The sequence below is a fragment of the Pseudomonas sp. HB05 genome, from assembly GCF_016756915.1.
Taxonomy (GTDB): domain Bacteria; phylum Pseudomonadota; class Gammaproteobacteria; order Pseudomonadales; family Pseudomonadaceae; genus Aquipseudomonas; species Aquipseudomonas alvandae.
In genome coordinates, this window is record NZ_JAESPG010000029.1 from 1 (window position 1) to 41,693 (window position 41,693).

The following is a 41,693-nucleotide window of genomic DNA, read 5'->3' on the forward strand; positions in this document are numbered from 1 at the left end:
CGGGCTTGCGCGCGAAGGCGCCATGCCAGGCGATACTTGCTTCACAGGCATACCGCCTTCGCGAGCAAGCCCGCTCCCACAGGATTCGTACCCTGCCCGGTGGACGGGCTACCGCTTCTCATCTCTCTCCAACGCCCGGACAATCACCGGCATCACACTGAAAATCGCCAGCGCCAGCACCGTACTGAGCACCGCCGTCGCCTCCCGACCGAGCCCGGCGGCGACGCCGATGGCGGCGGTCATCCACAGGCCGGCGGCGGTAGTCAGTCCCTTCACATGGCTCATATCGCCATCGGTATTTTTCAAGATGGTGCCGGCGCCAAGGAAACCGATCCCGGCCACCACGCCCTGTATCACCCGGCTCATGGCGTCAGCCTGGGACCCGGACATCTGCGGTACCAGCACGAACAGCGCGGCGCCCAGCGCCACCAGCATATGGGTGCGCACACCGGCGGCCTTGCCCTTGTGCTCACGCTCGAACCCCAGGATGCCCCCCAACAGTGCAGCCATCACCAGGCGCACCGTCACCCGGGTCATTTGCTGGGCATCGGTGATGTCGGCGAACTCCGCTTGCAGGGTTACCCAGACTTCATCCCACCACGATTCCATGGACCTTCCTCTCTTCGCTCGATAAACGATGGACCGCAAGCGATGCGAGACGTGCGACCGCTGATCAGCCACGAAGAACCCTGCGGATCGAGTGGCGACTAACGTTCAGGCATACAGGAAGGAGCAGTACCATGACTGTACGTATCGACGACAACCGGACCTGTCATTTCGACACGCCCAACGGTTCGGAACAGCGCCCGGCCAGCGAGCTGACCATCATCACCGACCCGGACAAGGCCATGTCGGCCGTGGAGCTCAATGGCGGGCGGGTTTATCTGACTGAAGCGGAGGTCGATGCCCTGACCGTGGCTGGGGCGGCTGATGGGCGGCAGAATCTTAAGGCTACGGATGGGGGGTCGGTTATCTGACCTTGATTTAGGGTTAGTGTGCATATCCGTTTCTTCGGTCACGGCGGCTTATGGTTCCGCTCTTACAGCGGCTCACTTTTGACAGCCCGGAAGCCGGCCCAGTCAAAAGTAACCAAAACGCTTTTGCCCCACCACTCGGTGCCTCGCCTAGGCTCGGCATGCCTTCACTCCGGCCTTAGGGCCGACCTGGATTCTGGTGGATCGCGTTTTTCCTGTGGGAGCGAGCCTGCTCGCGAAGGCGGTGTGTCAGTTTGCGGTGATGTTGGGTGTACCGGCCTTTTCGCGAGCAGGCTCGCTCCCACAGGGTTTTGCGGCGTATGTACATTGGAGGGCTGGCGAAAATCCAATGTGGGAGCGAGCTTGCTCGCGAAAGCGGTGGTTCAGCCAAATAAATCCTGGCTGATGCCCCGCTCTTGCTCTTGCTCTTGCTTTGGATCTTGATCTTGCTTTGGACCTTGCTCTTGATCCTGATCTTAGAGCCCCGTTAACCACGCTGGCCGAACGCAGGCATTGCGCAGTGGGCATCCCGGCATGGATGCCGGGATAGCCGCGCAGGGCCATGGATGGCCCATCGCGGCGGGCCCACGGAGCAAGGCCGGAGTGAGGGCACACCGAGCCTAGGCGAGGTGCCGAGTGGTGGGGCAAAGCCTTTTTGGTTACTTTTTTGGCGTCTGAAAAAAGTGACCCGCTGTAAGAGCGGAACCGCCAGCCGCCGTTACAAAAAAAAGGATATTCACTCGATCCTGGACCAAGCCTAAGAACGGAAGCCTCAAGGTTGTTCGCCTATCCAAAGGTGCTTCAAACTGTCGCAGAACAAGGCCTCCAAACCATCTGATCCGGTTTTTATCAAGCCACCTGAGTCTGTTATGCAATCAGTTCACTGGTCATAGTGCCCCGGCCAGATAGCGGCTGATGAGCGACCGACCATGAGCGAAAGAATCCCCGTCCAGTTGATACAGACCTTCGATCCCACACCGACGAAGATAAAATCCAGGACCACCGACCACCTGATCCATACCCGCAGCTTCACCGGCCTGTTCCGCACCCTGCGCATCAGCGGCGCCGGCGTCCTGTTCCTGCTGTTCTTCGGCACGGTATGGCTGAACTGGGGCGATCGCCAGGCGGTGCTCTGGGACCTTTCCGAAAGCAAATTCCACATTTTTGGCGCGACCTTCTGGCCCCAGGACTTCATCCTGCTGTCGGCGCTGCTGATCATCGCCGCCTTCGGCCTGTTTGCGATCACCGTGTTCGCCGGGCGCGTGTGGTGCGGCTACACCTGCCCGCAGAGCTCGTGGACCTGGATCTTCATGTGGGTCGAAAAAATCACCGAAGGTGAACGCAACCAGCGGATCAAGCTGCAGGCCGCGCCGTGGAGCTTGAACAAGTTAGTGCGGCGCTCGGCCAAGCACACGTTGTGGCTCGCCATCAGCCTGCTCACCGGCCTGACATTCGTGGGCTATTTCACGCCGATCCGTCCGCTGGCCGAGGAACTGCTCACCTTGCAAATCGGCGGCGTCAGCCTGTTCTGGGTGCTTTTCTTCACCGGGGCCACCTACCTCAACGCCGGCTGGCTGCGTGAAGCGGTATGCATGCACATGTGCCCTTACGCGCGATTCCAGAGCGTGATGTTCGACAAGGACACCTTGACCATCTCCTACGACGTAGCCCGTGGTGAAATTCGCGGGCCGCGCAAACGCGAGGTGAATCCTGTCGATATTGGCCTGGGCGACTGCATCGATTGCCAGATGTGTGTGCAGGTCTGCCCCACCGGCATCGATATCCGCGATGGCTTGCAAATGGAGTGCATCGGTTGCGCGGCATGCATCGACGCCTGCGACTCGATCATGGACAAGATGGGTTACGCCCGCGGCTTGATCAAATACACCTCTGAACGCCAGCTGCAAGGCGGGAAGACTCGCCTTTTGCGGCCACGGCTGATTGGCTATACCGCCGTGCTGCTGGTGATGATCGGTGCGCTGGCCGTGGCGCTGGTGCAGCGGCCCATGGTGTCGCTGGACGTGAGCAAGGACCGTGGCCTGTTCCGTGAAAACAGCCAAGGCCAGATCGAGAACATCTACAGCCTGAAAATCATCAACAAGACCCAGCAACGCCAAGCCTATCAATTGTCCCTGGTGGACGGTGACGGCTTCGTCCTGCAGGGCAAGACGCAACTGAGCCTGGCGCCAGGAGAAATCATTGACGTACCGGTATCGGTGGCGATGCTCAGCGAACGGCCGCGGAGCGGTTCCCAAGAGATGACCTTCAAGGTTGCGGACAGTGACGAACCTGATATCTACAGCGAAGCAAAAAGCCGTTTTGTAGCACCGATGAATCGATGAAGCCTTAAGATGCCTCGCTCCACAGTCAAAAGCGCAAACCACGCGTTATCCAATACCGGGCCAGCCATGAAACGCTACGAAAAATTCGCCGATGACATCGCTGAACTGATCCGCTCCGGCATGCTCGGGCCCGGCCAGCGCGTGCCGTCGGTGCGCTTCGCCAGCCAGACTTACGGCGTCAGCCCATCCACCGTCTTCCAGGCCTATTACCTGCTCGAGCGACGCGGCATGATCCGGGCGCGGCCGCGTTCCGGTTACTTCGTCAACAATCATGCACCAAGCCCGTTCTGCGAGCCGGTCATCAGCACCCAGGTGCATGAGTCCACCGAAGTCGACGTCAGCGAACTGGTGTTTTCGGTGCTCGACTCGATCAAGGACCCGGCCACCGTGCCATTCGGTTCGGCCTTTCCCAGCCCAACGCTGTTTCCGTTGCAACGACTGTCCCGTTCGCTGGCCAGCGCCACGCGTGAAATGGATCCGCGCATGGTGGTCACGGACATGTCGCCGGGCAATCCGCAACTGCGCCGTCAGATAGCCTTGCGCTACATGGTTGGCGGGCTGATGCTGCCCATGGAGGAACTGCTGGTCACCAACGGCGCCCTGGAAGCCTTGAACCTGTGCCTGCAAGCCGTGACCGAGCCGGGCGACCTAGTGGCGATCGAAGCACCCGCGTTCTATGCCAGTCTGCAAGTACTGGAGCGACTGAAACTCAAGGCCGTGGAAATTCCCGTGCATCCACGTGACGGTATCGACCTCGACGTGCTGGAGCAGACGCTGGCGCGCCATCCGATCAAGGCGTGCTGGTGCATGACCAGCTTCCAGAACCCCATGGGCGCGACCATGCCCGAAGCCCGTAAACAGGCATTGGTCGAGTTGTTGCGCCGACACCAGGTGCCGCTGATCGAGGATGACGTCTACGCCGAACTCTATTACGGCCAACAGGCACCCAAGCCGGCCAAGGCGTTCGATACCGAAGGACTGGTGATGCATTGCGGTTCGTTCGCCAAGAGCCTGGCCCCGGGCTATCGCATCGGCTGGGTCGCCGCCGGACGCTACGCGCAGAAGATCGAACGGCTCAAGCTCATGACGTCCCTGTGCGCCTCGATGCCGGCCCAGGCCGCGATCGCCGACTACCTGCAACACGGCGGCTACGACCGGCACCTGCGCAAGTTGCGCTATGCCCTGGAAGAACAGCAAAGCGCGATGCTTGCCGCCATCGGCCGGTATTTCCCAGCCCAGACCCGCGTCAGCCAGCCGGCCGGGGGTTACTTTCTCTGGTTGGAACTGCCGGAACAGATTGACTCGCTGAAGCTGTTCCAGATGGCGTTGGCCCAAGGCATCAGCATCGCCCCCGGGCCGATCTTTTCACCGACCCGGCGCTTCAGGAATTGCATCCGACTGAACTATGGCGGGCCTTGGACCGAGGTGTCGGAAAAGGCCATGGAGACGTTGGGGCGGATTATTCGGTCGTTCTAATATTTGGTTTGCCAGCACTACCGTCATCGCGAGCAAGCTCGCTCCCACATTTGGAACGCAATCCCCTGTGGGAGCGAGCTTGCTCGCGATGAGGCCAGGGCAGACCGCCCAGTTCTCAGCGCCCGCCCCCAAGGTCCACAAACGTCCCCGTCGCATACGAAGCCTTGTCCGACAACAACCAGATAATCGCTTCGGCCACTTCATCCGGGCGTCCGCCGCGCGCCATGGGAATCGCCGACTCCAGCTTGCTGACCCGGTCCGGATCGCCGCTCAGGGCGTGGAAATCGGTGTAGATGTAGCCCGGACGCACCGCGTTGACGCGAATGCCTTCGCCGGCCACTTCCTTGGACAGACCCACGGTGAACGTATCCAGCGCGCCCTTCGAGGCCGCGTAGTCGACGTATTCCGCCGGCGCGCCCAGGCGGGCAGCCACCGACGAGACGTTGACGATGCTGCCACCCTGCCCGCCATGCCGGGGCGACATACGCAGCACCGCATGCTTGGAACACAGGATCGGGCCCAATACGTTGGTTTTCAGGATCTTGAGGATGCGGAATTCAGACATTTCATCGAGGCGGGACTTGTGGGCGACCGTACCGGCGTTGTTCACCAGGGCAGTGACACGCCCCAATTCGACGTCAACGCGATTGAACAGGCCGACCACCTCATCCTCGATGCTCACATCGGCCCGCACCGCAATGGCTTGCGCGCCCTTGGTCCGGACCTGTTCGAGAACGTCCTGGGCAGCGTTTTCATCGGATTGGTAATTGATGCAGACTCGATAGCCCAGGTCGGCCGCCAGCAGCGCCGTGGCTGCCCCGATCCCGCGCCCGCCACCGGTGATGACGATGACTTTATCCACGCTTGCTCTCCCGTTCCACGCAAACACGTCGGGCCCAAGAATAGCGTTGACCCGACGATTTGCACAACGCGCCCCGCTTACCGGGGCGGCGGCACTCCCTAGCGGGCCAGTGCGCGCAGGTCCAAGCGCCCGTCCAGCAGCGGTGGGCACCAGTAATAACCACCGGTGATCGGTCGGCTCATGCGGTACAAGCCATCGGTAATGCCGTCTTCGAGGCCACTCATGCGGCGCAGTTGCGCCTCGAACGCATCCAGGGAGAAGCCGAACGCCAGGAACATCAGGCCAGCGCGATCACCTTCGATCCACGGCATCGAACGCCGCACGACGAAGGCTTCCGGGGCGAAGCTCTCCTGGGCGGTGCGCTTGACGTGGGCCGACTCCGGCGCCTCTTCGATTTCTTCGTTGTCGCTCAGGCGCCGGCCCATGATGTTGTCGCGCTCGTGGGGCTGCATCGCGGCAAATCCGTCCAGATCGTGTTGCCATTGCTGGATCGCGGCGAAGCTGCCACCGCGCAATCCATCAGCGCCCTGGGCCAGGGCGGCGGCGACGGCCGCTTCATCGTGGGGGTTCTCAGTGCCATCTTCGTAGCCGGTCAGGTCGTGGCCGGTCATGTGACGGAAGGTTTCGTTCATCTGCACCAGGCGCAGGGCCGGTGCCAGCGCCGCTTCGAGGGCGCGACTGCGGTGCATCAACTCGCCCCGGTCCTCACCATGCAACCAGCACCAGAGCGCATGCTGGGTCGACGGGTTATCCACGCCGACCCCGGCCAACGCAGGAAACGCGCGCAGGCCCTCGACCTGAGCCCCCAAGGCCTGCACCAGCGACTCACCGAAGCCGACGACCGCACGGCCATCCAACTGCAGCAACAATTTATCGATCGCAGCCGGCAGCGCCTCGACCGATTCCAGGGCAAAAAACAGATGACGAGCCTGAGGCGGAACAGGGGTGGCGAGAATGCCGGGCTGGTAGTAACTCATGTGAACTCCTTCAGAAAGAGCCGCGAGTTTACCCGGCGACTGCCGCTTTGTGTGGTTTGGCTTGAGGTCCGGTCGCTTCGGGCCACCCGTCGTTTCATAGGAATGTTGCCACCGCCCTGTCGGACGGCTCGCAAACGCACCTCGGTCCGATGGCTTCGGATTGCCGGGCAGCCAAAAACGCCCTAGATTGACCGCCCCTCAAGGAGGAAACGAGAGCGCTTTACGATGCATATTGCCAAATCGATACTCGCCGGGAGTTTTTTCCTGGTCCTCGGAACCTCCCCTGGCTTCGCCCAGGATCGTATTGAAGACACGGTCAATGCTGTTATCCAGCCGCTGATGAAACAACAGGACATCGCGGGCATGGCGGTGGCGATCACCCATAATGGCCAGCGCCTGTTCTTCAATTACGGCGTGGCCTCCAAGGACACGAAAAAGCCTGTCACCGACCAGACGCTGTTCGAAGTCGGCTCGATCAGCAAGACCTTCACCGCAACGCTCGGCGCCTACGCCCAGGCCCGAGGCAAGCTGCAATTGTCAGACCCCGCCGGCCGCTACGCCCCCGAACTGAACGGCGCAGCGCTGGCAGACACCCGCCTGCTGGACCTCGCGACCTACACCGCGGGCGGGTTGCCTTTGCAGTTTCCCGACGATGCAGACCAGGCCGACCGGATGTTCAGCTATTACAGGTCCTGGAAGCCGCTCTACCCGGCCGGCACCCAACGGCTCTATTCCAACCCCAGCATCGGCCTGTTTGGCCATCTGGCGGCGCGCGCCCTGGGCCAACCGTTTGATGACGTGATGGAACAGACGCTGATGCCGGGGCTGGGCCTCAAGCACAGTTACGTACGGGTACCGCAAGACCAATTGGGCCGATACGCCCAGGGGTATGCGAAGGATGGCAAGCCCGTGCGAGTCGGACCTGGCGCCTTGGATTCCGAGGCATATGGGGTAAAGACCAGTTCAGCGGACCTGATTCGTTTCGTCGAGGCCAACCTGCGGCCTGAACATCTGGACGCCGGCTTGAAACAGGCCATTGCCACGACCCACACCGCTTTGTACCGGGTCGGCGGGATGCACCAGGGGTTGGGCTGGGAGTATTACCCCGCTCCGTTCAGCCTGGATGGCCTGCTCGCCGGTAACACGCCGCAAATGGCCCTGACCCCACAAAAGGCCGAACCACTCGACCCACCGCGGCCAGCCCCGGACGGCGCCTGGGTCAACAAGACTGGGTCTACCAACGGCTTCGGCGCGTATGCGGTGTTCGTCTCGGGAAAGGATTTGGGGATCGTGATGTTGGCGAACAAAAACTATCCGAATGAAGAGCGGGTGAAGGCCGCGCACAAAATCCTGATGGTATTGGAACAGCCATGAGGTCCGCTTTTTGGGGCTAGGGAGCTTGCTCCCTCGCCACAGGAACATCGCTGCTGTTGGAGTTCAATCATCCAATGGCTGCGGCGCAGCCGCCGGCTTGGCCGTCTTGCCCGACTTGGCACCTTTCGTGTCCTTGGCCGGTGCCGGTTCTGGCGCGGGTGGCGGAGTTGGCGCTGCCGCTTCTTTTTCAGCCGCGGGCAGTTTGTCGACCGTGTCGAACAGCTCCTTCAGCTCGATCGCGCCTGAATGCTCCAGCTTCTTCTCCCCGTCCTTGCCCACCAGGATGATCTTGGTCTGCGCACCGGCCCCCAGCTTGAGGGAGCGGATCAGCGCCATGGTGCTTTGCGGGTCGAGGTCTTTGCCATCCCGTTGGCCGATGGTGTTGAGTACGGTGTACAGCACCATGTTGCGTTCGGAGAAGCCCTGCTTGCCCGCCGGTTCATCCAAGGATTTTTTCAGGCTGACCCAGGCGGGGTCGACGGTGCTGGGCGCGATGACGATCAAGGGGCGGGCCTTGCCCACCTCCGCCACCAGGGGTGAGTCGCCATCGGCGGCGAACAGGGGCCCAACGAAGGCCAGCAAGGTAGCGAAGGTCAACGACCGAATGAGCATGCGCCTCTCCTTTTGATATTTACGCTGTACTGATTGCACATGGCGGCGATTGTTCCGCGAGAGTCGCCCTTTACCGCGCAGGCCTGTCTTGAAGCTTAGGCCAGCAGCCCCATAGCGCAACCGCGACACAGCGCGATCAGAGGCCGAAAGGGAACGTGTCCTCTTCATGCTCCTGTGTGTGCGGCGTCGGCAACGGCGTAACCGCTTCAGTCTGTTCGAACCAGAGCCAGGCGTCGAACTGCTCGGCCAGCACCGCTTCGAAATAATGGCTCTGGCGTTCGGTTTCAGGACGGTAGATCACACCGATGGCGCGTTCGAGCAACGGCTCGGACAACGCGTCCAGCAGCGCTTCGTCAGGCGCCGTCCGCCAGTCGGTCAGCGACGCGCGCACGCCTGCTTGCAAAAATGCCCGCTCCCAACTGCCGGCCAACGCCGGAACCACTGGCTTGATTTTCATCGGCGCGTCCCAGTCATCGGCGGCCGCCACGCTGCCACGGTCAGTGCCCATGCCTAGAAGCACCGCGTCGCGGCCATACGCCATGCGACACAGTTGCCCAATGTTGAACTCGCCTTCCCAGCCCATGCGGGTCGCGGCGGCATTGCCGATGTGGGAGTTATGCGCCCAGATCACCGCTTTCGCCTCGGGCCCGCGATGTTCCAGCAGGCTTTGCAAGGTGTCGAACATATGTCGGTCCCGCAGGTTCCAGGAGGACTTGCCGCCGCGATACATGGCGCGGTAGTACTGCTCGGCGGCACGCACCACCCGGGCGTTCTGGATGGCGCTGAAAAAGCCTTCATCATCCTTGATCAACGGGTCGAGGCGCTCGGCGAGCAACGTGTTGAGCTGCTCGACCACCGCATCCTCGCAGGTCGCGAGGTTGCCGCGTTCGGTGAAATGACCATACAGCGCCGGGTCGTCATGCCAGGGCGTCAGGCAGCCATAACGGTGCCGGGCATCACGGGCCAAGTGAGGATGTGCCTGGTCGAGGTAACCGAGCACCTCGTCGATGGAGTGCCGCAGGCTGTAGACATCCAGGCCGCGAAACTCCACGCGCCGGGCGTCAGGCTGGCCAAGGTTGTAATCGCGCAGCCAGCGGAGGAAGGACTGGACATCCGTGTTGCGCCACATCCAGCTTGGAAACCGTGCGAAAGCCTGTTGTTTCCAGGCCGAGGGGCCGAGGTGGCGAACACAGCGGTCGATTTGCCCCGCGTCGGGCCAGTCGGCTTCGACGGCGACAATGCCGAAGCCGTGGTGCTGGATCAGGTGCCGGGTGATGGCGGCGCGGGTGCGGTAGAAGTCGTGGGTTCCGTGACTCGCTTCACCGATCAACAGGACCTTGGCATCGGCGAAACGATCGAACATCTCGGAAAAGGCCGGACTATCCTCGGCGGGCAGCGGTTCGGCGTGATGACGCAGGATATCGGCGATGTCGGTGCGCGGTTCGGCGCGACGGCGGCGCAGGCGTTGCAGCAGATCTCTGGCTGGGCTGTTCATGGATCGTGGCCTCATCAGTACCTGGTTTACAGGTATGACTGTGGCTACGGACGCATGACTCCGATCAAATCAGAACGCGAGCTTGAAGCCGATCATCGCCAGCATCACTGCCAGGCAGGGGCGCAGGAGTTCATCGGAAATGCGTCCCGACAAATGGCTCCCCAGGTAGATGCCCGGCAACGAACCGATCAGCAGGAAGCCCAGGATGTGCCAGTCCATGTTGCCCATGCTCGCATGGCCCAGGCCCGCCACCAGGGTCAGTGGCACGGCATGGGCGATTTCAGTGCCCACCAGGCGCTTGGTGACCAGGAATGGATAGAGGATGAACAACGCGACAGTGCCCAGGGCACCAGCACCAATGGAGGTCAACGCGACCATCGTGCCCAGCACCAGGCCAGTGATGACGGTCAGTACGTTGAGCCGCGAGCCGCTGGGGTTGTAGTGGCCGCCGGCGCGATCGTGGGCGAATTGCAGGAGGCGTTTCTTGAACAGAATCGCAAGGGCAGTGGCAAACAGCACGAAACCCAGGGCTTGCTTGATCACCGCGTTCATGGCGTCGGGCGAGCTGTGCAGGCTGTTGAGAAACCACAGCGTCAGCCCCACCGCCGGCACGCTGCCCAAGGTCAGCCAACCGGTGATGGCCCAGTCGATATTGCGGTTCTTGGCATGAACCAGCACGCCGCCAGACTTGGTAATGGCCGCGTACAACAGGTCCGTACCCACCGCCGTCGCGGGGTTGATACCAAACCACAACAGAATGGGGGTCATCAGCGATCCGCCACCGACACCGGTCATCCCAACGATGAAACCGACCACCAGGCCCGCTACGACTAAACCGACATTACCGAAATCCATCAAACCCGTCTCAGCGCAACCGCATGAAAAATCTGGCCGCGAGCATAGCGATTTTTCTTATAACTCCCTATATCGATGTGATCTATCTTTATTCCATTTCTTGCGCCGTTACTGGACTGGCAGGAAATTGAGGAACAACAGGCTCTGGGCGTAGTTCAGGCCGATGCGCCGGTAGCGCTCATCGAGCATCTGCGTCAACAGGTCCAGGCGGGCGACGATTTTCCCGAACTCGACGGCGAAACTCAGGTTGCTGCCCTCCTCCGAAATTTCATTGGAAAACAGCATCGGCGTGCCGTCCTTGTTTTGGCGCTGTCCGAGCAGCCAAGTGGCTTTTTCGATATTGCGCGCGGCATTGCTGACGAAGCGCGGATCGATGGTGTCGGTCATGTAGAACTCGAGGCGGTTGCCATGGGCCGTCACCAGCATGCTGCCAATGGCATAGATAAATGCGCCGACGCGATCGCCGAGGAACTCCGGGCTCATCGCATAGCTCAGGGCGGCCAGGTCTTTTTTGTTGCCCAGGGCCGGCAAGGGCTGCTGCTGTTCGATGGCTTGGCGAACCTGCTTCACGGCCGTGCGAGCGTCGAGAAAGCCTGACTTGCGCAACTCTTCGGGGTTACGCAGGTAAAGCTTATGCATCAACAGGTACAGACTCTGCAGGTTGTCATGCATCGAGAGGGTGGCCATGCGGTCGACGCTGGTCTGCAAGAACTCCTGGGGCCTGGCGTTGCTGAATTGCGTGACCATGTCCTGGCCTTGCTGATGGCTGCACCCGCCGCAAAGCAGCAGTATCAGCCCTGCTAACAGCAAGCCGCAGCGACGTGGCGACCTCATCACGGAATTTAAAACACCGGCCATCGAATCTCGGTCTGGACATGGGGAAAACGGTCGGGGTTGCCGCTTTCTGGCCATGGATAGAGCGGCAAAAACCGTAAAAGTGCGGCGCCCCACGCAAAAGCTCACGCTTGGGCGAGCTTCGTATCGATCAATTAGTCTTACTTTTTAATTGATAATTCCCGATTTATAGCTATAAATCCCTTCTCCACCCTCAAATAGAAAGACTACTGAACAGAAAAACCTTCATCGCTGTCCGACCAAGTAACGGACTCGACCACGTTAAAAACAACAACAAAACAACAGGAAAGGAAGGTCACACCATGCTGGAATCCAGACATCTGCTCACGGCCCTCGGAGTTTCTCTGATGATTGCCACGTCTTCCCAGGCCGCCGGCCTGACCAATGAACGCGCTGCCTTCGGCAAGACCAATGACGGCACGCCCGTTGAAAAATACGTGCTGCGCAACAGCAACGGCATGGAAGCTACCGTCATCACCTATGGCGGGATTCTCCAGTCGCTGATCGTGCCGGACAAAAACGGCATGACCGACGACATCGTGCTCGGCTTCGACGACGTGCAGGGCTACCAGAAGAACGGCACCGTTTACTTCGGCGCAACCATCGGCCGCTTCGGCAACCGCCTGGCGGGCGGCGCCTTCGAGCTGGACGGCAAGCGCTACCAAGTGCCGCAGAATGACAAGGACAATGCCTTGCACGGCGGACCGCAAGGCTTCGACAAGCGGGTATGGAAAGCCGAACCCCACAATGGCAAGGATTCGGTCGGCGTGACCCTGACGTATGTGTCGGCGGACGGTGAGATGGGCTTTCCAGGGAACCTGAAGACCGACGTCACCTACAGCCTCAACGATCAAAACGAACTGCGCATCGATTACAAGGCCACCACCGACAAACCGACCGTGCTGAACCTGACCAACCACAGCTATTTCAACTTGGCAGGTGCGGGCAATGGCGACATTCTCAAGCAAGTCGCCACCCTGCATGCGTCCCGCTACACGCCGGTGACCGCCAAGCTCATTCCCACCGGCGAACTCGCGCCCGTGGCCGGTACGCCGATGGATTTCACCAAGCCCACCCCGATCGGCACCCATATCAAGGCCGACCATCCGCAGTTGAAGTTCGCCGAACCTAAACAGGGCGGCTTCGATTTCAACTGGGTGCTCGACGCCAAGGGTGACGTGGGCAAGCTCGCCGCCGATGTCCAGGATCCGAAGTCCGGGCGGCGCCTGCAGCTCTTTACCACTGAACCCGGCGTGCAGTTCTACACCAGCAACTTCCTCGACGGTACGGTCAAGGGCAAGCAAGGCAAGGTCTATCCGCACTGGGGCGCGTTCACCTTGGAGACCCAGCACTTCCCCGACTCGCCGAACCAGCCGGACTTCCCGACCACGCGACTGAATCCGGGCCAGACCTACACCCAGGCCATGGTGCTGAAATTCTCGGCGGAATAATCCCATCGACCGATCGTTCCCGCGCTCTGCGTGGGAACGCCTCCTGTGACGCTCTGCGTTACGCTTTCGGGACGCAGCGCATCCTTGGCTGCTTTCCCGCGCGAATCAAACCTGAACACCTGGTCTATCCTGCTGCCACAGGTTTAATCAACCAGCACGACAGGAGACGTGAATGAAAACTCTGGAATTGGCCGGCGTATCCGTTCCGGTGATCGGCCAGGGCACTTGGCGCCTGGGTGAAGAACCGTCCCATCACAAGAAGGAAGTCGCGGCCCTGCGCCTGGGCATCGAACTGGGTATGACCCTGATCGATACGGCCGAAATGTACGCCGAGGGCGGCGCCGAAAAAGTCGTTGGCGAAGCGATTACCGGGCTGCGCGACCAAGTGTTCCTGGTGAGCAAGGTCTACCCCCACAACGCCAGCCGAAAAGGTATTCCGCTCGCCTGCGAACGCAGCCTGCGGCGGCTCGACACCGACTACATCGACCTCTACTTGCTGCACTGGCGCGGCCAATACCCCTTGGAAGAAACCGTCGAAGCATTCGAGCGACTGCGCGAAGAAGGCAAGATCGGGTCCTGGGGCGTCTCGAACTTTGACGTCGACGATATGGAGGAACTGGCCGCGCCGGCCTGCGCCACCAACCAGGTGCTGTACAACCTGCAAGAACGCGGCATCGAATTCGACCTGCTGCCCTGGAGCCAGCAGCAGCGCATGCCTATCATGGCCTATTGCCCGGTCGGCCAGGGTGGGCATCTGCTCAAGGATCACACCGTGCAGCAGATCGCCGAGCGCCACCACGCAACGCCGGCCCAGATTGCCCTGGCCTGGCTGTTGCGCCAGGACAACGTCATCGCCATTCCAAAGGCCGTGCAGCCCGAACACGTGCGCCAGAATGCCGAAGCAGCGGAGCTGCGGCTAGAGCCCCAGGATCTGGCGGCGCTGGACTTGGTGTTTCCGCAACCTCAGGGGAAGCAGCGGTTGGCGATGGTTTAGCCTGGAGAATCGAAGGCTCCGTGGCGAGGGAGCTTGCTCCCGCTGGGGTGCGAAGCGGCCCTCGCTTTCAGGCGGCTGCTGCGCAACCGAGCGAGAGCAAGCTATCTCGCCACAAGAGCCTCCCCCTCCAGCCCATCACTCAGCGGCGTCAGAACAACCCCATCTGCCCCCCAACCAGCGTCGAAAAATCATCCCCCACAAACGGCAGGATCGCGTCCGCCACCGGCTGTAGCTGCTTGGTCACGTAATGGTCGTAATCGATGGGCGCGCTGCGGGTTTCCAGCGGCTCGGGGCCGGCGACGGTGATCACGTAGCTGATCCAGCCGCCGTTCTGATACTGCCGTGGACGGCCCTGGCGTTCGTTGAACTCGTCGGCGAGCCGCGCGGCCCGTACGTGGGGCGGCACGTTGCGTTCGTAATCGTCAAGGGGGCGGCGCAGGCGCTTGCGGTAGACCAGGCGTTCATCGAACGTGCCGGCCAGCGTCTGGCGCACATAATCGCGCACGTAGTCCTGATAGGGCTGGCGATGAAAGATCCGTCCGTACAGCTCCTGCTGGAACTGCCGGGCCAGCGGCGACCAGTCGGTGCGCACGGTTTCCAGGCCCTTGTAGATGATCTCGTCGCTGCCGTCGGCACGGGTCACCAGGCCGGCGTAGCGCTTCTTGCTGCCCTCCTCCGCGCCGCGGATGGTTGGCATCAGGAAGCGCTTGAAGTGGGTTTCGAATTGCAGCTCCAGCGCGCTTTCCAGCCCGAACTCATCACGCACCTGCTCGCGCCACCACTGGTTGACGTACGCCACCAGTTCCCGGCCGATGCCCGCCGCCTCCTCCTGGCCATGGGCCCGGCGCAACCAGACAAACGTCGAATCGGTGTCGCCATAGATCACCACGTGCCCGCGGGCTTCGATCAACTGCCGGGTGCGTTGCATGATCTGATGACCGCGCAGGGTGATGGACGACGCGAGGCGCGGGTCGAAGAAGCGACAGCCACTCGAGCCAAGCACGCCATAAAACGCGTTCATGATGATTTTCAGCGCCTGGGACAGCGGCGCATTGTGTTCGCGCTTGGCGGTCTCCCGGCCTTCGGCGACCCGCGCGACGATGGCCGGCAGGCAATGTCGAGTACGGGAGAACCGCGCCCCGCGAAAGCCTGGCACCGACGCGTGATCATCCGGATGGCGCAGGCCTTCGATCAGTCCCACCGGGTCGATGAGGAAGGTGCGGATGATCGACGGATACAGGCTCTTGTAATCGAGCACAAGAACCGACTCGTAGAGCCCCGGCTGGGAATCCATGACGAACCCGCCAGGGCTGGCCTCGGGCGGACGCTGGCCGAGGTTCGGCGCGACAAAACCCTGGCGATGCATAAGCGGCATGTACAGGTGCGTGAACGCCGCCACCGAGCCCCCGCTACGATCCGCCGGCAGGCCGGTGACGCTGGCGCGCTCCAACAGGAACTCGAGCAGGTCGGTCTTGGCGAAGATCCGCGTCACCAGCTCGCAGTCCTTGAGGTTGTAGCGGGCCAGGGCCGGCTTGTCCTCGGCGAACATGCGGTTGATCTCGTCCATGCGCTGGTACGGGTTGTCGATGGACTTGCCTTCGCCCAACAGGGTTTGCGCGACGTTTTCCAGGCTGAACGACGGGAAACTCCAGGTCGCCGAGCGCAGGGATTCGATCCCGTCGATGATCAACCGCCCCGCCGCCGAAGCGAAAAAATGGTTGTTGCGCGCGCCGTGCTCGCGCCACTGCATTTCCTCCCCGCCACGCCCCAGGCGCAGCGGCACGGCCAGCCGGCGGGCATGTTCGTGCAGCACGCGCAAATCGAACTGCACCAGGTTCCAGCCGATGATTGCGTCGGGGTCGAAACGGGCGAACCACTCGTTGAGCTTCTTCAACAGCAGCGTGCGGGACTCACAGTATTCCAGCTGGAAATCCACCTCGCGATCATCGCCATTCGGCGGTCCGAGCATGTACACCTGGCGTTCGCCACAACCTTCCAGGGCAATGGAATACAACTCACCCTGGGCGGTGGTCTCGATGTCCAGAGACACCAGCCGCAGCGGCGGACGGTATTCGGGCGCCGGTTTCATCTGGGCATCGAGCAGCAGGCCATCGGCCGAGGGCGTGCCGCCGAACCAGACCGGGGCGGTGATGAAGCGCTCCATCAGGTAGCGCTCCGGCGGGCGGATGTCGGCTTCGAATACTTCCACGCCGGCGCGCCGCAGCGTGGTGTCCAGGCGCATCAGTTGCGCATGCTGCCGGCAATACAGGCCCAGCACCGGGCGGTGTTCGAAATCCAGCAGGTCCAGGGGACGCAGTTCGACGTCCTTTTCCCCTTGCAACAACGCCTCGACCTGGCCGCGCTGGACCTGCGGCACGAACGCCACCGAGGGCTGCACCGGCAGGCGCACGCGCCGGGGGCCGGCATCGGTTGCCAGCCAGAACTCGACTTCGGTGCCCGCCGGGGTGTCGCGCCAATGCCGGGTCAGGACGAAGCCCTGCTGTAGATTCACCGCTGAAACCTCGAAACTCAGATGTCACGCATTCTACCCGTGGCGAGGGGATTTATCCCCGCTGGGCTGCACCGCAGCCTCGGCAACTTGCATTAGATGAATGTCGTGTCGACATTTTTGGGACTGCTGCGCAGCCCAGCGGGGATAAATCCCCTCGCCACAACGGCGGATGACTTTAGATAGGAGTGAATTCACCCGCCATGACGGTTTTGGACGACTGACTGCCGCTTTATCGCTTGCTCTGCGCCGTTGGGTCTACGATTCTTTAAACACCCGCAAAAAACGACACCCGAGGCCTCACCATGAAAACCGTCGCGCAGTTGCTCCGGATAAAAGACGAGAAGAACCAGCAAGTGCACACCATTTCACCGGACGACATGGTTTTGCAGGCCCTGATGCGCATGGCCGAGAAAAACGTCGGCGCCCTGCTGGTGGTGAAGAACGACGAAGTGCTGGGCATCATCAGTGAGCGCGACTATGCGCGCAAAATGGTCCTGCACGGGCGCTCCTCGGTGGGCACGAAAGTGAGCGACATCATGGTTTCGCCCGTGATCACCATCGACCCTCATCAGAACGTCGAAACCTGCCTGAGCATCATGACCGAAAAACATTTGCGACATTTGCCCGTCGTGGAGGACGGCAAGCTGGTCGGCCTGTTGTCAATCGGCGACCTGGTCAAGGAAGCCATTGCCGAGCAGGCGGACCTGATCAGACAACTGGAGCAATACATTCGCGGCGAATGATCGACTCGGACGGGTTGCTCATTTGCGACTCACTTCTATATTGAAGGAGTTGTCCCTGCCCGAGCATCCCGATGGCCGTCACCGACCGACTGATCATTTGTGAACATTGCGATGCGGTGTACGAGCCGATTGAGCTCGGCCCGCATCAACGAGCCTTGTGCGTGCAATGCCATGCGGTGATCCAGCGGTACGACGGCCTGACCATCGAGCAGCGCCTGGCCCTGACCATCACCGCGGCGGTGCTGTGGGTCTTTGCCAATGTCTATCCGGTGATGAGCATCCGGCTCCAGGGCTTGAGCAACAGCGCAACGCTGTGGGATTCCGTCGTGGCGCTGAGCCAGGGACCGATTACGTTCATTGCCCTGGTCGCCGCAATCGCGATCATCATCGCCCCCGCCTTCCAATTAGCGCTCTTGCTCTGGGTGCTGGGCTACGCCTATTCAAACCGCCGGGCTCCGGCGTTCAACCTGTGTATGCGCAGCCTGGAAACACTGCGCCCGTGGAGCATGCTGGAAGTGTGCCTGCTGGGGGCGCTGGTCGCGGTCATCAAGCTTGCCGGGCTGCTCGACGTGCTGCCAGGCATCGGCCTGTTCGCCCTGGGAGCCTTGAGCCTGCTGATGATCCGCATCGCCGGCCGCGACGTCCGTGACCTGTGGGACCGCCTGTGAACGGCGCACCGCTGGGCAACCCGCCCCGGGCCGATGATCTGAACCTGTGCCTGTGCCACAGTTGCGGCCTGGCGTGCGACATGGCCGACGAACCCGAGACCTGCCCGCGCTGCGATGCCCGCCTGCACCGGCGCAAACCCGATACCCTGACGCGCACCTGGGCGTATATGCTGGCAGCCCTGGTGTTTTATATTCCTGCCAACCTGCTGCCGGTCATGAACACCCAGATGCTCGGCGAAGGCGCGGACAGCACCATCATCAGTGGCGTCCTCGAGTTCTGGCACAGCGGTGCCTGGGACATCGCTCTGATCATCTTCATCGCCAGCATCGCGGTGCCCGGCATCAAGTTCGTCGTGCTGACGCTGCTGCTGGTGACCGTGCAACGGCGCAGCACCTGGGCCCAGGTCCAGCGCGCGAAGCTGTACCGGCTGGTCGAAGTCATCGGCTATTGGTCGATGCTCGATGTGCTGGTCGTGGCGTTGGTGGCGGCCCTGGTGAAATTCCAGGCGTTGAGCGATATCGAACCGCGACCGGGGATCCTGTTCTTTGGCCTCGTGGTGCTGTTCACCATGCTGTCGGCCATGAGTTTCGACCCACGCTTGATCTGGGACACCCAACCCTCCGAGGAGACCATGGATGAAGTCGCAAGCCACTGACGGACAACCCGCACCGGGCCGCGCGCATGTCACCAGCCGTCGCTGGACGGTCTCGCTGGTGTGGATCGTGCCGATCATCGCGGTGTTGGTGGGCGTGTCCCTGGTGGTGCATAACTGGCTGCAAGAAGGCCCGACCATCACCATTACCTTCAAGACAGGCGAAGGCCTGACGGCCAACAAGACCCCGGTCAAATACCGCAACGTGGTGATCGGCCAGGTGACGGACGTGCAACTGAGCGAGGATCAGAAAAATGTCACCGCCACGGTCAAGCTCGCCAAGACCGCCGATACGTTCACCCACGAAGACTCGGTGTTCTGGGTGGTCAGGCCACGCATTGGCGCGGGCGGGATTTCCGGGATAGATACCTTGCTGTCGGGGGATTTCATCGGCGCCGACGCCGGCCATTCGAAAGTCCGCGCCAAGTCCTTCACCGGCCTGGAGGCGCCACCGCCCATCACCTACGGCGAACCGGGCAAGCGCTTTACCCTGCACTCACAGGACCTTGGTTCGCTGGACATCGGCTCGCCGGTCTACCTGCGCAAGATCCCGGTGGGCCAAGTGGTGTCCTACGCGCTGGATGCCGACGGCAAGGGCGTCAACATCGAAGTATTCATCAATGCGCCAAACGACGCCTACGTTACCGAGAACACCCGTTTCTGGAACGTCAGCGGGGTTGATGTGAACGTCGGAGCCAACGGCTTCGCGGTCAAGACCGAATCCCTGTCCGCCTTGCTGGTGGGTGGCATTGCCTTCAGGGCACCGGAATACAGCCCCAACGACACGCCAGCCGCCGAAGACAAGAATTTCGAGCTGTTCGCCGACCAGCAGAGCGCCCTCGCCCCGCCCAGTGGCAAGGCCCAGTACCTGGCGCTGCGCTTCGACCAGGCATTGCGGGGGTTGCGCGTCGGGGCCCCGGTGGAATTCCTCGGGATCGAGATCGGCCGGGTGGTGGCCATGAACCTGGATTTCGACGAAAAACAGCGCACGTTCCCCGTGAATGTCGGCATCGTGATCTACCCCCAATTGCTGGGCAAGGCGCATGAGAAGTTGCTCAAATCCCTGGATTACGACCCGGAAGACGAAGCCGCCGCGGCTCGGCTGGTCGGCAGTTTCGTCGAGCGGGGCCTGCGTGCCCAGGCCCGCAGCGGCAACCTGCTGACCGGGCAGTTGTACATTTCGCTGGATTTCTACCCCAAGGCCGAAAGAGTCGCCTTCGACACGTCCGCCCGCCCCCTGCGGATCCCCACGATTCCGGGCAGCCTCCAACAATTGCAGGAACAACTGCAGACGGTGATCGAGCGTATCAACAAGCTGCCGCTGGAAAGCATTGCCAGCAATCTGGACGGCAATCTCGTAGAACTGCGCAAAGGCCTGTCGCAATTCAACAGCAAGACCCTTCCGGGCGTGCAAAGTACCTTGCAGGACGTGAGCAAGACCTTGCAGTCGGCCAATTCGACCCTGGCGGAGGATTCCCCACAGCGCGAACAACTGACCCAGACCCTGGACGACCTGGGCCGCATGTCGCGGTCGTTGCGCGAACTGTCCGACTACCTGAGCCGCCACCCCGAATCGTTGCTTCGCGGCCGTCCGAAAGACGCCCCGGCGCAAAACCTTTCCTTCCCGGTGAAAGAATGACCCCTGGAGCACGCCTGATGCCGCTGACGCTGAGATGCTCGTTGATCGCCCTGGCGCTGCTGCTCGGTGCCTGCCGCAGCGACCCCATTCACTATCACACCCTGAGCCCGGCCCAACCGGCCGGCCAGGCACGCGCGGGGGTGGATATCCAGATCGAGCAACTCAGCGTGCCGCCCCAGGTGGATCGCACCCAGATGGTCATTCGCCAGGGCGACAGCGGATTGGCGATCCTGGAGACCGAATGGTGGGGCTCAAGCCTGGCGGATGAACTGCGCAGCAGCCTCGATGAACAACTGAGCAATCCCGGCGCGCCGAAGCGGTTGCTACGGGTGGACGTGCAGCGCTTCGACTCGATCCCCGGCCGGTACGCTCGCATGGACGTGCAATGGCGATTGCGCAGCCTTGGCAACGCCGCCAGCACCCTGACCTGTCGCAGCAGCTTGCAAACGCCGGCCGCAGGCAATATCGACGACCTGGTGAAGGGCCATCAGAACAACGTCCGGCAGTTTGTCGACCTCGTCGGGCAAGCGGCCTCGCGCAACGCCTGCCCTTGATTCACCCAGGCCAGTGGAGCGAAAGCACCGGCGCGACACGGGGGTGGCGGTCGATGCGCTCGAGCAAGGCATAAAACTCGGGACGGGCGCTGAGCATCGCTTCACGGGTCTCGACCCATTTCGTGATCACCGCCGCCAGGATATCCAGCGCCCCGGGCTCGGCACCACTGAGGAACGGTGTCGCCGGAAACTGATCGGCGAACAATGCCCAATTGCGATACAGCCTTTGCTTGGTGCCTGCCACCAGTTGCTCCCGGACAGCCTCGTCCGCGTCCGGCAACCAGCGTTCAGGAAAATCGATAATGCCGATGGGCGTGTAGCAATTGGCGGCAATATAGACCAGGCCGCGTATGACCTGCCCGCGCTGGGCCGGGTTTTCCGGCAGCAGCTTCGATTCCGGAAAAGACAACCCCAGGTGGATCAGGATCGCCGCCGCCTCGGTCAGGACCGAGCCGTCCGGCAGTTGCAGGGTCGGAACCTGCTTCTGCGGATTCAACGCCTCGAGTTCTTTCGCCGCGTCATTGTCCTCGGTCGAATACGTATCGACCCGGCGGTAAGGCACCCCACACAGATACAGGGCAATTTCCACGGCAGAAGAACCCGACTGACTGTGGCCGAACAGCTGATACATATGCGTGCCTCCTGCAAAGGGATTCAGCCGGTAGAACCCGCAGCCCCATCAGCGTTCCATCAAGCTCATTGACAACAGCCCGAGCAGCTATCACCGCCATCGATGTTCACCATCATTTCAATGAAGTTCTCCTGACCGGTGCCCGGCGCAACAATGGCCCCACACAAACAAACACCCCCCGGAGCACACCATCATGAAACGCCAAATCATCCTCAGCTTCGCTTTCTCGGTCCTGGCAGCCAACGTATTCGCCGCCTCCTCCCAACCCGTCATTGCCGAAGGTGGCTCTGATCGCCTGATCGAAAACCGCGTCGCTGAAGGCGGTGCCGACCGCCTGCTGGAACGCCGCGTTGCTGAAGGTGGTTCCGACCGCTTGATCGAAAACCGCGTCGCTGAAGGTGGCTCCGACCGTCTGCTGGAACGCCGCGTCGCTGAAGGTGGCTCCGACCGCTTGATCGAAAACCGCGTCGCTGAAGGCGGTGCCGATCGTCTGCTGGAACGCCGCGTCGCTGAAGGTGGCTCCGACCGCTTGATCGAAAACCGCGTCGCTGAAGGCGGTGCAGACCGTCTGCTGGAACGCCGCGTTGCTGAAGGTGGTTCCGATCGTCTGGCTCAGAACCGTGCATGAGTGGCCTGTCGGCGGTGCCTGAAGCAGTCTCGAATAGTGGTCAATGGAATCCGTGGCGAGGGAGCTTGCTCCCGCGTGAGCGCGAAGCGCTCACAAGAAAGGGGCCGCCCGAAGCGTCGGACCGCCCCCCCGGGGGCCAGCAGCCGCGCCCCCGGGTCATCGCTTACCCCAAGCGAACAACATTACCCCGGCAAGAGCCCGGCCTTATCCGCCGGGCTTTTTCATGGCCAGCGGTTTAGCGTCCCGAAGCCCGCGCCATGCACCGCTGGTAACGTTCGTCCACGCGCTTGGCGAACCATGCGGTGGTCAGCTTGCGAGTGATTTTTGGACTTTTGAGCACGATCCCCGGCAGCACCGCCCGAGGCAACGGCTTGCCCTCGGCCTTTTCAGCCAGTTCGAACACACGCTTGTAGAGCTTGCTGTCCTCGAATGCCAGGCTGTCCCCCAACTCCAACTGATCGCGGATGGTCGGGTTGCGCATCCCCAACGACTTGCCCAACGTGCGAACCGCCAGCTCCGTGCTGCCGGGCATGATTGAGTCATGCAGGATCAGATCGCCGTCCAGGGCCAGGCTGATGCCCGAAGCGCGGCTCACCGCGTGCTGGAACGCCGCGTTGCGACTGGCGTACCAACCGGCGTTGAAATCGGCGAACCGGTACAGCGGCTCGGTGTAGCTCACCGGATACCCCAACAAATGGGCAACGCCGAAATACATGCCGCCACGACGGCTGAACACTTCCCGCCGAATCGAGCCATCCACCGTGTAGGGATAATTCCGCGCATTGGCCTGGGCAAATGCGATGCTGACCTGCATTGGGCCACCCGTGTGCACCGGATTGAAACCATCGAACAGCGTCTTGCCCAGCGGCACCATACTGATGAAATCATCAAAAATCGCGCTGAGTTCTTTCTCGCTTCGCGCCGCACTGAGACGATCACTGTAGCTTTTGCCATTCGGCGAGCGCACCTGGAGCGCGGCGCTGACCAGCAGTCCCGGGACATGAACCTTCGCCGCGCGTCGGTCGATTTCCTGCCGGGCAATCTTGCCCAGTCCCGGTACGGTGGGATCGGCCTGGAAAGTCGATTCCTGCTCGGTCACCGCCAGTACCGAACAAATGTTCTGGGTGGTCGGCGGGATCTGTTGAGCCGAAAAGGCGACGTAGATATCGCTGGCCCAGCCTTCTCGGTCAGCGGTCTTGGCCGGCAATAACCGAACGATCTGCGCCTTGACTTCGGCAGGCTGGCGCTCTGGCTCCTGGGCCTGGCGCGTGCCGCAACCGGCCAGGGCCAGCAAGGCGGCGAGACTGATCGTCAATCGAGTGAATTGCATGGTGCTCCATCAGATCCATTGTTCGGGAGCAACCATACGACCAAAAGCCCAGGGAGGCTACTGAAGGGAAACAGATGAATGACAAGGAAGATCCTGTGGGAGCGGGCTTGCTCGCGAATGCGGAGTGTCAGTCACTACCTTCTGCACTGGCATACCGCTTCGCGAGCAAACCTGCTCCCACATCGGTCCATCCCTGCGTGGAATGCCTGATCAGATCCCGCTCAACGCCAGGTCCATGGCGAAGTAAGTGAAAATCAGGTCCGCCCCTGCCCGCTTGATCGCGCCAAGGCTTTCACGCACCACCCGAGCTTCGTCGATGGCGCCCGCCTGGGCGGCAAATTTGATCATCGCGTATTCGCCGCTGACCTGATAGGCCGACAACGGCAGGTTCGACGCCTGGCGGATGTCGCGGATGATGTCGAGATAGGCCCCGGCCGGCTTGACCATCAGCGCATCGGCGCCTTCCTGCTCGTCGAGCAACGACTCGCGCAGCGCTTCGCGACGGTTCATCGGGTTCATCTGGTAGCTCTTGCGGTCGCCCTTCAAGGCGCTGCCGCCCGCCTCGCGGAACGGACCGTAGAGCGCCGAGGCGAATTTGGTCGAATACGCCATGATGGCCGTCTGGCTGAAGCCCGCCTCGTCCAGGGCCCTGCGAATGGCCTGGACCTGTCCGTCCATGGCCGCTGACGGCGCGATGACATCGGCACCGGCACGCGCTGCCGCCACGGCCTGCTTGCCCAGGTTGATCAGGGTCCGGTCGTTATCCACTTCATGGCCATGCAGCACGCCGCAGTGGCCATGATCGGTGTACTCACAGAAGCAAGTGTCGGACATCACGACCATTTCCGGCACGGCGTCCTTGCAGATCCCGGCCATGCGCGACACCAGGCCACGCTCACTCCACGTGTCGCTACCGTCGCTGTCCAGATGATGGGACACGCCAAAGGTCATCACCGACTTGATGCCGGCGCGGGCATAGCGCTCGATTTCGCCAGCCAGTTTCGACTCGGGGATACGCATCACACCGGGCATGCTCTTGATCGGCACGAAATCGTCGATTTCTTCTTCGACGAAGATCGGCAGTACCAGGTCGTTCAGGGTGAACTCGGTTTCCTGGAACAGGCTGCGCAAGCTTGCGTTGCGGCGCAGACGACGTGGACGTGCTTCGGGGAAGTGGCTGGACATGGGACTCCTGGGGTAAAAATGGGGCTCGATCACAGGGAGCAAAGCTTATGCCCTGGCCGGCCAGGGCACAAACATCGGCGGGAAAACAGAGTGTTACCGGCAAGGCAATAATCCGCTCAGAGCGTCAACACGCCATTGATGCAGGTCACCACGGCACCACCAATCCAGACCTCATCGCCGATCCGCTCGACATGAATCCGCCCGGCCCGCCCCATGGTCACGCCCTGGCTGACCACGTAGGCGCTGGGCGCCAAGCCCTTGCTCAGCATCCACTGGGCGAGCCCGGCATTCAGGCTACCGGTGGAGGGATCCTCCGGCATGCCATCGCCGGCGATGAACCCACGCACTTCGAATTGAGCGGCATCGCCATCCACCACCGGATCCCACGGCGCAACAACCCCTACGGCCAGGTCACGCAATTGGTAATAATCCGGCTTCAGCGTCAAGACTTGTTGGCGGTCCTTGAGCAGCAAGGCCAACCAACCGGCGCCGTTGTCGACCCACTGTGCGTCGACTATCGCCTCGGCTGGAAGCCCCAACCCCTTGCGCACTCGCTCCAGCACGTCGACTTCCAGCGGGCCGGACTTGAGCAAGGGCGGCGCCAGAAAGGCCAGGCCATAGTCGCTGCGGCGAATCCTGACGAGCCCGACACCGCATTCCTGCACGATTTCCTGCCCTTTCGGCACGCCCCCGGCTTCCAGCCACGCGTGGCAACTGCCCAGGGTCGGATGCCCGGCAAACGGCAATTCGGTCGAGGTGGTGAAGATGCGCACCCGGTAATCGGCTTCCGGGTGCTGCGGCGCCAGCACGAACGTGGTCTCACTGAGGTTGGTCCAGTTGGCGAAAGTCGCCATGCGTTCTTCGCTGATCCCATCGGCCCCCAGCACCACCGCCAGCGGATTCCCCTTGAGCGACGCTTCGCTGAACACGTCCAGCTGCTTGAAATCGAATCGACGCGTCGTCGTCATTCTGGAATCTTCAGGCCGCGAGCCACTGCCGGTCGCGCCAGGAAGCGCTCCAGCACCCGTGTCACGTTGGGAAAGTCCTGGATGCCCACCAGATCACCCGCCTCGTAGAACCCGATCAAATTGCGCACCCACGGGAACGTGGCGATATCAGCGATGGTGTAGCGCTCACCCATGATCCAGTCCCGGCCCTGGAGTCGGCCGTCGAGCACCTTGAGCAGGCGTTTGCTTTCTTCGACATAACGGTCGCGCGGACGCTTGTCTTCGTAATCCTTGCCGGCGAATTTGTTGAAGAACCCCAACTGCCCGAACATCGGCCCGATCCCGCCCATCTGGAACATCAGCCACTGGATCGTTTCGTAGCGCGCCGCCGATTCCTGGGCCAGCAGTTGACCGCTCTTGTCCGCCAGGTAAATCAGGATCGCCCCCGATTCGAACAACGCCAGCGGCTGATCCCCCGGCCCATGGGGGTCGAGAATCGCCGGGATCTTGTTGTTGGGGTTCAGCGACAGGAACTCAGGCGACAACTGGTCATTGTTACCGAAGTCGACTTTATGTGGCTCGTAGGGCAGGCCGGTCTCTTCGAGCATGATCGAGACTTTAACCCCATTGGGGGTTGGCAACGAGTAGAGCTGAATCCACTCAGGGTACTGGGCCGGCCATTTTTGAGTGATGGGGAACGGGGTCAGGTTGGGCATGAAATGGGTTCCAAGTATCAGTCAGAAAGCTGAAGCATAAATCAGCTGATCGGCTTTTGGCCGTCGCCCTTCTTAAATCCGCAACATCCTGTCGCTAACATTCGCTTCAGTCTCTGGCGGGATGCCGTTACAACACAGCGCACCGGCCAGGATCGAACCAACGGGCGGAAAGGGACTCAGAGAACTGCCCCGAGGAATCGAAGCGGCGTAACGACAAGGAAAACACCCAAGCCCTCAGGCTTCGTGGTGCCGGGGTTTGTCAGCCTGAATCGAAACCGAAGACGCCATTCAATGATCAAGCCAGAGAAATTCGCCCGTTACCTCAAAAGCCGTTCGTGGCTGATGCTGCCGACGCTGCTGGTGTCCTGTGGACTGGTGTTGTCGCTGGAATCCAGCGTGAGCCGCGCCCAGCCAGTCGATGGCGTGCAGACCCTGGTGTTCCTGCGCCACGCCGAGAAACCCGCCGGAGGCCTGGGCCAGCTCAATTGCCAAGGGCTCAATCGCGCCATCGACCTGGCGACCTTGCTGCCGGAAAAATTCGGCAAGGCCGACTACGTATTCGCCGCCAACCCTACCCGGAATGTCGAAGAAGGTGAGCTGGACAATTCCTACAGCTACATCCGCCCGCTGATGACCATCAGTCCCAGCGCCATCAAGCTGGGCCTGCCGGTGAACATCGAATATTCGGCCAACGACACCAGCGACCTGGCCGATGAATTACTGCATGACAAATACCACAACGCCACCATCTATACCGCCTGGTCCCACGGCTACTTGCCGGAACTGATCAACAAGGTCGCGGGCGAAGCGGTGGGCAAGCGGCTCAAGATCACCGATGACTGGGCGTCGAGCGATTTCGATTCGCTGTACGTGCTGACACTGACCTGGCACAACGGCAAGGCCAGCCTGACCAGCCAGAGCTACAAGCAAGGGCTGGATAACGGGCAGGAGACGTGCCCGACCTAAACCGCCAACTCGATGTGTCGACGAACCCTGACTGTGGGAGCGGGGGGGGGGGGGGGGGGGGGGGGGGGGGGGGGGGGGGGGGTGGAGGGGGGGGGGGGGGGGGGGGGGCGCCCCCCCCCCCCCCCCCCCCGCCCCCCCGCCGCCCCCCCCCCCCCCCCCCCCCGCTCCCACAATGCTTCGGTGCCCTTGCTAAAGAGTACTGCCTCATCCGCCTCGAGCGGCGCGCTCAGTCAGATATTCCAACACCGCCAGCCGCTCCCCGGCGAACTCGATCCGCCCGCCCTTCTTCTCCCGCTGGAACACGTACATCGGGTCGTAGTATTCGCGCAGCAGGCCTTCGATCCAGCCGCGATGCAAATCGACGGCACCCGTGCTGGCCTGCTCGCCCAGGGCGGCTTCCATGATGTCCATCAATCGCCGATGACGGTCGCCACCCAGGCGCCTGTGAATGTTGCCGAGACTCGACAGCAGTCGCTCGGAAAACAAAGCGAAACCTTCGTCGCCATGCACGTTGATGAACTCGGCGCACAGGTTGATCACGTAGTCCTGCAGGATTCGCTCGACCCGCCGCTCAAGGCTGTCTTCCAGCCAGACCATCGGCACCTGCTGCATGCGCTGGTACAACGGCAGCGGGACGGCGCAACTGCCCACCATCCGACTTTCGTCTTCCAGCACGAACTGCTCGATGCCGGCGGCGCGCTTTTTCAGCACATCCACTGCCAGCAGGTTCTCGAAATCGATGTTGGACGGCTGTCCGGTGGCACGCTTGCCAAAGCTCGAACCGCGATGGTTGGCGCAACCCTCCAGGTCAAGCGCATTGGGCAGTTGCGCCAGCACTTCAGTCTTGCCCGTGCCGGTCATGCCACCCAGCAAGACCAGGTCGCACTGGGTTGCGGCCTGCTCGACGGTTTCGAGCAAAAAGGTACGCATGGCCTTGTAGCCGCCGCCGACACGGGGGTAGTCAATACCGGCTTCGTCCTTGAGCCATTGCTGGACAATTTGCGAGCGCAAGCCGCCACGGAAGCAATAGAGCAACCCGTCCGGATGAGACCGGGCGAAGTCGGCCCAGGCCTGGATGCGCTGGGCCTTGGTTTCACCGGAGACCAGCTGATGCCCCAGGACAATGGCGGCCTGCTGTCCTTGCTGTTTGTAACAGGTGCCAACCCGTTGCCGTTCGATGTCGGTCATCAGCGGCAGGTTGACCACACCGGGGAATGCACCCTTGACGAACTCGACGGGCGCACGGGTATCCATCATCGGACGATCGTTAAGGAAGATATCGCGGTAATCGGTAATGTCGTTGGGCATCAAGACACCTCGACCGCGTGGGTCTGTCGCTCGACCAATTCGCCAATCGGTTCCAGTGCAAGGCCCAGCTCGGCGGCGACCTGCAGGAATTCGCCTTCACCTTCTGGCGTGACGGCAATCAGCAGGCCGCCGCTGGTCTGCGGGTCGCACAGCACGCGCTTGTGCAACTCCTGGACACGGCCGACCTTGCTCGCGTAACTGTCATAGTTGCGCAACGTGCCGCCCGGTACACAGCCCAGGTCCAGGTAATACTCGACGCCCGGCAAGCGCGGCACCGCGTCATAACGGATGCGCGCGGTGAGCTGGCTGCCATCGGCCATCTCCACCAAGTGCCCGAGCAAGCCGAAGCCCGTGACATCGGTCATCGCGGCCACGCCGTCGAGCTTGCCGAAACGGCTGCCGGGCTTGTTGAGCGTGCACATCCAATCGCGGGCCAGGCCCACGTCGGCGGCGCGCAGCTTGCCTTTCTTTTCCGCCGTGGTGAGGATGCCGATGCCCAGGGGTTTGGTCAGGTACAGGCGACACCCGGCGACAGCGGTATCGTTGCGTTTCATATGGCGCTTCTGCACGAGCCCCGTCACTGCCAGGCCGAAAATCGGCTCTGGCGCATCGATCGAGTGCCCACCCGCCAAGGGAATGCCCGCCTCATCGCACACCGAGCGACCACCGCGGATCACCTCCCGGGCGACTTCCGGGGCCAGGACGTTGACCGGCCAGCCGAGGATCGCAATCGCCATCAGCGGATCGCCGCCCATGGCGTAGATATCGCTGATGGCGTTGGTGGCGGCGATGCGGCCGAAGTCGAACGGATCGTCGACGATCGGCATGAAGAAGTCGGTGGTCGAGACCACCCCGCGCTCCTCGTCGATGGCGTAGACCGCCGCATCGTCCCGGGAGGCATTGCCCACCCAAAGCTTGGGGTCAAGATTCTGCGCGCCGCTGCCGGCCAGGATCACTTCCAGCACCTGGGGCGAAATCTTGCAGCCGCAACCGGCACCGTGGCTGTACTGGGTCAGGCGAATCGGCTCGCTCATGGGCATACCTCTCGTAAGTCAAGGTGGGGGATTCTACCAGCAACCCCCACCGTCCACCGCCAATCGCGATCATTCGCGGCGCATCCGACGGAATTTTTCCGCCGTGGGAAGACTCACTTGAACAATAGCCGAGCCCCCACAGGAGATTGCCGATGGACCCAAAACCCGCCGCAAACAATCATCTTGATTACGGTCTCGACACGCTGTTCGGCCGCGAGACCAAAAGCGTCGACTGCCAATTCGAGGTCAAGCGTCTCGACGATGGCGAGCCGCCGTGGTTTGCCCTGCATGTACGCCCGCCGCTGCCCGAAGACCTGGCGAAAGCCCAGATCGTGGTGTTCCGCGCCGAAGGCCGGCGCATCAGCGGCATCGTCCGGCGTACCGAGCGCCTGGCCGACGACAGCCTGCAACTGGACGTCGAACCGGACTGAGCCGCCCCGGCCGGCGTCCCTAGCCATCACGGAGTGCGTTCGCGCTTGCATTTGATCAGCGCAGTGGAGTCCGGGGCGACGACCATGGGATGATCGGTCCTCAAGCACGACCACCCGTGGAGCATTTGAATGTCATCGCTGAGTCAAAACGCCGCCGCCCTGCTGCTGACGGCCATCGCCAGCCTCGTCGCATTGCCTGCGCTGGCTGCCCAGCCCAAGGCCGTGGCGCAAGCGCCCGTCCAGAAGATCTCGATGTTGGGCGGCAAATTCAGCTTCAGCCTGCCCAAGGGCTTCACGGCGACGCCCTTGTCCGCCGGGGATGTGGCGCAGGGGACCGCCGGGGCCGCCGGTACGATGTACAGCAATGCCTCCACCAGAACGGTGGTGATCACGGCCGAAAACACCTTGGTCGACGGGGCGAATGTGAAGGACAACGACACCGCCTTCCTGGATACCACCTTCGCCAACTTCGCCGTCCAGAAAACCAAGGCCCTACCGGATGCCAAGATCCTCGGCGAACAGAGCCTGACCCAGAAAACCACGGGCCTGGGCCTGCGTCAGCTCGATACCAAGGCCACGCAGGGTGGCGGGCCAACGTTGGATACCACGTTGATCGGCGCTTCCGGCACGCGCATGGCCGTGGTGCAGATCATTTCCAGGGCCAGCGACCAGGCCGGTCATGAAGCGCTGGTGAAGCAGATCGCCAGCGGCAAGTGATGATTTGCCGCGGTTTTGTGGGAGCGAGCCTGCTCGCGAAGGCGGCGGCACATTCAGCATCGACTCCGGCTGAACCACCGCTTTCGCGAGCAAGCCCGCTCCCACAGGGATCCGGGGTGCATATCAGGGATTGAGGCGCTCCAGCCAGGCCCGCAGATCCTTCACTTCCTGCGCACTGATGCTGTGGCCGAGGCCTGGATAGGCATGGAATTCCGGCTCCAGGGCCAGGGTCTTGAGGAATGTGTCGGCGTCGGTGCCGTCACGGTAGGGAATGATCGGATCCACTGTTCCGTGACCGATGAACACCGCGAGCGCCCGCCGCGATTCATCGGGGGTCAGTTCGGCCCGCAGCACCGGCAGGACCCGCCCGCCCATCGCGGCAATACCGCCAACGGCTTCGGGGTGTCGCAAGGCGACTTCGTAGCTCATCATCGCCCCCTGGCTGAACCCCACCAGGTAGACGTTGCTCGCATCAGTCGGGTATTTGGCCCGGGCCTTGTCGATGAACTCCAGCAGCATCTGGCCGCTGGCCTTCAGGTCGGATGTGTCACCGTCGTACGCACCCTCGCCCTTTTTCGCAAACCACTGGTAGTGCCCCGGCTCCATAGCCTTGGGCGCCCGCACCGATAGGTAGTTGTAGTGCTCGGGCAGTTCGTCCGCAAGCCTGAGCAGGTCCTCTTCGTTGCTGCCCGACCCGTGCAGGAAAATCACCAGCGGTCGGTTCCCGGCCTTTTCGTCAGCGCGGGCCAGGTAGTTGAGTGGCAAGTCGGTATGCAGCGAAGGTTGAGCCTGCACGCCGACGGATACCAGCAGCAGAAACAGGGCGAACGCTTTGAGCATCAGTCTTCCTCCATCATTGGATAGCCGCACGGCAACGACCGTGCGGTGAGGTAGACCGCACTCATCAGTCGTTGATCAATTTCCCCGCCCGAATCGGCTCGCGCCCGGCGACTTTCGCCTGCCAGATGCCCGGCTGGGTGTAGCGTCCGCGATCCAGTGCGAACAATACCCCGCACGTGCCGGCAGGAACAACGGTGACCCGGTCATTCAACGGATCGACCACTTCGAACAGTGGATCGCCCCGCTCCACCCATTCGCCCGCTTCGCGCAAAAAGCTGACCACGCCATGGTGCGGCGCGAACAGGTACTCGGTGCCTTCGAATGGAAAACCTTCGCAGCACGCTTGCGGCGCGGCCGGCCAGTCACCGCCGATAAAGCCCTGTTCCGCCAGGAACCCGAGGATGGCTTCGCAATTGGCTTGGGCCTGCTCCACCCGGGTGTCGCCCATGCTGCCGAGTTCCAGCGTCGTCGCCAGGTTGGCCGGTGGAATCGCTGCTTGCGGAAAAATCTTCGCCAGGCGCAACCACGGCGTCGAGCAAGACTCATCGAACGAACTGCCGCCGGAATCTTCACACAGCAACGCCACGCCAGCCTTCAACCGCGCGGCCAATGAGCGCCATTGCGGCCACTGTTGCGGCAAGGCGTACAAGTGGATCGCAGCCTCGAAATCACAGTGCAGGTCCAGGGTGACATCGGCGTCGCAAGCGTGGCGCAGTAACAGCCGATGCAAGGCTTCGAGCTGAGACGGGGGCGGCGGGAGATCATCCAGCACCTCGATCATGGTCTGGCGAATCAAGGTGATATTCGCGGCCGGGTCATCCCCGAGGCGTTCACCGACGCGCTGCGCCACCGGGGCACTGAGTTCAACGAAGGATCGGTTGAAGTTCTTGCCACTGCCCAGTTCGAAACGCCCCATGTGGGCGCTTTGCAGGTGCTGGTCCAGGCCGATCGGATTGGCCACCGGCACGAGTTCGATCACGCCCTTGAGCAGGCCTTGGGCTTCAAGCGTGTTGAGGCGTTGTTTCAATTCCCATGCCGTGCGCATGCCGGGTAATTCATCGGCGTGCAGGCTGGCCTGGATATACGCCTTGCGCGGGCCGTGGCCGTAACAAAACACGCTGAGCGAACGTTCCGTGCCCAGGTGGCTCCAGGGCAAGGTATGGTCGATGCGTTGCATAGGCTCTCCAGATATCGGTTTCTCGACAGGCGCAGGGTAAGACAATCGCCCATGAAAAAGGTGGCCGGCCGGGTCAGCGGCGGGCCACCTGGTGACGTCAGCGATTAATGCCCGTAGACGTCAAAGGCAAAGTATTTGTCTTGGACTTTCTTGTACGTGCCATTGGCGCGGATTTCGGTGATGGCAGCGTTGAATTTCTCGGCAAGCGCCTGGTCGCCCTTGCGCACCGCGATACCGGCGCCGCCGCCGAAGTATTTCGCGTCTTCATAGGTCGGCCCCACGAAGGCAAAGCCTTTGCCGGCGTCGGTCTTCAGGAAGCCTTCGTCAAGGGTGACGGAGTCGGCCAGCGTCGCGTCGAGGCGACCGGAAACCATGTCCAGGTTGGCCTCCTGCTGGGAGCCGTAGCGCACCAGGTCGATCCCCGCTGGCACCAGCACCTCGGTTGCGAAGCGATCATGGGTGCTGGCGCGCAGCACACCGACTTTCTTGCCCTTGAGCTCGGTCAGCGGGTCCTTGACGTCGGAGCCTTGCTTCATCACGAAACGCGCCGGGGTGTGGTAGTACTTGATGGTGAAGTCGACGTTTTTCTTGCGATCGTCGGTGATGGTCATGGACGACAGGATCGCGTCGATTTTCTTGACCTTCAGCGCCGGGATCAGGCCGTCGAATTCCTGCTCGACCCACGTGCACTTGACCTTCATCTGTGCGCACAGCGCGTCGCCGATGTCCACATCGAAACCGGCCAACTTGCCATCAGGGGTTTTCATCGAAAACGGCGGATAACCCGCCTCGATCCCGAGACGGATCGGCTTGGCGTCTTCGGCCACGGCCGAGAATGACAATACGGACAGTGCGAGGGCACCGAACATGGCTAGCTTCTTCATTTTTGCTCCTGAGTGCGCAGGTATTTATTGATCGTTATAGGCAGAATCGGAAACAGCGTTCGGTCGATGAAAACCGAAGTGGCCCGGAGTCTAGAGATGCACCCAGGAGGGAAATTACGTCGAAGCGACAAATAGTTATAGAAATACTGCCTGGGAGCTGCGTAGAGCTGCCGAGTGAAACGAGGCTGCGATCTTTTCAAAAGATCAAAGATCAAAAGATCGCAGGCTTCGCCAGCTCCTACAGGGCCCAGCGGGAGCAAGCTTTCAGCAATCGCAGCTGATCGCCTTTTCCGCCACGCGCTCGACGGAACCGGTCAGGCGAAAACCCTCATCAAGCCAGCCCATGACCCCGCCGATCATTTCCTTGACCGGGTAACCCAGCGTTGCCAGGCGCACCGCGGCCTTGTTCGCACCGTTGCAATGCGGGCCGGCGCAATACACCACGAACAGCGTGGCCTTGGGGTACGCCGCCAACGCCTCGGCGGTGAGGGTCCGGGTTGGGAGATTGATCGCCCCTGGCACATGCCCGCGTTCGTAAGCCAGCGGTCCGCGCACGTCCACCAGGACAAAATCGATGGTGCCCGCCTCTTGGCTGGCATGCACATCGGAACAATCGGTTTCGAACATCAGGCGACGGCTGAAATGCTGCAGGGCGAGGTCGGATGGGGCAGCAGGCACTTCACTAACAAGACTGGTCATGCGTGGTTACTCCGGGACAAATGAAGACTGGAACAGACTTTATCCCCCCGACGCTAACCGCTACAGTGGCGCACAAGACACTCTGTGGGAATTTTCCGCCAAATGCAGCCTGCTCCCGGCCTGGTCGCCATCCTCGCGTATGACGGCTTGTGCACATTCGAATTCGGTGTCGCCGTGGAAATCTTCGGATTGGCCCGGCCCGAGTTCGATTTCCCCTGGTATGAGCACCGCATCGTCGCCGTCGACGACGGTCCGATGCGCGCCATGGGCGGCTTCCAAGTCCTGGCCGATGGCGGCATGGAGCTGCTCGACACCGCCCGGACCATCATCGTGCCAGGCTGGCGCAGCCGCAGCGAACCGCCCTCCGATGCCCTGCTCCTCGTCCTGCGCCGTGCCCACGCCCGCGGTGCCCGCTTGCTGTCGATCTGCTCCGGGGCGTTCGTCCTGGCGGCCACTGGACTGCTCGATGGCTTGGCGGCAACGACGCACTGGCGCTACACCGACGAACTGGCGCAAGGCTATCCTGCCATTCGGGTCGACCCGGATGTGCTCTATGTCGACTCGGGCCAGCTCATTACTTCCGCTGGCAGCGCCGCGGGCATCGATGCGTGCCTGCACCTGGTAGCCCGGGACTTCGGTGCCCAGGTCGCCAATGCCGTGGCGCGTCGGCTGGTCATGCCGACACAACGCACCGGCGGCCAGGCACAATTCATCCCCTCACCGGTCAGCCGCACGCCACGCGGTGATTTGTCCAGCGTCATGCAGTGGGCCCGCGAGCATCTCCACGAACCGCTGGGCGTGCGCGAATTGGCGAGCCGCGCGGCGATGAGCGAACGGACCTTCCTGCGCCGCTTCACCCAAGCCTGCGGTGTATCGCCCAAGGCCTGGCTGCAACATGAACGCTTGGCCCGGGCCCGGGAACTGTTGGAAAGCACCGCAGACAACACCGACAACATCGCCCAGCTATGTGGCTATCGTTCGGTGGAAAGTTTTCGCGTAGCGTTCCGCAGCGTGGTAGGCGTGGCGCCATCGGTGTATCGGGAGCGGTTTGGCCGGGGCTGAAGATGCGCCGCGTCCAAGGCCATACCTTTGTGGCGAGGGAGCTTGCTCCCGCTCAACTGCGAAGCAGGCGCAAGATTAAGCGTATGACTGTCAGATGTCGGGGTCGCTGCGCAACCCAGCGGGAGCAAGCTCCCTCGCCACGGTTGGATCGAATCTGCAATCAACGCCTGCGCAGCAGGTATGTGTCCATGATCCAGCCATGCTCTTCTCGCGCCGCCTTACGCGTGCGCTCGATATCGTCGGCCACGTCGCCCAACCGCCCGGCGATCAGCCGTTCATCTGGCGTTCCCACATAGGCGCCCCAATAGATCCGCGTATCGGGATCGCTCACGCACTGGTAGGCATCCCCGGCATCAAGCATCACCACGACGCTTGCCGCGTCGCCCACCTGCCCCGCCGCCAACCGACGTCCGGTGGTGATCTCCAGCGAACCGCCAATCGTGTTCAACGGCACTTTATGCTTCGCCGCAAGGGCCTGGACGCTGGTGATGCCGGGGATCACATCGAATTCGAAGGCACAGCGTCCCGCGTCGAGGATCGCCTGCAGGATGCGCAAGGTGCTGTCGTACAACGACGGATCGCCCCACACCAGGAAACCGCCATGCTGCCCGTCAGATAACTCTTCATCGATCAACCTTTCGAAGGTGGTCTGCTTCGCACGGTTCAATGCTTCGACGCTCGCTGTGTAGTCCGTGTCGTCGCGTTGGCGCTCTGGACTGTAGGCTTCGACGAAACGGTAGGTACGACCGATGATGTAGCGTTGACAGATTTCGCGGCGCAGATCCAGCAGCATCTCCTTGGCGGGCCCCTTGTCCATGAGAAAAAACACATCCACCTGGTTCAAGGCCTTCACCGCCTGCATCGTCAGGTGATCCGGGTCACCGGCGCCGATGCCTATCACTGATAATTTCTTCACTTACGCTGGCTCCTGTAGGCGCAATCGCCAGACTTCGTTGAAGCGCAGGTCGACGACGCCCAGCGGTTCGATGTCGATCCGGTTGAGCGTGGCCATGGGACAACCCAGCACATTCACCAGCGCGGCGCGAATCACGAACGGATGGGTCACTGCCAGGTAGTGGCCCGGTGTGTTTTCCAGGGTTGCCAGCCAATCACCGACGCGGCGGCACAGCCGGGAGACCGACTCACCCCCATGGGGTGCGGCATCCGGGTCGTCGCGCCAGGCTTGAAGCAGTTGCGGTTCGGTCTTGAGCAATTCATCAACGGACAATCCGCGCCACTGGCCAAAATCACAATCGGCCAGGGCCTGGATCGTCTGCGGCTCGTCCCCCAGCAGCGCGGCCGTCTGACGTGCCCGCAGCTCCGGCCCGCATAGCAGATGGCGGACGTTGCGGTACTCACGCCCGATGCCAGGGCGCTTCGCCAGCCAGCCGGTATCCAAGGGTTCATCCAAACCGAAACGCGCGGCTTTCTGGGCGGCGGTGCGGCCGTGGCACATCAGGGTCAGGCGAGTGGCTTGCACGCGGGATACTCGGTTTGGCGAAGAGTCATGGCAGGAACAATCCCTGATTTTCTTGTACAGCACCTTATATGAAATCAAATAACCGAGACAAAAAGGCGTAATTTCCGACACTGAAAAAGGCTATGCCTGACATATGACGACGCTCCAGCCAAACCCTTGTCCTACAAGGCTTCTGTAGATACTTTCTGGCTTTTTAAACGGAACGTAAAAACCTCTGGACACGTAGCACCTGCTGCCCAAATACTATTTTGAGCGTTATGAAAGAATTCGACACTCATCCAGGCAAGGAGCACGGATGCCTCTCTCCAGAGACCAGATCACCGATCCATGCCTGGTTTTGACGCCATCGGAACGCCAGGTCATGGGACCGCCGCGCGATCAGGCTGTACTCGAAGCCTTGCCCGGCCTGTTGGCTGGGACCTGGTTCGCCTTTAACGCCCGGAAATTGGCCTCGACCCAGACGCTGTCATTTGCCGAGCCTTGTAAACACTATGCGTGAATCCATTGAATGTGCTGAGGCGGGTCTGTACACCAAGCCTGCTTTCCGATTGCTGCGGGAAGATTCCGATCATCCGTTGCTGCTGGTGTGCGAACACGCCAGCCGCTTCATCCCAAGCGCGCTGAATGACCTCGGCCTGGATGAAACGGCCGCCCAGGAACATATTGCCTGGGATATCGGCGCCCTGGCCCTGGCTGAACGGCTGTCCGAAACCCTCGGCGCAACGTTGCTGTCCGCCAACTACTCGCGGCTGTTGATCGACCTGAATCGTCCACTTCACGTCGCCGACAGCATCCCGGCCCAAAGTGAGATTTATAAGATTCCCGGCAACCAGTCCCTGGACGACGCTACGCGCGAATACCGGCAGCGGTGCCTCTTTCATCCATTTCATGATCAGTTAAAGGCGTTGATCGACCAGCGCCTGGCGGATAAGCGGACCGTGCGGGTAGTGGGCATTCACAGTTTCACACCGGTGTTCTACGGCCAACCGCGTGCCCTCGAGGCCGGGGTGCTGTTTGGCGACGCCGGGGAATATGCCCGGCGCATCGTCGAAGGGTTGGGGCGACATTCGCTGCGGGCCGCCGGTAATCAACCTTACAAAGTCAGCCCCCTGAGTGACATGACAGTACCGGTACACGGCGACGGACGCGGCCTCGATTCGGTATTGATCGAAGTGCGCAATGACCTGCTGCGCAGTCCCGAATCGATACGGACTTGGAGCGCCTATCTCGCACCGCTCCTATGACGCGACGGTGATCAATCAGTTTTCAGCTTCAACGCGTGGACATCGACAGTGATCGTCAAGCCCGGTGTAGATCATCGGGTTCTCTGGAACAGGAGTGCAATCCATGCTGGCCTTACGTCCAGTTCAGTTATCCGATTTGCCGCAACTGCAGCAACTGGCCCGCGACAGCCTGGTGGGTGTCACTTCGCTTCCAGACGACACGGATCGCCTGCGGGAGAAAATCCTCGGCTCGTGTGCCTCGTTCGAAGCGGACGTGCAGGCGCCGGGCGGGGAAAACTATTTCTTTGTCTTGCAGAACCTCGCGTCCGGCCACTTGGTGGGTTGTTCGGAGATCATCGCCAGCACCGGTTGCACCGAACCGTTCTTCAGCCTTCGCCACCGACCATTTTCCAGCGAGTCCCGGGAACTGAACATCCACCACGGCGTGCCGGCGCTGTCGTTGTGCCAGGACCTCAGCGGCCAGACATTGCTGCGCGGTTTCCACATCGACGCGACTCGCGTGCGCACCCCGGAATCGGAGTTGCTGTCCCGGGCGCGGTTGATGTTCATTGGCGCTCATCCCCGGCGCTTTGCCGAATCGGTCATTACGGAAATCGTCGGTTTCAGCAGTGAAGACGGCCGCTCTCCGTTCTGGGACGCCATCGGCCAGCACTTCTTCGACCTGCCCTACACCGAAGCCGAACGCCTGTGCGGCCTGCAGAGCCGCACCTTTCTCGCTGAATTAATGCCGCAGTATCCGATTTATGTGCCGATGTTGCCGGAGGCGGCCCAGGCCTGCATCGGTCGGGTGCACCCCGACGGCCAGGAGGCGTTCGACATACTCGAGCGCGAGGGTTTCGAAACCAACAGCTATGTGGACCTCTTCGACGGTGGGCCGACGTTGCACGGTCGAACCACGAACATTCGCTCGATCGTCCAAAGTCGCTCGGTCATCACCCGGGAAAGCCGAGTAATCGATGCCCGTGGGCGGTATCTGGTGAGCAACGATGGCCTCGCGGGTTATCGGGCCATCATCGCCGACCTGGACGTCAGCGGCGAGGGCCCGGTGGCACTGCACCCTGACATGCTGGTGGCGCTGGGAATCACCGAGGGTGAGCGGATCCGAGTGGTGAGCCTGTGAGATCGATCGAATTGCATGCCGCCCCTCGACACCGCGCCGGGCATGAAGAAGGAGCCGCTTCATGATCGTCCGTCCCGTCGCCCTGACAGACCTGCCTGCGTTACTGGACCTGGCCCGCTGCGCCGGCCCGGGCTTCACCAGCTTGCCGGCCAACGAGGAGCGCCTGGCGCATCGCCTGCGCTGGGCCCAGCGTACCTTCGCCGGACAGGTCGAACGGGCTGATGCCGACTACCTGTTTGTGCTCGAGGACGATGATCGGCAAGTGGTGGGCATCAGCGCGCTGACCGGGGCCGTCGGGGTTCGTGAACCCTGGTACAACTATCGCGTCGGCGTGACGGTCAGTTCAGCGCCTGAACTGGGCATCCAGCGGCAGATCCCGACATTGTTCCTCAACAATGAAATGACCGGGCAATCGGAAATCTGCTCGTTGTTCCTGCGGCCCGAGCAGCGTCGGGGCCATAACGGCCGGCTGCTGTCCTTGGCGCGCTTGTTGTTCGTCGCCGAGTTCCCCAGCCTGTTTGGCGAAAAGCTGATTGCCGAACTGCGCGGCCACGCCGATGCACAGGGCCGCTCGCCTTTTTGGGACAGCCTGGGAAGGCACTTCTTCCAGAAGGATTTCAGCTACGCCGATCAGCTATCCGGCATGGGTAACAAATCATTCATCGCCGAATTGATGCCGCGTCAGCCGCTGTATACCTGCCTGCTCACCGAACAAGCCCAGGCCGTGATTGGCAAGGCTCATCCCAACACCGAACCGGCCTTGAAAATCCTCAGTGCCGAGGGTTTCGCCCATAAGGGATACATTGATATTTTCGACGGCGGCCCGGTGGTCGAGGCGCCGGTGTCGAAGATCCGTAGCGTGCGCGACAGCCAGCCGCTGACGCTGGCGATCGGTACACCGGACGAACAGGCCCCGACCTGGCTGATTCATAACCGACGCCTGGAAAACTGCCGCGTCACCAGCGCCCGCGCCCATCAACACGGCCATAGCCTGCTCGTCGACCGCGTCACCGCCAAACGCCTGCAAGTGCAGCCGGGCGACACCGTACGCGCCGTGACATTGCCCTGGCAGGGACAACGAGCGGTTGCAGCGTAAGCGGCGTGTTACAGGCTTCCCAGCCGGCGGGCTCTGGCCTGATGCCATAACGGCATCGCCTATACACATTCGTCATCATCTCTGCGCTTGCCACGTGATAGCCTTTGGATCTTTCGGCGTTGACACTTTTGCTCAAGCCTTTCCATTCCATTGGTGGATCTCATATGTCCAGGCTTTCCCATCAAGATTTGCGTCGCAGCTTTCGCCAATTGCTGGCTTCCAAGACCTGCTATCACACCGCCTCGGTGTTTGATCCGATGTCGGCGCGCATCGCCGCTGACCTGGGTTTCGAAGTGGGCATCCTGGGGGGCTCGGTGGCGTCGTTGCAGGTATTGGGCGCGCCGGACTTCGCATTGATCACCCTCAGTGAATTTGCCGAGCAGGCGACTCGCATTGGCCGCGTGGCCCAGTTGCCGTTCATTGCCGACGCCGACCATGGCTACGGCAACGCACTGAACGTGATGCGTACCATCATCGAACTCGAGCGCGCTGGCGTGGCTGCGCTGACTATCGAAGACACCTTGCTGCCAGCCCAGTTTGGCCGCAAATCCACCGACCTGATCAGCGTGGCCGAAGGCGTCGGCAAGATCCGCGCGGCATTGGAGGCACGGGTCGATTCGGAAATGGCGATCATTGCCCGCACCAATGCCGGGATCCTGCCGGTCCAGGAAATCATCAGCCGCACCCGGCAATACGAACGGGCCGGCGCGGACGGGATCTGCATGGTGGGCGTGCAAGACTTCGAGCATTTGGAGCAGATCAGCGAAAACCTGAACGTCCCCTTGATGCTCGTGACCTATGGCAATCCGTTGCTGCGGGATGATAAACGCCTGGCCGAACTGGGCGTTCGCGTCACGATCGATGGCCACGGCGCCTATTTTGCCGCGATCAAGGCCACCTATGACAGCCTGCGGGAGCAGCGTCAGATCTTTACCCAGGCATCAGACCTGAGCGCCACCGAACTGACCCACACCTACACCCAGCCCGAGGAATATATCCGTTGGGCCGAGGAATACATGAGCGTCAAGGAGTGAACTGACGACCACGGGCTTCGCAACGAAGCCCTGTCGGATGTACCCCTGTGGGAGCGGGGGGGGGGGGGCGGGGGGGGGGGGGCCCCCCCCGGTGGTTTTAGATAAAACCCACACACCAAGCACACCCC

Annotated in this window: 42 protein-coding genes; 21 read left to right on the forward strand and 21 right to left on the reverse strand. The window is 61.9% G+C overall.

The features are described from left to right. Positions 1 to 108: 108 nt before the first annotated feature. The gene (locus JMN22_RS22015) at positions 109 to 609 is read right to left on the reverse strand and encodes an MgtC/SapB family protein (RefSeq protein ID WP_030137825.1); all 501 of its coding nucleotides are present in this window, start codon (positions 607 to 609) and stop codon (positions 109 to 111) included. A 131-nt stretch (positions 610 to 740) separates the two neighbouring features. Between JMN22_RS22015 and JMN22_RS22020 the strand changes: the two genes are divergently transcribed. From JMN22_RS22020 to mapR, 3 genes are all read left to right on the forward strand, one after another. Beyond that, positions 741 to 977, forward strand: coding sequence for a DUF3203 family protein (locus tag JMN22_RS22020; protein WP_030137826.1), 237 nt, complete (start codon positions 741 to 743; stop codon positions 975 to 977). Positions 978 to 1,903: 926 nt separating this feature from the next. Next, positions 1,904 to 3,316: a cytochrome c oxidase accessory protein CcoG gene (gene ccoG / locus JMN22_RS22025; protein WP_198798063.1), complete on the forward strand. Its 1,413-nt coding sequence runs from the start codon at positions 1,904 to 1,906 to the stop codon at positions 3,314 to 3,316. A gap of 66 nt (positions 3,317 to 3,382) precedes the next feature. Continuing rightward, positions 3,383 to 4,792, forward strand: a complete 1,410-nt coding sequence (gene mapR, locus JMN22_RS22030; protein WP_030138514.1) for a GntR family transcriptional regulator MpaR — start codon at positions 3,383 to 3,385, stop codon at positions 4,790 to 4,792. Between the two features lie 115 nt (positions 4,793 to 4,907). Here mapR and JMN22_RS22035 read toward each other — a convergent pair whose 3' ends face one another. Together JMN22_RS22035 and JMN22_RS22040 are read right to left on the reverse strand one after the other, a co-directional pair. After that, positions 4,908 to 5,654, reverse strand: coding sequence for an SDR family oxidoreductase (locus JMN22_RS22035; RefSeq protein WP_198798062.1), 747 nt, complete (start codon positions 5,652 to 5,654; stop codon positions 4,908 to 4,910). A gap of 98 nt (positions 5,655 to 5,752) precedes the next feature. Continuing rightward, the gene (locus JMN22_RS22040) at positions 5,753 to 6,631 is read right to left on the reverse strand and encodes a Dyp-type peroxidase (protein ID WP_198798061.1); all 879 of its coding nucleotides are present in this window, start codon (positions 6,629 to 6,631) and stop codon (positions 5,753 to 5,755) included. Between the two features lie 225 nt (positions 6,632 to 6,856). Here JMN22_RS22040 and ampC point away from each other — a divergent pair, with 225 nt between their 5' ends. Further along, positions 6,857 to 8,005, forward strand: coding sequence for a class C beta-lactamase (ampC, locus tag JMN22_RS22045; RefSeq protein ID WP_198798060.1), 1,149 nt, complete (start codon positions 6,857 to 6,859; stop codon positions 8,003 to 8,005). Positions 8,006 to 8,068: 63 nt separating this feature from the next. Here ampC and JMN22_RS22050 read toward each other — a convergent pair whose 3' ends face one another. The 4 genes from JMN22_RS22050 to JMN22_RS22065 all read right to left on the reverse strand — a co-directional run bounded on the left by JMN22_RS22050 (position 8,069) and on the right by JMN22_RS22065 (position 11,825). Beyond that, on the reverse strand, positions 8,069 to 8,617 hold the full coding sequence (locus tag JMN22_RS22050; RefSeq protein WP_030138510.1) for a DUF4174 domain-containing protein: 549 nt from the start codon (positions 8,615 to 8,617) through the stop codon (positions 8,069 to 8,071). A 136-nt stretch (positions 8,618 to 8,753) separates the two neighbouring features. Continuing rightward, the gene (locus tag JMN22_RS22055; RefSeq protein WP_198798059.1) at positions 8,754 to 10,112 is read right to left on the reverse strand and encodes an erythromycin esterase family protein; all 1,359 of its coding nucleotides are present in this window, start codon (positions 10,110 to 10,112) and stop codon (positions 8,754 to 8,756) included. 69 nt (positions 10,113 to 10,181) lie between these two features. Continuing rightward, a complete protein-coding gene (locus tag JMN22_RS22060; protein ID WP_198798058.1) occupies positions 10,182 to 10,967 on the reverse strand; it encodes a sulfite exporter TauE/SafE family protein in 786 nt (261 codons plus the stop codon). A gap of 108 nt (positions 10,968 to 11,075) precedes the next feature. Beyond that, positions 11,076 to 11,825, reverse strand: coding sequence for a hypothetical protein (locus tag JMN22_RS22065; protein ID WP_030138507.1), 750 nt, complete (start codon positions 11,823 to 11,825; stop codon positions 11,076 to 11,078). 299 nt (positions 11,826 to 12,124) lie between these two features. On the opposite strand from JMN22_RS22065, the gene JMN22_RS22070 reads away from it, so the two are divergent. Continuing rightward, positions 12,125 to 13,273, forward strand: a complete 1,149-nt coding sequence (locus JMN22_RS22070; protein ID WP_030138506.1) for an aldose epimerase family protein — start codon at positions 12,125 to 12,127, stop codon at positions 13,271 to 13,273. 172 nt (positions 13,274 to 13,445) lie between these two features. After that, a complete protein-coding gene (locus JMN22_RS22075; RefSeq protein ID WP_030138505.1) occupies positions 13,446 to 14,267 on the forward strand; it encodes an aldo/keto reductase in 822 nt (273 codons plus the stop codon). 148 nt (positions 14,268 to 14,415) lie between these two features. Here JMN22_RS22075 and JMN22_RS22080 read toward each other — a convergent pair whose 3' ends face one another. Beyond that, on the reverse strand, positions 14,416 to 16,779 hold the full coding sequence (locus tag JMN22_RS22080; protein ID WP_198798057.1) for a DNA polymerase II: 2,364 nt from the start codon (positions 16,777 to 16,779) through the stop codon (positions 14,416 to 14,418). 302 nt (positions 16,780 to 17,081) lie between these two features. On the opposite strand from JMN22_RS22080, the gene JMN22_RS22085 reads away from it, so the two are divergent. The 5 genes from JMN22_RS22085 to JMN22_RS22105 all read left to right on the forward strand — a co-directional run bounded on the left by JMN22_RS22085 (position 17,082) and on the right by JMN22_RS22105 (position 21,036). Further along, positions 17,082 to 17,522: a CBS domain-containing protein gene (locus JMN22_RS22085; protein ID WP_030138503.1), complete on the forward strand. Its 441-nt coding sequence runs from the start codon at positions 17,082 to 17,084 to the stop codon at positions 17,520 to 17,522. Between the two features lie 71 nt (positions 17,523 to 17,593). Beyond that, a complete protein-coding gene (locus tag JMN22_RS22090) occupies positions 17,594 to 18,190 on the forward strand; it encodes a paraquat-inducible protein A (RefSeq protein ID WP_030138502.1) in 597 nt (198 codons plus the stop codon). Positions 18,191 to 18,201: 11 nt separating this feature from the next. After that, positions 18,202 to 18,846 carry a paraquat-inducible protein A gene (locus JMN22_RS22095; protein WP_085987035.1) on the forward strand — a complete coding sequence of 215 codons (645 nt, stop codon included), beginning with the start codon at positions 18,202 to 18,204 and terminating at the stop codon, positions 18,844 to 18,846. Further along, the gene (locus tag JMN22_RS22100) at positions 18,827 to 20,482 is read left to right on the forward strand and encodes a PqiB family protein (RefSeq protein WP_030138500.1); all 1,656 of its coding nucleotides are present in this window, start codon (positions 18,827 to 18,829) and stop codon (positions 20,480 to 20,482) included. The genes JMN22_RS22095 and JMN22_RS22100 overlap by 20 nt, the downstream gene beginning before the upstream one ends. A 17-nt stretch (positions 20,483 to 20,499) precedes the next feature. Then, positions 20,500 to 21,036 (forward strand): PqiC family protein, encoded by a 537-nt coding sequence (locus tag JMN22_RS22105; RefSeq protein WP_030138499.1) that lies wholly within the window; start codon positions 20,500 to 20,502, stop codon positions 21,034 to 21,036. Between the two features lies 1 nt (position 21,037). On the opposite strand, the gene JMN22_RS22110 is transcribed toward JMN22_RS22105, so the two are convergent. Further along, the gene (locus tag JMN22_RS22110) at positions 21,038 to 21,667 is read right to left on the reverse strand and encodes a glutathione S-transferase family protein (RefSeq protein ID WP_198798056.1); all 630 of its coding nucleotides are present in this window, start codon (positions 21,665 to 21,667) and stop codon (positions 21,038 to 21,040) included. Between the two features lie 193 nt (positions 21,668 to 21,860). Here JMN22_RS22110 and JMN22_RS22115 point away from each other — a divergent pair, with 193 nt between their 5' ends. Further along, positions 21,861 to 22,295, forward strand: coding sequence for a phage infection protein (locus JMN22_RS22115; protein ID WP_198798055.1), 435 nt, complete (start codon positions 21,861 to 21,863; stop codon positions 22,293 to 22,295). Between the two features lie 235 nt (positions 22,296 to 22,530). Here JMN22_RS22115 and JMN22_RS22120 read toward each other — a convergent pair whose 3' ends face one another. The 4 genes from JMN22_RS22120 to JMN22_RS22135 form a co-directional block, all read right to left on the reverse strand. Next, positions 22,531 to 23,625: a DUF1615 domain-containing protein gene (locus tag JMN22_RS22120; RefSeq protein WP_030140098.1), complete on the reverse strand. Its 1,095-nt coding sequence runs from the start codon at positions 23,623 to 23,625 to the stop codon at positions 22,531 to 22,533. Positions 23,626 to 23,835: 210 nt separating this feature from the next. Next, a complete protein-coding gene (gene hemB / locus JMN22_RS22125) occupies positions 23,836 to 24,810 on the reverse strand; it encodes a porphobilinogen synthase (protein WP_198798054.1) in 975 nt (324 codons plus the stop codon). Between the two features lie 116 nt (positions 24,811 to 24,926). Continuing rightward, a complete protein-coding gene (locus JMN22_RS22130; RefSeq protein WP_198798053.1) occupies positions 24,927 to 25,778 on the reverse strand; it encodes a PhzF family phenazine biosynthesis protein in 852 nt (283 codons plus the stop codon). Then, entirely contained in the window at positions 25,775 to 26,473 is a 699-nt protein-coding gene (locus tag JMN22_RS22135; protein ID WP_198798052.1) for a glutathione binding-like protein, read from the reverse strand. The genes JMN22_RS22130 and JMN22_RS22135 overlap by 4 nt, the downstream gene beginning before the upstream one ends. A gap of 291 nt (positions 26,474 to 26,764) precedes the next feature. On the opposite strand from JMN22_RS22135, the gene JMN22_RS22140 reads away from it, so the two are divergent. After that, complete coding sequence (locus tag JMN22_RS22140; RefSeq protein ID WP_030140094.1) at positions 26,765 to 27,439, forward strand: hypothetical protein; 675 nt, start codon at positions 26,765 to 26,767, stop codon at positions 27,437 to 27,439. 204 nt (positions 27,440 to 27,643) lie between these two features. Here the strand turns inward: JMN22_RS22140 and mnmH are convergent, their stop codons facing one another. Together mnmH and selD are read right to left on the reverse strand one after the other, a co-directional pair. Continuing rightward, on the reverse strand, positions 27,644 to 28,747 hold the full coding sequence (mnmH, locus tag JMN22_RS22145; protein ID WP_030140093.1) for a tRNA 2-selenouridine(34) synthase MnmH: 1,104 nt from the start codon (positions 28,745 to 28,747) through the stop codon (positions 27,644 to 27,646). After that, positions 28,747 to 29,781 carry a selenide, water dikinase SelD gene (gene selD / locus JMN22_RS22150; protein ID WP_030140092.1) on the reverse strand — a complete coding sequence of 345 codons (1,035 nt, stop codon included), beginning with the start codon at positions 29,779 to 29,781 and terminating at the stop codon, positions 28,747 to 28,749. Before selD ends, mnmH begins: the two co-directional genes overlap by 1 nt. A 152-nt stretch (positions 29,782 to 29,933) precedes the next feature. Between selD and JMN22_RS22155 the strand changes: the two genes are divergently transcribed. Continuing rightward, a complete protein-coding gene (locus JMN22_RS22155; protein ID WP_030140091.1) occupies positions 29,934 to 30,212 on the forward strand; it encodes a hypothetical protein in 279 nt (92 codons plus the stop codon). A gap of 129 nt (positions 30,213 to 30,341) precedes the next feature. Next, on the forward strand, positions 30,342 to 30,929 hold the full coding sequence (locus JMN22_RS22160; protein WP_198798051.1) for a hypothetical protein: 588 nt from the start codon (positions 30,342 to 30,344) through the stop codon (positions 30,927 to 30,929). Between the two features lie 123 nt (positions 30,930 to 31,052). Here JMN22_RS22160 and JMN22_RS22165 read toward each other — a convergent pair whose 3' ends face one another. The 4 genes from JMN22_RS22165 to JMN22_RS22180 all read right to left on the reverse strand — a co-directional run bounded on the left by JMN22_RS22165 (position 31,053) and on the right by JMN22_RS22180 (position 34,529). Next, on the reverse strand, positions 31,053 to 31,769 hold the full coding sequence (locus tag JMN22_RS22165; protein ID WP_030140089.1) for an alpha/beta hydrolase: 717 nt from the start codon (positions 31,767 to 31,769) through the stop codon (positions 31,053 to 31,055). A 64-nt stretch (positions 31,770 to 31,833) separates the two neighbouring features. After that, entirely contained in the window at positions 31,834 to 32,946 is a 1,113-nt protein-coding gene (locus JMN22_RS22170; protein WP_198798050.1) for a succinylglutamate desuccinylase/aspartoacylase family protein, read from the reverse strand. 104 nt (positions 32,947 to 33,050) lie between these two features. Next, positions 33,051 to 33,830 (reverse strand): ABC transporter substrate-binding protein, encoded by a 780-nt coding sequence (locus JMN22_RS22175; protein WP_030140087.1) that lies wholly within the window; start codon positions 33,828 to 33,830, stop codon positions 33,051 to 33,053. A 264-nt stretch (positions 33,831 to 34,094) separates the two neighbouring features. Beyond that, on the reverse strand, positions 34,095 to 34,529 hold the full coding sequence (locus JMN22_RS22180) for a rhodanese-like domain-containing protein (RefSeq protein ID WP_030140086.1): 435 nt from the start codon (positions 34,527 to 34,529) through the stop codon (positions 34,095 to 34,097). Between the two features lie 102 nt (positions 34,530 to 34,631). On the opposite strand from JMN22_RS22180, the gene ftrA reads away from it, so the two are divergent. Next, positions 34,632 to 35,591, forward strand: coding sequence for a transcriptional regulator FtrA (gene ftrA, locus JMN22_RS22185; protein WP_030140085.1), 960 nt, complete (start codon positions 34,632 to 34,634; stop codon positions 35,589 to 35,591). Between the two features lie 160 nt (positions 35,592 to 35,751). On the opposite strand, the gene cobF is transcribed toward ftrA, so the two are convergent. Continuing rightward, positions 35,752 to 36,507 carry a precorrin-6A synthase (deacetylating) gene (gene cobF, locus JMN22_RS22190; protein ID WP_030140084.1) on the reverse strand — a complete coding sequence of 252 codons (756 nt, stop codon included), beginning with the start codon at positions 36,505 to 36,507 and terminating at the stop codon, positions 35,752 to 35,754. After that, positions 36,508 to 37,071: a histidine phosphatase family protein gene (locus JMN22_RS22195; RefSeq protein WP_030140083.1), complete on the reverse strand. Its 564-nt coding sequence runs from the start codon at positions 37,069 to 37,071 to the stop codon at positions 36,508 to 36,510. Between the two features lie 295 nt (positions 37,072 to 37,366). Between JMN22_RS22195 and JMN22_RS22200 the strand changes: the two genes are divergently transcribed. From JMN22_RS22200 to JMN22_RS22220, 5 genes are all read left to right on the forward strand, one after another. Further along, the gene (locus tag JMN22_RS22200; RefSeq protein ID WP_030140082.1) at positions 37,367 to 37,570 is read left to right on the forward strand and encodes a hypothetical protein; all 204 of its coding nucleotides are present in this window, start codon (positions 37,367 to 37,369) and stop codon (positions 37,568 to 37,570) included. Then, positions 37,563 to 38,315, forward strand: a complete 753-nt coding sequence (locus tag JMN22_RS22205) for an N-formylglutamate amidohydrolase (protein ID WP_198798049.1) — start codon at positions 37,563 to 37,565, stop codon at positions 38,313 to 38,315. The genes JMN22_RS22200 and JMN22_RS22205 overlap by 8 nt, the downstream gene beginning before the upstream one ends. A gap of 103 nt (positions 38,316 to 38,418) precedes the next feature. Beyond that, complete coding sequence (locus JMN22_RS22210) at positions 38,419 to 39,435, forward strand: arginine N-succinyltransferase (protein ID WP_198798048.1); 1,017 nt, start codon at positions 38,419 to 38,421, stop codon at positions 39,433 to 39,435. 61 nt (positions 39,436 to 39,496) lie between these two features. Next, on the forward strand, positions 39,497 to 40,531 hold the full coding sequence (astA, locus tag JMN22_RS22215) for an arginine N-succinyltransferase (protein WP_030140079.1): 1,035 nt from the start codon (positions 39,497 to 39,499) through the stop codon (positions 40,529 to 40,531). Between the two features lie 164 nt (positions 40,532 to 40,695). Then, positions 40,696 to 41,565, forward strand: a complete 870-nt coding sequence (locus tag JMN22_RS22220; protein WP_030140078.1) for an isocitrate lyase/PEP mutase family protein — start codon at positions 40,696 to 40,698, stop codon at positions 41,563 to 41,565. The last annotated feature ends 128 nt before the right edge of the window (positions 41,566 to 41,693 follow it).

Bases quoted from the DNA above. Each gene is read 5' to 3' on its own strand.
- JMN22_RS22015 (WP_030137825.1), bottom strand. From the start codon at position 609: ATGGAATCGTGGTGGGATGAAGTCTGGGTAACCCTGCAAGCGGAGTTC.
- JMN22_RS22020 (WP_030137826.1), top strand. From the start codon at position 741: ATGACTGTACGTATCGACGACAACCGGACCTGTCATTTCGACACGCCC.
- ccoG (WP_198798063.1), top strand. From the start codon at position 1,904: ATGAGCGAAAGAATCCCCGTCCAGTTGATACAGACCTTCGATCCCACA.
- mapR (WP_030138514.1), top strand. From the start codon at position 3,383: ATGAAACGCTACGAAAAATTCGCCGATGACATCGCTGAACTGATCCGC.
- JMN22_RS22040 (WP_198798061.1), bottom strand. From the start codon at position 6,631: ATGAGTTACTACCAGCCCGGCATTCTCGCCACCCCTGTTCCGCCTCAG.
- ampC (WP_198798060.1), top strand. From the start codon at position 6,857: ATGCATATTGCCAAATCGATACTCGCCGGGAGTTTTTTCCTGGTCCTC.
- JMN22_RS22050 (WP_030138510.1), bottom strand. From the start codon at position 8,617: ATGCTCATTCGGTCGTTGACCTTCGCTACCTTGCTGGCCTTCGTTGGG.
- JMN22_RS22055 (WP_198798059.1), bottom strand. From the start codon at position 10,112: ATGAACAGCCCAGCCAGAGATCTGCTGCAACGCCTGCGCCGCCGTCGC.
- JMN22_RS22060 (WP_198798058.1), bottom strand. From the start codon at position 10,967: ATGGATTTCGGTAATGTCGGTTTAGTCGTAGCGGGCCTGGTGGTCGGT.
- JMN22_RS22065 (WP_030138507.1), bottom strand. From the start codon at position 11,825: ATGGCCGGTGTTTTAAATTCCGTGATGAGGTCGCCACGTCGCTGCGGC.
- JMN22_RS22070 (WP_030138506.1), top strand. From the start codon at position 12,125: ATGCTGGAATCCAGACATCTGCTCACGGCCCTCGGAGTTTCTCTGATG.
- JMN22_RS22075 (WP_030138505.1), top strand. From the start codon at position 13,446: ATGAAAACTCTGGAATTGGCCGGCGTATCCGTTCCGGTGATCGGCCAG.
- JMN22_RS22085 (WP_030138503.1), top strand. From the start codon at position 17,082: ATGAAAACCGTCGCGCAGTTGCTCCGGATAAAAGACGAGAAGAACCAG.
- JMN22_RS22090 (WP_030138502.1), top strand. From the start codon at position 17,594: ATGGCCGTCACCGACCGACTGATCATTTGTGAACATTGCGATGCGGTG.
- JMN22_RS22100 (WP_030138500.1), top strand. From the start codon at position 18,827: ATGAAGTCGCAAGCCACTGACGGACAACCCGCACCGGGCCGCGCGCAT.
- JMN22_RS22105 (WP_030138499.1), top strand. From the start codon at position 20,500: ATGCCGCTGACGCTGAGATGCTCGTTGATCGCCCTGGCGCTGCTGCTC.
- JMN22_RS22110 (WP_198798056.1), bottom strand. From the start codon at position 21,667: ATGTATCAGCTGTTCGGCCACAGTCAGTCGGGTTCTTCTGCCGTGGAA.
- JMN22_RS22115 (WP_198798055.1), top strand. From the start codon at position 21,861: ATGAAACGCCAAATCATCCTCAGCTTCGCTTTCTCGGTCCTGGCAGCC.
- JMN22_RS22120 (WP_030140098.1), bottom strand. From the start codon at position 23,625: ATGCAATTCACTCGATTGACGATCAGTCTCGCCGCCTTGCTGGCCCTG.
- hemB (WP_198798054.1), bottom strand. From the start codon at position 24,810: ATGTCCAGCCACTTCCCCGAAGCACGTCCACGTCGTCTGCGCCGCAAC.
- JMN22_RS22130 (WP_198798053.1), bottom strand. From the start codon at position 25,778: ATGACGACGACGCGTCGATTCGATTTCAAGCAGCTGGACGTGTTCAGC.
- JMN22_RS22135 (WP_198798052.1), bottom strand. From the start codon at position 26,473: ATGCCCAACCTGACCCCGTTCCCCATCACTCAAAAATGGCCGGCCCAG.
- JMN22_RS22140 (WP_030140094.1), top strand. From the start codon at position 26,765: ATGATCAAGCCAGAGAAATTCGCCCGTTACCTCAAAAGCCGTTCGTGG.
- mnmH (WP_030140093.1), bottom strand. From the start codon at position 28,747: ATGCCCAACGACATTACCGATTACCGCGATATCTTCCTTAACGATCGT.
- selD (WP_030140092.1), bottom strand. From the start codon at position 29,781: ATGAGCGAGCCGATTCGCCTGACCCAGTACAGCCACGGTGCCGGTTGC.
- JMN22_RS22155 (WP_030140091.1), top strand. From the start codon at position 29,934: ATGGACCCAAAACCCGCCGCAAACAATCATCTTGATTACGGTCTCGAC.
- JMN22_RS22160 (WP_198798051.1), top strand. From the start codon at position 30,342: ATGTCATCGCTGAGTCAAAACGCCGCCGCCCTGCTGCTGACGGCCATC.
- JMN22_RS22165 (WP_030140089.1), bottom strand. From the start codon at position 31,769: ATGCTCAAAGCGTTCGCCCTGTTTCTGCTGCTGGTATCCGTCGGCGTG.
- JMN22_RS22170 (WP_198798050.1), bottom strand. From the start codon at position 32,946: ATGCAACGCATCGACCATACCTTGCCCTGGAGCCACCTGGGCACGGAA.
- JMN22_RS22175 (WP_030140087.1), bottom strand. From the start codon at position 33,830: ATGAAGAAGCTAGCCATGTTCGGTGCCCTCGCACTGTCCGTATTGTCA.
- JMN22_RS22180 (WP_030140086.1), bottom strand. From the start codon at position 34,529: ATGACCAGTCTTGTTAGTGAAGTGCCTGCTGCCCCATCCGACCTCGCC.
- ftrA (WP_030140085.1), top strand. From the start codon at position 34,632: ATGCAGCCTGCTCCCGGCCTGGTCGCCATCCTCGCGTATGACGGCTTG.
- JMN22_RS22200 (WP_030140082.1), top strand. From the start codon at position 37,367: ATGCCTCTCTCCAGAGACCAGATCACCGATCCATGCCTGGTTTTGACG.
- JMN22_RS22205 (WP_198798049.1), top strand. From the start codon at position 37,563: ATGCGTGAATCCATTGAATGTGCTGAGGCGGGTCTGTACACCAAGCCT.
- JMN22_RS22210 (WP_198798048.1), top strand. From the start codon at position 38,419: ATGCTGGCCTTACGTCCAGTTCAGTTATCCGATTTGCCGCAACTGCAG.
- astA (WP_030140079.1), top strand. From the start codon at position 39,497: ATGATCGTCCGTCCCGTCGCCCTGACAGACCTGCCTGCGTTACTGGAC.
- JMN22_RS22220 (WP_030140078.1), top strand. From the start codon at position 40,696: ATGTCCAGGCTTTCCCATCAAGATTTGCGTCGCAGCTTTCGCCAATTG.